Annotated in this window: 55 protein-coding genes and 1 tRNA gene (1 of these 56 running past the window's edge); 23 read left to right on the forward strand and 33 right to left on the reverse strand. The window is 66.2% G+C overall.

The window, feature by feature from the left end:
• Positions 1–1,548 (forward strand): lytic transglycosylase domain-containing protein (locus CJZ80_RS12000; RefSeq protein WP_094513547.1); only part of this gene is annotated, 1,548 nt, incomplete at its 5' end.
• Positions 1,549–1,584: 36 nt separating this feature from the next.
• Here CJZ80_RS12000 and CJZ80_RS12005 read toward each other — a convergent pair.
• Both CJZ80_RS12005 and CJZ80_RS12010 read right to left on the reverse strand, forming a co-directional pair.
• Positions 1,585–2,121, reverse strand: coding sequence for a hypothetical protein (locus CJZ80_RS12005; protein WP_233133060.1), 537 nt, complete (start codon positions 2,119–2,121; stop codon positions 1,585–1,587).
• A gap of 28 nt (positions 2,122–2,149) precedes the next feature.
• Positions 2,150–2,563, reverse strand: coding sequence for an NIL domain-containing protein (locus tag CJZ80_RS12010; protein ID WP_094513552.1), 414 nt, complete (start codon positions 2,561–2,563; stop codon positions 2,150–2,152).
• A 104-nt stretch (positions 2,564–2,667) separates the two neighbouring features.
• Between CJZ80_RS12010 and CJZ80_RS12015 the strand changes: the two genes are divergently transcribed.
• Positions 2,668–3,234 carry a thioredoxin domain-containing protein gene (locus CJZ80_RS12015; RefSeq protein ID WP_094513555.1) on the forward strand — a complete coding sequence of 189 codons (567 nt, stop codon included), beginning with the start codon at positions 2,668–2,670 and terminating at the stop codon, positions 3,232–3,234.
• Between the two features lie 30 nt (positions 3,235–3,264).
• The gene (thyX, locus tag CJZ80_RS12020) at positions 3,265–3,990 is read left to right on the forward strand and encodes an FAD-dependent thymidylate synthase (protein ID WP_094513558.1); all 726 of its coding nucleotides are present in this window, start codon (positions 3,265–3,267) and stop codon (positions 3,988–3,990) included.
• An 87-nt stretch (positions 3,991–4,077) separates the two neighbouring features.
• Here thyX and CJZ80_RS12025 read toward each other — a convergent pair whose 3' ends face one another.
• From CJZ80_RS12025 to CJZ80_RS12065, 10 genes are all read right to left on the reverse strand, one after another.
• Complete coding sequence (locus CJZ80_RS12025; protein WP_094513562.1) at positions 4,078–5,343, reverse strand: glycosyltransferase; 1,266 nt, start codon at positions 5,341–5,343, stop codon at positions 4,078–4,080.
• 6 nt (positions 5,344–5,349) lie between these two features.
• Complete coding sequence (locus tag CJZ80_RS12030) at positions 5,350–5,895, reverse strand: GNAT family N-acetyltransferase (protein WP_233133085.1); 546 nt, start codon at positions 5,893–5,895, stop codon at positions 5,350–5,352.
• Positions 5,896–5,988: 93 nt separating this feature from the next.
• Positions 5,989–7,089 carry an SIR2 family protein gene (locus CJZ80_RS12035; RefSeq protein WP_158217481.1) on the reverse strand — a complete coding sequence of 367 codons (1,101 nt, stop codon included), beginning with the start codon at positions 7,087–7,089 and terminating at the stop codon, positions 5,989–5,991.
• Between the two features lie 139 nt (positions 7,090–7,228).
• Positions 7,229–8,263, reverse strand: coding sequence for an STAS-like domain-containing protein (locus CJZ80_RS12040; RefSeq protein WP_094513565.1), 1,035 nt, complete (start codon positions 8,261–8,263; stop codon positions 7,229–7,231).
• A 153-nt stretch (positions 8,264–8,416) separates the two neighbouring features.
• Positions 8,417–9,427, reverse strand: a complete 1,011-nt coding sequence (locus CJZ80_RS15175; protein ID WP_144037024.1) for a PIN domain-containing protein — start codon at positions 9,425–9,427, stop codon at positions 8,417–8,419.
• A 44-nt stretch (positions 9,428–9,471) separates the two neighbouring features.
• On the reverse strand, positions 9,472–10,605 hold the full coding sequence (locus CJZ80_RS12050) for a PD-(D/E)XK nuclease family protein (protein WP_094513570.1): 1,134 nt from the start codon (positions 10,603–10,605) through the stop codon (positions 9,472–9,474).
• Positions 10,606–10,712: 107 nt separating this feature from the next.
• Positions 10,713–12,143, reverse strand: coding sequence for a nucleotidyltransferase domain-containing protein (locus CJZ80_RS12055; RefSeq protein WP_198948309.1), 1,431 nt, complete (start codon positions 12,141–12,143; stop codon positions 10,713–10,715).
• A 112-nt stretch (positions 12,144–12,255) separates the two neighbouring features.
• A complete protein-coding gene (locus CJZ80_RS15180) occupies positions 12,256–13,230 on the reverse strand; it encodes a hypothetical protein (protein ID WP_144037025.1) in 975 nt (324 codons plus the stop codon).
• Positions 13,231–13,568: 338 nt separating this feature from the next.
• A complete protein-coding gene (gene dcd / locus CJZ80_RS12060; RefSeq protein ID WP_094513575.1) occupies positions 13,569–14,162 on the reverse strand; it encodes a dCTP deaminase in 594 nt (197 codons plus the stop codon).
• A gap of 4 nt (positions 14,163–14,166) precedes the next feature.
• Positions 14,167–14,838, reverse strand: coding sequence for a cob(I)yrinic acid a,c-diamide adenosyltransferase (locus CJZ80_RS12065; protein ID WP_094513579.1), 672 nt, complete (start codon positions 14,836–14,838; stop codon positions 14,167–14,169).
• Between the two features lie 220 nt (positions 14,839–15,058).
• On the opposite strand from CJZ80_RS12065, the gene ntcA reads away from it, so the two are divergent.
• From ntcA to CJZ80_RS12080, 3 genes are read left to right on the forward strand one after another with little or no spacing between them, the layout of a single operon-like run.
• Complete coding sequence (gene ntcA / locus CJZ80_RS12070; protein WP_094513583.1) at positions 15,059–15,787, forward strand: global nitrogen regulator NtcA; 729 nt, start codon at positions 15,059–15,061, stop codon at positions 15,785–15,787.
• A 38-nt stretch (positions 15,788–15,825) separates the two neighbouring features.
• Positions 15,826–17,061, forward strand: coding sequence for a DUF3084 domain-containing protein (locus CJZ80_RS12075; RefSeq protein WP_094513586.1), 1,236 nt, complete (start codon positions 15,826–15,828; stop codon positions 17,059–17,061).
• Positions 17,058–17,570, forward strand: coding sequence for a resolvase (locus tag CJZ80_RS12080; protein ID WP_233133061.1), 513 nt, complete (start codon positions 17,058–17,060; stop codon positions 17,568–17,570). The genes CJZ80_RS12075 and CJZ80_RS12080 overlap by 4 nt, the downstream gene beginning before the upstream one ends.
• On the opposite strand, the gene CJZ80_RS12085 is transcribed toward CJZ80_RS12080, so the two are convergent.
• From CJZ80_RS12085 to psbH, 4 genes are all read right to left on the reverse strand, one after another.
• Entirely contained in the window at positions 17,567–17,824 is a 258-nt protein-coding gene (locus CJZ80_RS12085) for a DUF3146 family protein (RefSeq protein ID WP_094513590.1), read from the reverse strand. The two genes, CJZ80_RS12080 and CJZ80_RS12085, sit on opposite strands and share 4 nt — an antisense overlap.
• A gap of 99 nt (positions 17,825–17,923) precedes the next feature.
• Positions 17,924–18,565: an aminoacyl-tRNA hydrolase gene (gene pth / locus CJZ80_RS12090; RefSeq protein WP_094513593.1), complete on the reverse strand. Its 642-nt coding sequence runs from the start codon at positions 18,563–18,565 to the stop codon at positions 17,924–17,926.
• 54 nt (positions 18,566–18,619) lie between these two features.
• Complete coding sequence (locus tag CJZ80_RS12095; RefSeq protein ID WP_094513595.1) at positions 18,620–18,964, reverse strand: TatA/E family twin arginine-targeting protein translocase; 345 nt, start codon at positions 18,962–18,964, stop codon at positions 18,620–18,622.
• A 103-nt stretch (positions 18,965–19,067) separates the two neighbouring features.
• A complete protein-coding gene (psbH, locus tag CJZ80_RS12100; RefSeq protein ID WP_071800830.1) occupies positions 19,068–19,268 on the reverse strand; it encodes a photosystem II reaction center phosphoprotein PsbH in 201 nt (66 codons plus the stop codon).
• Positions 19,269–19,390: 122 nt separating this feature from the next.
• Here psbH and psbN point away from each other — a divergent pair, with 122 nt between their 5' ends.
• The gene (psbN, locus tag CJZ80_RS15730) at positions 19,391–19,534 is read left to right on the forward strand and encodes a photosystem II reaction center protein PsbN (protein ID WP_233133062.1); all 144 of its coding nucleotides are present in this window, start codon (positions 19,391–19,393) and stop codon (positions 19,532–19,534) included.
• On the opposite strand, the gene CJZ80_RS12110 is transcribed toward psbN, so the two are convergent.
• On the reverse strand, positions 19,522–22,635 hold the full coding sequence (locus tag CJZ80_RS12110; protein ID WP_233133064.1) for an alpha-mannosidase: 3,114 nt from the start codon (positions 22,633–22,635) through the stop codon (positions 19,522–19,524). The genes psbN and CJZ80_RS12110 overlap by 13 nt on opposite strands.
• Before the next feature lie 77 nt (positions 22,636–22,712).
• Between CJZ80_RS12110 and CJZ80_RS12115 the strand changes: the two genes are divergently transcribed.
• Positions 22,713–22,832 (forward strand): photosystem II reaction center protein I, encoded by a 120-nt coding sequence (locus CJZ80_RS12115; protein ID WP_006172424.1) that lies wholly within the window; start codon positions 22,713–22,715, stop codon positions 22,830–22,832.
• 122 nt (positions 22,833–22,954) lie between these two features.
• Positions 22,955–26,230, forward strand: coding sequence for a DUF3769 domain-containing protein (locus CJZ80_RS12120; protein WP_233133065.1), 3,276 nt, complete (start codon positions 22,955–22,957; stop codon positions 26,228–26,230).
• A 21-nt stretch (positions 26,231–26,251) separates the two neighbouring features.
• Here CJZ80_RS12120 and CJZ80_RS12125 read toward each other — a convergent pair whose 3' ends face one another.
• The 6 genes from CJZ80_RS12125 to CJZ80_RS12150 all read right to left on the reverse strand — a co-directional run bounded on the left by CJZ80_RS12125 (position 26,252) and on the right by CJZ80_RS12150 (position 32,554).
• Positions 26,252–26,902, reverse strand: a complete 651-nt coding sequence (locus tag CJZ80_RS12125; protein WP_255374170.1) for a 3-isopropylmalate dehydratase small subunit 2 — start codon at positions 26,900–26,902, stop codon at positions 26,252–26,254.
• A 4-nt stretch (positions 26,903–26,906) separates the two neighbouring features.
• Entirely contained in the window at positions 26,907–28,361 is a 1,455-nt protein-coding gene (gene leuC, locus CJZ80_RS12130; RefSeq protein WP_094513601.1) for a 3-isopropylmalate dehydratase large subunit, read from the reverse strand.
• Between the two features lie 57 nt (positions 28,362–28,418).
• Positions 28,419–29,747: a competence/damage-inducible protein A gene (locus CJZ80_RS12135; RefSeq protein ID WP_233133067.1), complete on the reverse strand. Its 1,329-nt coding sequence runs from the start codon at positions 29,745–29,747 to the stop codon at positions 28,419–28,421.
• A gap of 45 nt (positions 29,748–29,792) precedes the next feature.
• A complete protein-coding gene (locus CJZ80_RS12140) occupies positions 29,793–30,914 on the reverse strand; it encodes an MraY family glycosyltransferase (RefSeq protein ID WP_094513604.1) in 1,122 nt (373 codons plus the stop codon).
• Between the two features lie 147 nt (positions 30,915–31,061).
• Positions 31,062–32,351, reverse strand: a complete 1,290-nt coding sequence (glyA, locus tag CJZ80_RS12145) for a serine hydroxymethyltransferase (protein WP_094513607.1) — start codon at positions 32,349–32,351, stop codon at positions 31,062–31,064.
• Positions 32,352–32,480: 129 nt separating this feature from the next.
• Positions 32,481–32,554: transfer RNA gene (locus CJZ80_RS12150), tRNA-Arg, on the reverse strand.
• A 104-nt stretch (positions 32,555–32,658) separates the two neighbouring features.
• Here CJZ80_RS12150 and CJZ80_RS12155 point away from each other — a divergent pair.
• The 3 genes from CJZ80_RS12155 to CJZ80_RS12165 all read left to right on the forward strand — a co-directional run bounded on the left by CJZ80_RS12155 (position 32,659) and on the right by CJZ80_RS12165 (position 33,559).
• The gene (locus tag CJZ80_RS12155) at positions 32,659–32,910 is read left to right on the forward strand and encodes a hypothetical protein (protein WP_094513610.1); all 252 of its coding nucleotides are present in this window, start codon (positions 32,659–32,661) and stop codon (positions 32,908–32,910) included.
• Between the two features lie 25 nt (positions 32,911–32,935).
• Positions 32,936–33,226 (forward strand): DUF3181 family protein, encoded by a 291-nt coding sequence (locus CJZ80_RS12160; RefSeq protein ID WP_094513613.1) that lies wholly within the window; start codon positions 32,936–32,938, stop codon positions 33,224–33,226.
• A 66-nt stretch (positions 33,227–33,292) separates the two neighbouring features.
• A complete protein-coding gene (locus CJZ80_RS12165; RefSeq protein ID WP_094513616.1) occupies positions 33,293–33,559 on the forward strand; it encodes a cytochrome-c oxidase in 267 nt (88 codons plus the stop codon).
• Here CJZ80_RS12165 and murJ read toward each other — a convergent pair.
• Positions 33,543–35,156, reverse strand: coding sequence for a murein biosynthesis integral membrane protein MurJ (gene murJ / locus CJZ80_RS12170; RefSeq protein ID WP_094513619.1), 1,614 nt, complete (start codon positions 35,154–35,156; stop codon positions 33,543–33,545). The two genes, CJZ80_RS12165 and murJ, sit on opposite strands and share 17 nt — an antisense overlap.
• 58 nt (positions 35,157–35,214) lie before the next feature.
• Here murJ and sfsA point away from each other — a divergent pair, with 58 nt between their 5' ends.
• The 4 genes from sfsA (at position 35,215) to CJZ80_RS12195 (ending at position 39,794) form a co-directional block, all read left to right on the forward strand.
• Entirely contained in the window at positions 35,215–36,033 is an 819-nt protein-coding gene (gene sfsA / locus CJZ80_RS12175) for a DNA/RNA nuclease SfsA (RefSeq protein WP_094513622.1), read from the forward strand.
• Positions 36,034–36,146: 113 nt separating this feature from the next.
• Entirely contained in the window at positions 36,147–37,607 is a 1,461-nt protein-coding gene (locus CJZ80_RS12180) for an ammonium transporter (RefSeq protein ID WP_094513624.1), read from the forward strand.
• Positions 37,608–37,729: 122 nt separating this feature from the next.
• Positions 37,730–38,926 carry a 4-hydroxy-3-methylbut-2-enyl diphosphate reductase gene (locus tag CJZ80_RS12185; protein ID WP_094513955.1) on the forward strand — a complete coding sequence of 399 codons (1,197 nt, stop codon included), beginning with the start codon at positions 37,730–37,732 and terminating at the stop codon, positions 38,924–38,926.
• 226 nt (positions 38,927–39,152) lie between these two features.
• Positions 39,153–39,794: a DUF1997 domain-containing protein gene (locus CJZ80_RS12195; protein ID WP_233133068.1), complete on the forward strand. Its 642-nt coding sequence runs from the start codon at positions 39,153–39,155 to the stop codon at positions 39,792–39,794.
• A gap of 60 nt (positions 39,795–39,854) precedes the next feature.
• Here the strand turns inward: CJZ80_RS12195 and CJZ80_RS12200 are convergent, their stop codons facing one another.
• Both CJZ80_RS12200 and purH read right to left on the reverse strand, forming a co-directional pair.
• The gene (locus tag CJZ80_RS12200) at positions 39,855–40,313 is read right to left on the reverse strand and encodes a DUF4079 domain-containing protein (protein ID WP_094513628.1); all 459 of its coding nucleotides are present in this window, start codon (positions 40,311–40,313) and stop codon (positions 39,855–39,857) included.
• Between the two features lie 55 nt (positions 40,314–40,368).
• The gene (gene purH / locus CJZ80_RS12205) at positions 40,369–41,934 is read right to left on the reverse strand and encodes a bifunctional phosphoribosylaminoimidazolecarboxamide formyltransferase/IMP cyclohydrolase (RefSeq protein ID WP_094513630.1); all 1,566 of its coding nucleotides are present in this window, start codon (positions 41,932–41,934) and stop codon (positions 40,369–40,371) included.
• A gap of 68 nt (positions 41,935–42,002) precedes the next feature.
• Between purH and CJZ80_RS12210 the strand changes: the two genes are divergently transcribed.
• Positions 42,003–42,611 (forward strand): alpha/beta hydrolase, encoded by a 609-nt coding sequence (locus CJZ80_RS12210; protein ID WP_094513633.1) that lies wholly within the window; start codon positions 42,003–42,005, stop codon positions 42,609–42,611.
• Between the two features lie 81 nt (positions 42,612–42,692).
• Here CJZ80_RS12210 and CJZ80_RS12215 read toward each other — a convergent pair whose 3' ends face one another.
• Positions 42,693–43,064 carry a DUF3155 domain-containing protein gene (locus CJZ80_RS12215; RefSeq protein ID WP_094513636.1) on the reverse strand — a complete coding sequence of 124 codons (372 nt, stop codon included), beginning with the start codon at positions 43,062–43,064 and terminating at the stop codon, positions 42,693–42,695.
• A gap of 395 nt (positions 43,065–43,459) precedes the next feature.
• Between CJZ80_RS12215 and CJZ80_RS12220 the strand changes: the two genes are divergently transcribed.
• Positions 43,460–44,626 carry a sensor histidine kinase KdpD gene (locus CJZ80_RS12220; RefSeq protein WP_094513963.1) on the forward strand — a complete coding sequence of 389 codons (1,167 nt, stop codon included), beginning with the start codon at positions 43,460–43,462 and terminating at the stop codon, positions 44,624–44,626.
• Here the strand turns inward: CJZ80_RS12220 and CJZ80_RS12225 are convergent.
• Positions 44,598–45,389 carry an adenosylcobinamide-GDP ribazoletransferase gene (locus CJZ80_RS12225; protein ID WP_094513968.1) on the reverse strand — a complete coding sequence of 264 codons (792 nt, stop codon included), beginning with the start codon at positions 45,387–45,389 and terminating at the stop codon, positions 44,598–44,600. The genes CJZ80_RS12220 and CJZ80_RS12225 overlap by 29 nt on opposite strands.
• 119 nt (positions 45,390–45,508) lie before the next feature.
• On the opposite strand from CJZ80_RS12225, the gene tgt reads away from it, so the two are divergent.
• A complete protein-coding gene (gene tgt / locus CJZ80_RS12230; protein WP_369803071.1) occupies positions 45,509–46,612 on the forward strand; it encodes a tRNA guanosine(34) transglycosylase Tgt in 1,104 nt (367 codons plus the stop codon).
• 44 nt (positions 46,613–46,656) lie between these two features.
• Entirely contained in the window at positions 46,657–46,821 is a 165-nt protein-coding gene (locus tag CJZ80_RS12235) for a photosystem II reaction center protein K (protein ID WP_094513972.1), read from the forward strand.
• A 111-nt stretch (positions 46,822–46,932) separates the two neighbouring features.
• On the opposite strand, the gene CJZ80_RS12240 is transcribed toward CJZ80_RS12235, so the two are convergent.
• Positions 46,933–47,667, reverse strand: a complete 735-nt coding sequence (locus CJZ80_RS12240) for a WecB/TagA/CpsF family glycosyltransferase (protein ID WP_094513641.1) — start codon at positions 47,665–47,667, stop codon at positions 46,933–46,935.
• Positions 47,668–47,840: 173 nt separating this feature from the next.
• Here CJZ80_RS12240 and CJZ80_RS12245 point away from each other — a divergent pair, with 173 nt between their 5' ends.
• Complete coding sequence (locus CJZ80_RS12245) at positions 47,841–51,080, forward strand: glycoside hydrolase family 15 protein (protein WP_094513975.1); 3,240 nt, start codon at positions 47,841–47,843, stop codon at positions 51,078–51,080.
• Here CJZ80_RS12245 and CJZ80_RS12250 read toward each other — a convergent pair.
• The 4 genes from CJZ80_RS12250 to psaC form a co-directional block, all read right to left on the reverse strand.
• Positions 51,041–52,048 (reverse strand): Gfo/Idh/MocA family protein, encoded by a 1,008-nt coding sequence (locus CJZ80_RS12250; protein ID WP_094513644.1) that lies wholly within the window; start codon positions 52,046–52,048, stop codon positions 51,041–51,043. The genes CJZ80_RS12245 and CJZ80_RS12250 overlap by 40 nt on opposite strands.
• Before the next feature lie 54 nt (positions 52,049–52,102).
• On the reverse strand, positions 52,103–53,395 hold the full coding sequence (locus CJZ80_RS12255) for a hemolysin family protein (RefSeq protein WP_094513978.1): 1,293 nt from the start codon (positions 53,393–53,395) through the stop codon (positions 52,103–52,105).
• A gap of 38 nt (positions 53,396–53,433) precedes the next feature.
• Positions 53,434–55,371, reverse strand: a complete 1,938-nt coding sequence (glmS, locus tag CJZ80_RS12260) for a glutamine--fructose-6-phosphate transaminase (isomerizing) (RefSeq protein ID WP_094513647.1) — start codon at positions 55,369–55,371, stop codon at positions 53,434–53,436.
• Positions 55,372–55,586: 215 nt separating this feature from the next.
• A complete protein-coding gene (gene psaC / locus CJZ80_RS12265) occupies positions 55,587–55,832 on the reverse strand; it encodes a photosystem I iron-sulfur center protein PsaC (RefSeq protein WP_094513650.1) in 246 nt (81 codons plus the stop codon).
• A 147-nt stretch (positions 55,833–55,979) separates the two neighbouring features.
• Between psaC and acpP the strand changes: the two genes are divergently transcribed.
• The gene (gene acpP, locus CJZ80_RS12270; protein WP_094513653.1) at positions 55,980–56,222 is read left to right on the forward strand and encodes an acyl carrier protein; all 243 of its coding nucleotides are present in this window, start codon (positions 55,980–55,982) and stop codon (positions 56,220–56,222) included.
• Positions 56,223–56,230: 8 nt separating this feature from the next.
• Positions 56,231–56,360, forward strand: partial view of a beta-ketoacyl-ACP synthase II gene (gene fabF / locus CJZ80_RS12275; RefSeq protein WP_094513981.1) — the start only. It continues 1,118 nt past the right edge of the window; the window shows 130 of its 1,248 coding nt (coding positions 1–130); it begins with the start codon at positions 56,231–56,233; its stop codon lies off the right edge, out of view.

The following is a 56,360-nucleotide window of genomic DNA, read 5'->3' on the forward strand; positions in this document are numbered from 1 at the left end:
GAGGCGGGCCCGGGGCCGGCCCAGCGCCGGGCAGGCGCCCTGCTCCTGGCCCGCTGGGGCGCGCGCTGGCCAGGGGCTGAAGGGCTGCTGCGCCAGACCTGCCAGCTGAAGGCGCCACCACTGAGCGCCGCCGAGCGGCGGGGGCTGGCACGGGGGCTGGGGGAACTGGGTGATGGCGCCGCAGCAACGGCCTGCCTGGCGGGGGCGCCGTCTGATGCGGCCACGGAGCTGGTGATCGGCCGGGCGCTGCTGAAGGGCACGGCGGCCCAGAACCAGGCGGGCGAGGCGCGGCTGCTGGCCCTGGCCAGCCGCTGGCCGAAGGCACCGCAAGCGCTGGAGGCCGCCCGCCTGCTGAGCGGCAACGACAGCCCGACGACCCTGGCGCGGCTGGCACGGTTGCCACAGGCGTTGCAGCAGAGCGCGCCGGTGGCAGCCCGCCGCGCCGCCACCAGCGGCAGGGGCTGGCAACAGGTGCTGGGCCGCTGGCCCACCGATCCCGCCAGCTGGGAGCTGCAGTGGGAGCTGGCGCGCGAGGCCCTGCTGAAGCGCCGCTGGGCGGCGGCGGCGGTGCTGCTCTCGGCGCTGGAGCCGCAGCAGTTGCCCAGCCCACTGGCGGCACGGCAACTGTTCTGGCTGGGCTACGCGCAGCAGGAACTGGGCGAGCAGGAGGCCGCACGCCGCTCCTGGAGCCAGCTGCTGGAGCGCAACCCCTGGGGCTACTACGGCTGGCGGGCACGGGTGCGGCTGGGGCTGGATGCCCCGCTCGCCCTGCGCAGCAACGGCAGCAGCGAGGACACCATGCCGCCCGCCCGCCCGTGGCAGCCGCTGCGCAGCGGCAACGGCAACCTCAACCGCCTGTGGCGGCTAGACCAGCCGCTGGAGAGCTGGGAGCGTTGGCGCACGGCGCGCCGCAACCAGCCGCCCCAGCAGCCGGCGGACCTCACGGTGGAGGGCCGGCTGCGCCAGGGCGTGGGCGACGACTGGACGAGCCTGGGGCAGCTGGAACTGGCCAGCCTGCGCTGGGTGGGCGCCAGCTGCCGCGCCAGCCTGCCGCTGGAGCAGGCGCTGCATCCGTTGCGTTTCGGCGCGATCTTCGGGGCGGCGGCCACGGCGGAGCGGCTCGACCCTGCCCTGCTGCTGGGGGTGGCGAAGCAGGAATCGCGCTTCACGCCGGGGGTGCGCTCGCCGGTCGGCGCCGTGGGGCTGCTGCAGCTGATGCCGGCCACGGCGGCGGAGCTGGCCGGGGCGCCGGTATCGGATGAACAGCTGCGCCAGCCGGAGGTGAACGTGCCGCTGGGGGCCCGCTACCTGAACCAGCGGCTGCGCCAGTGGAGCGGCAACCCCTTCCTCACAGCCGCCAGCTACAACGCCGGCCAGGGCTCCGTGGGCTCCTGGCTGGAGGAGCCGCCCGACCCCAGCCTCTCGCTCAGCCGCGAGCCGGAACTGTGGGTGGAGGCGATCCCGTTCCCCGAAACCCGCCTCTACGTGAAGAAGGTGCTGGGCAACGTGTGGAGCTACCAGTCGCTGGCGCAACAGCAAGGCTGCTGAGCATCAACCGCAAGGCCGCGGCCTCGATCGGCTCACTCACACCTGCAGCGGCCGCCAGATCCCCTCGAGGAACATCCAGCGCCCCAGGCCGATGCCCATCAGCACGTAGAGGCTGAGCACCAGAGCCAGCTGCGGCGGCGGGGGCACCACCCGGATGCGGGCGAGGTCGAGGCGGGCCAGGAACACCGAGGAGCCCAGGATCATCACCTCGGCCACCAGGCGGCCCAGATCGATCATGTAGATGGCGAGCACGCTCACCACCAGCAGCGAGAACACCAGCGTGAACACCTTGCTGGCGTTCATCAGCCGCGACACCTGGGCCAGCAGATAGCCGGGCATGGTGCAGAGCACCACCACCATCAGCGAGTGGAGGCACTCCACCGACAAGAACAACTGCTGGTGGCGCGGTAGGGCCAGCAGCGACACCGCTTCGTGGGGGTAGACCAGCACCCACTGCATGCCGAGGTAGGCGCTCACCGCCAGCAGCACCACCAGGAACGGAGCGCGCACGGGGAGCAGCGTGAGCCGCAGCAGGGCCATCACCGGGCCGTTACGGGGTTGGGCCTTCACCATGGCCGGCGCAGGCGGGGGGCAGGCGCCGTCATCGGGGCTCCAGCACCAGCGCGATCGCTTCGAGCGGACAGCTGGGGATGCACTGTTCGCAGACCAGGCAGCGTTGGGCATCGAAGCTAAGCCGCCAATCGGGTGGCGCACTGCTAAGGGCGCCACTGGGGCAGACGCTGGAGCAGATGCCGCAGTCGACGCAGCGGGCTGGGTCGATGCGGATCTCCCCGGGGGCGCGATCGAGCGAGAGGCCAAGGCTTTCCAGCCACAGCTCGGCGGCGTCAAGCTCGTCGATGTCGCCGGAGAGCTCCACCACCATGGTGCCGCTCTGGTTGGGGGCCACCTGGGCGCGCAGGATCTTGGCGGCGATGTCGAAATCCACCGCCAGGCGGTAGGTGATCGGCTGATGCACCGCCTGGCGCGGGAAGTGAAGGGTGAGGCGGCGCTTCAACGGAGGGGTGGGCGCTGCGGGATCCCATGCTGACGCAGGCAGCCCCGGCCTGCAGCGCGTAGCTGCCAGAGTGCCCCAGCCCGAGGCGAGCCATCCACGCCCCGATGACTGAACCGCCCATCGACCCCATTTCCTCACCACCACTGGGGCGCCGCGAACGCATGGTGCTGGCCGGCCTGGCTGCCCTGCTGGCACTGGTGCTGTTCTTCGCGCGCGGGTGGCTGCAACCGCAGGCGCCGCTGGAGCAGCTGGCGCGGCGGTCGCTGGAGCTGCCGGTGGCGCTGGCGAATGGACGGCCCACGATCCTGGAGTTCTACGCCGATTGGTGTGAGTCGTGCCGCACGATGGCTCCAGCGATGGAGGCGGTGGAAAGCCAGAACCGCGGGAAGCTGAACGTGGTGCTGCTGAATGTGGACAACCCGCGCTGGGGCCCGGAGCTGGATTGTTTTGAGGTGAACGGCATCCCACAGCTGGAGCTGTTCAACCGCAAGGGCCAACCGATCGGCCGCTCGCTGGGCCTGCGCAGCCCGGCGGAACTGGCCGCGATCACGATCGCCCTGCTCGACGACAAACCGTTGCCGCGCCTGGCCGGCGTCGGCAAGAGCAGTGGACTGGAGCAGGGCCCGCAAAGCAGCGACCCCGCCGCCGTCGGCCCACGCAGCCACGGCTGACGACACACCCACCCCTCACCGAGCCTGCCGATGGATCCCCGCTTCCGGGTTGAGCTGATCGCCGCCACCCCGAACCCGCAGCAGTGCGTGTACGCCGGCATGCATCAGGACTACAGCGAGGGCTTCGTGGCCGCCGACCGCGCCAACTGGCCCGATGAAACCAAGGCTGGTGAGATCTGCGTGAAGCGCCTGCTGGCCGGCGAACGCGGCCACTACGGCCCGCTCGAGCACGCCCAGATTGTGCTGAACGTGGGCTGGTTCCCCCATTCCGTGATGCAACAGGCGCGCACCCATCGCGTGGGCGTGAGCTTTGATGTGCAGTCGATGAGATACACGGGCGACAGGATTCGCAAGGCCGCTAATGGTGAAATTGACCTGGAAGAAGTGTTCTACTTAAGGCCCGTGGGCGCCTATAGCGACCGCCAAGGCAAGAAATACATCTACGACGAAACGCAGCGGGGCATCGATCTGGAGCTCTGCCGTGCTGCAGCGGGGCGTTACCGCGATCTGCTGGATGCCGGCTATGCGGAAGAGCACGCCCGCGGCATCCTGCCGTTCGACTACCGCCAACACTTTGTGGTGAGCTTCACCCTGCGCGCGTTCCTGCACTTCCTCGATCTACGCGCCAAGCTCGATGCCCAGCAGGAGATCCGCGAACTCTGCGATCTGATGTGGCCCCACCTGCAGGATTGGGTGCCGCAGTTTGCGGAGTGGTACGAGAAGAGCCGGCTGCATAAGGCGCGGTTGGCGCCTTGAGGACGAGAGTCTGACGTGGACGAAAAGCCTGAGGCACAGAATGGGCCCAAGGCCTTAGCGAGACAGGCCTTCCAAATGCTCGACGTCTTACCCAGCCCTCTCAACCCACCGCTCGATCAGCTCGACAGCCGTTGAAACTCCATCCTCCGCCCGAATCCGCTCACCGAGCGTGGTTGCCTTGGCGCGGATCGTGTCATCACTGACAGCAACCTCGATGGCCTCACTCAGACGTTCAACAGTGAGCTTGCGCCGAGGTACGCACGTCGGCCCGACTCCCAGGTCGCTGACACGCCTGGCCCAGAAGCCCTGATCGCCCAGCACAGGCGTGACGATGGACGGCACGCCAGCCGACAAGGCTGCGGCTGTGGTGCCGGCGCCGCCGTGGTGCACGATGGCCGCCATGCGCGGGAACAACCAAGCGTGTGGGATTGACCCCACCATGCACACGGAATCGGGCAGATCGTTCGTTGTGAGCCCGCCCCAGCCGGAGGAGAGCACACCACGCTGGCCGGTCCGCTGCAGCGACTCCAGCACCAGCTCTGCCGTCGCCTCCGGGTTCGTGCTTCCCATGCTTCCGAACCCGACGTACACCGGAGCTGGCCTCCCATCCAGGAAGGCCACCAGCTCTGCCGGCGGATGCCAATCCTCTGAAGGCTCAAGGAACCAGTAGCCCGTGACATGGTTCCGGGACGGCCAATCCTGCGGCACCGGGATCACGTGCGCGCTGTATCCATACAGGCACCAGTGGCCCGCGCCAGCCAGCGCAGCGAACGGCCCCCAGAAGCCCGACGGCTTGAGACCCAGAACCTTCACCCGAACGGTGGCGTCCGCCGATCGCGACGATTGCCACAGCATCTGCTGGGTGACGCGATGGGAGGGAGCGTTCGCCCAGGACGTGAGCGGCGTCTGAGGGACTGGCGTGAGCACGCCCGGAAACGCGCTGGTTGGCGAAAACGGGTACAGGTAGGCCTGCACGAACGGAACAGCAAGCTTCTCTGCGAGCGCCTGTGCAACAAACAGCCCACCCAGACCACTCAGGATCACGTCGACGCCGTCGCAGGCGGCGAGACCATTCGTGGCCGCCTGGACCGCCACCCGTTCTGCCGACACCCCCATCGCGGCCATGATCTTCAGAAAGTTGCCCGCTTCCAGGAGGTCATGCATCTCGCTGGCGATCGCCTCGGTGCTCACCCCCGTGTCGCAGAACTCCAGCCCATGAGCCCGCACGAGCTCGCCAAAGTCGCTGGATGTGACAACGCGAACGGAATGCCCCGACCGCTTGAGCCCCACCCCGAGCGCAACGTGCGGCTGCACATCGCCTCGACTACCCAGCCCAATGATTGCGATTCGCACGTGGCCTCAATCCCTTGGTTGATCTTTCCAACGCTGGCTGTCAAGACTATCCAGATCCTTCGTGAAAATGACACGGTCTTCACCTTCACCGTCGTAGCCCACAGCCACGGGCACGCCGCCGACCTTGTGGTCGGAGTCGAGGAGAGAGAAGCCAAGGCGACGATGGAAGGCAATCGAGTTGCGATTGACAGGAGCGGTGACGCATCGAGCAGTGCGACAGCCAAGCGAGGCGGCCGTGGCAAAGAAATGCTCGTAGAGGCGGCGTCCTAACCCTTCTCCACGTCGCGCGGGGTGCACGCCAATGAAGTGGATGTAGGCCTGGTCGGGAAAGGTCTGCGAAACGAACCCGATGAGGAACCCAACGATCTGTCCATCCGCTACGGCGGTGAAGCTGGTGGAGCGGAAGTGAACGAAGAAGAGCTTGGGGAGCATGGCGGCCATCGGCCGACCACCCCACCATTCATCAACGATCAAGATGATCGGTTGGTAGTCGTCCTGCTCTACATGTCTGATGGCTATGTCCGCCACAGCCTCCTCCCTAGCAAACAGCACGCCCAACGCCAAGATCAGAAGCGGGCTGATTCTTAAGCAGAGCGATAATCTGCCGCTTCCGTCTTCTGTATCTTGATGTTAGGAGGAAATAGTTCATTTGCCTAGCATTCTACTCAAAGCCATCTCGACGTCATCCCAGTCATCCAGCCAGACAATGCGGATTCCGAGATGAGAGACAGAGGATTCAATCCAGCTCTCAGCATGCTTTCGATCTCCTGGTGTCGTGCGAGGGCGAGTTCGTAGCCACCAATGTCGCGTAGAATCTCCTCTGTGATTTGAATCAATCGCAAGCAATTCACTTTGTCGAACTGAGTGTGCCCACGAAAGCCATCGTCTCATATTTGGATCCGAAAGAGAGACTCCAATGAAGACCAAGTGAGATGTAGTTGCTGCTGACAAAAAAGTGGATGACTGCCATGAATACGCTTGATTCGACAGTGCTAGGTACTGCGACTCAGAAAAAACAAGCTTGTCCTCGCTAGTAAACGGCTGGCGGGGACCTTGCAAGATACCTGGAACCGGGAGTAAACCATGGCAATAGACGTAGGGAATTCTCGTTGGGCGGATGTTGGATGTAGATCGTGTCACAACATCCATGGTTTTACGGAGAGCCCCTGGCTCAGGGCTTGCACCGAGAAGCAATCGAGTCGAATGATTGATCAGCCCAAACAGCAGCGGCTCTGCGTTGAACGACAATACGCTGGAGGGTGCCAATTCTGTCCCAAAGAGGGGAGATACCACATTTGCAATTGCCGACGCTGAACATGCACTAAAATGAGCAGCTCGGATGGGTGTAAATTCATTCCAGCAATCAAAGTCGATTTCCCCAGGGTTTTTTGCACTTAGGATTCTCGAGGTGGTTGACCATTCCCGATCACTGAGTTTCGATCTCAAGTTTCGGTAGAGTTCCTCAGCAAGCCACAGAGCAAAGCTATTATCATCCAATAGCAATCGATCCTGAGCGGCCTGAATTAATGCATCTGCTGCAGACTCCTTGCGCAGAATCGATATCAGCTTCGCTGGCTCTTCCACTGGATTAGTTCCAGGAGAGTGAACCCATGCTTCAAATAATGTCTCGACCAGACCATCCCAAGTTGGGAAGGCACCACGGGAAGTACCTGCGCCTACACAAAGGCTCCATCCAGCTGTACTTGCAGCCGAGCGAAGCACAGAGGCAATGTCCGTTGCGGTCAAGCCAGGTTTCGCCATAGTCGCTCGCTTTGATTGATTTTATATCCTCCAGACGCTGCCCCTGAGTGGCAGGCTAGAAGTGTAGAGCGCAGGAAGGAAATCGTTGGCGGCCTGTCCACTCGAGGGGCTTGTTAGCCATGTTCTATGCATCATGATGCATTGCACGTAGAATCATCTTCATCACTTCTTTATTGGCATTAAGATGTTGCAAGGCAATATTGGGATGGGCAAGGGGAAAAACTCGGAAGATCTCGTCAGCGAATGCTTGACCGATAGACCTAACCCCTTCAAAATCAAATACCACGACTTTAAACTTATCAACTCGAGCAAGCAATCTTTTGGCTTGAGATCTTGAGACGAGATTGTTATCACCGTACTGAGCCAACTCCACTGGAACAACTGTCTTTGTAAATCCGTAGTCTTCGCCAGTGGAAAAACGGTCAAACACTTTCTTGGTAGTTCGCGACGTGTGGTTATTCAGTTTCATGGTTACGAATGTTCCTGCGCCGTCTTGCTTTGCCTGAAAGATCCAGTCTTCCTTCTTTCCAAAGTGATGCGAGAAGATGACTTCTCCTGATAGAATTGCAAAATCATCAAACATTCTAGAGCTAAAAAAGATTCCTTCTCCCGAGTGGCGCGATGGATCTGTTGTCAGCTTTCCCTTGGCAAGCTCAAGAACTGCATGTCGTTCGTCGAGAAGCCCTAGAGCGTGCTGAATCTTTTTAAAGATTCCAACTCCATTATCGAGAATCGCGATCTCTGTTTCGGCAGCGGTCTTTGAGATATGCACACTAATATGTGTGCCGCTGGAATGGTCGATGGCGTTGTTAAAAATCTCGGTGAAGCCGTAATACCAGATTGATTTCACATTTTCAGCCATAGGCCCAAGCTTGGGAGCGACTTCCCTATCCCAGACGATATCCTCAGCTAGCTGTGTGTCTATTTCGAAGCTCAAGTCACATTCTACAAGTGGCGCAAGTGCATAGCGCTTGTTACGAGTGGTTCCAGTTTCCGTAACTGCACCCTCCTCAATTAAATGCTGAATGTGCTTATGGATAGCTTGGCGAGAGCATTCAAACTTTGCCATCGCAATCTTTACGATGTCACTTGGATGCTCCTTTACGTTGGCAAGGATGAAGTTTCTTACCGCTTCCCCGCGGCCGCGGATTTTCGACACGAACCTTTGTCAACCAGCTCAACTCCTATTGTCAACCTAGGCATGCCCTTTGTCAACCCTGCGATCTGGCTAACGCTGCCCCTGAGTGGCAGGCATGGAGCATGTGGTGGCGCAGCTGAGGGTAAAAGGTGGCCTGCCCACTCGAGGGGCTTGTTAGACGGGCCTGCGCGGCACAGGCGCTCTTATGCTAAATGGTATCGTCGGAGTGCCAGTAGTAAATGTGCAGCCTTTAAGGAAAACTGCTCCACCCTTCATGCGGTCACCTTCCGCAGTGTAGAGTCGAATTGTATTCAGAGCCAACTCACTAATATTCAGATCCCCTGACAACATACACTCGCCCGATACTCTGGCCACACCTTCATCAACACTCCTCCCTTGCAGGTCCTCTCCACCAAGAACCTTAAACTCCAGAGTGAAGACGGCTGCAGTGGCATTTGGACGCTCCGTTGCATAAAGCTCCACGGATGAGCCAATTCGATGACATGCTTGCCATCCTTGATCAGAAGTAATCGATTCCATTTCAGGCACAACAGCTTCGGTAAGGGCTTGAGCAATCTCCTCATCATCGACGTGAGGAAGCTGCGATTGAATCGACCTAAGAACGTCTGAGATAGTTGAAAACAGCCGAACTCTTCCACCACCTTCCTCTGCCAGTTCGGGTGCAAGAATTGGGCGCTTAGCCTGCCTGTCTTGAAAGTCTCCATCATCTGTGATAAGCAGACAATTCTGATTTACATCCAAGATGCACTCCCATAGAATGCAGTCTCTAAACTGCTCAGACGTCCTTGCTGGAGGGCGATGATCAAGAACTCGATCTAGTGCATTCCTCAGATGCTTCTCAAGGACCTCGACTCGAAGGACTAAATCGCTGATTTCACTCAGCCTGGCCTCGGCAGATTGTCGAAAGGAATCCTCAGAAGGGAAAGAAATGCCTGGCCGACTCCCAGTAAGTTGCTGGACTATTCCCATGCTTCGCTCAATATTTCTCACTGCATCAGTACCTGCCCGTTCCACACCAGCCAGAATCTCTCTATATGTAGTTTCAGGAAGCAGGAGTTTTCCGCCAACTTGTCGAACTGCATATAGAAAGGCAACTCCTGAAGCAGTTCTTAAGAGCCGCTCCTTGATCCAAACGTTCGTGTCTAGTGCAAAGATCATGGTCATCTCCGTCTAACGCCAAGTTGACCTGCATGTTGCGAAGCAGCTTGTCAGGTTGAAGTTGATGTTAGGTGCTCTTCAACCTGCCTAAATAGCTTGATACATTCTTCAGTAGACTCTCTGACGGCGATTAATGCATCTTTAAACGTACAGTCGGCGAAACCCTGACTGCCAGGAGGAAATTCGATCTTTTTTGAAAATGAATAGTAGGCAGAGGTTGTAGTTCGTGGCGGATTCAGTCGCCAGCCAAAGTGCTTTAACTGAAGCAGCTCAAAGAGACGTGGAATGCTGCCATCAAGCGCCATTCGTGCTGTAGCGGACTGCTGCTTGCGACGTCCTGATTCATCATATCCACTTTCGAATTGTGCCTTTATTGTGGCGCCTTGAACTTGAATTCCCAAGTCAATGATTTCGCTCTCGATGGTTAGCTTCGGGATTTTACAAGGATTCTTGATATCAATAAGTGCAATACCTCTCGTTTCAGTTATAAGGCAGTGAGCGCATTCGAAATTCAGGCTTTCGGCAATACGCTGGAAGAAGGCCTTTTGCAGGATCGTTTCCAGCCCATTTTGCGCAATATATAATGCTGATTTAGACTGTCCGACAGATTTTTGCTTTGCTAACTTTGATGAACTCCCATCAGAGAAGACTTTCGGAAACATTGTGTGATCAGAGAGAAACTCGTTTTTTATAGTTACTAGCTTGTCTAGATTTTCAATGTAGTCCAGAATAATCTCACTCTTGGTTTGAACTCGCTTCAAGGAACTGAGGACACTGTCGTATTCAAGCATCATCCAATCCTGTCTTGAAGGCGCTTCGCCTAATAGACTCAGGAATAGTTTCATGATCTTACGATCAGGAAACATTTCTGTCAACATAGTTGAATACTTGCTCAGCTGATCGCTATGCTCCGAAATTTTTATCTTGTTTTCGATTGCAATAACCGCATCATCATATTCAAGTAAGATGTCAATGCCATTGCATTCGGCAACACTTGCGCGCAGTTGCCCTCTAACATTAACTTGGGTCCAGCTAGAAATGATCTGCAGTTTGTCACTCTCTGAGATGTACTGATTTGAATCGGAAAAGAGCCAAGCCAATGCAGCTGAGTGACACTTCTCAATTGCGGCTTGCTGGAGAAACGAAAAAAAACTCATTGCTTCAGACATGTAAAGACTGTCCACCTAACGCTGCCCCTGAGTGGCAGGCAGGGAGCCTGTGGTTGCCGTTCGAAACTATTATGGCGGCCTGTCCACTCCAGGGGCTTGTTAGGCCTCGCTGCGCGATGCTGCTATGGATAGGCCTGCGTAAGGTTGTCATGTTTCAGCCTCAACGCTGCGAACTCGCGTTCGGAGGCAACGCCTATGTGCGGCTCGCCGTACCTTTTGCGAGTCTTCTGCTCGACTGATGACTCAAATAGCCTAAGCTTTGCGGCATCGATGGGCTCTTCGTATACGACTAGAATGTCGATATCTCGATACGATTTTCTCCTAATGAATGAGCCAAAGACGAACACTCGGACTCGGTGTGGAGGAACTGACTCTTGCACTATCCGCTTGATTCCCAATAGCCGAGACTCGCGGTCGGCTCTGAGCAGAAAGTTCAAATACTGATCGCCCTTGTGATTAATGGCACCCATAAACTCGCCGAGCATGAAGAGGCCAATGCCGCGATCGACGCACTGATGCTTTGCTGAGTCGGAGTATTTCCCAGCAGGACTGGAGCAAATGATCACATCAACAGCAGGATCAACTTCCAGGACTCGATCTAGGGTGTAGTCTGTAAAGTAGTATGTATTCGTTACAAATACCTTGAGTGTTCTGCCGTCGCGGAGTTCAACAAGCATTGTGCCGCGATTCAACTCTTGCAGAGTTGCGATTGCACTGTGGTCGGAAAGAAATCTCTCGATGTATGTCTTGACTGTGTTGTAGCGGAACTCAAGTTCCTCTTGTGCAACTACCTCGGGCGCCTTCGACTCAATGCCAAGTCGAGTCTTGACAAAGTGATCAAAGCTTCTAGGAAATAGCTTGTAGTCATTGACTTTCTGATCGGTCAGGCAGTTGTCTTGAAATGCATCGGCATGGATCTTGTACTCAAGCATCTTCCGGTAAACATCCCATGGGTACGTGAAGTTCTGCTTGTTACTCTCGATGAGGGCAATGATTCTTTGGTTGTTTGGCAGAATAGTATCCAGGCAACGCTTCTTCCAAATCTTGACTCCATCGCCGCCGAGGCCGCCCAAGACATTGGCAGAGTAAGGGCCGCATTCGCGAAAGAGTGCTGCGTTCTCTTCAAGCAGGTCATTTACCTCCGCAAGAAGAGCCTTTTCATCTCGGATAGTTGGAATAGAGAAGAGAGATCTGATCTTTCCAGCATGAGTAGATTTCCAGCTTTGCATTTCCTCCACGGAGAAGACCTTCTCAAGTTCGTCGACTACCTTGTGACATTCAAGGCAAAGCATTATGAGGTTGGTTATCCCTTCTTTGTCGATGTAACCCGCGAGTTCGTGGTCGCTTCGAGGGCCGGAAGTGCCGTGTCCAATTATGTGGGCGACGTTTGCGATGCTGACGGATTCATCTGCAACGGCGATAAAGAGGGGCTTATTGCAGTTTGGGTTCTGGCAGAACCCGCCACACTGCGCCCAAAGTTGGCGCGCGGTGTTGAGTGGGACTGATTTTCTGGTATTGGACATTAAGCAGGCAGTAGAAAGCTGTGTTCGCAAGGCCTAACGCTCCAAATCAGAAGCGGGCAGGGATCTCGGCGTAGAAACTAACCATTGCTCCCGTCTTCTGAATTTGGGATGTTAGGCGTCGTCAAGCAATATAACCAATAAATCAGAAAGAATCCTCTAAGAGCTGGCGCTTGGGCAGCGAGGTAATTCGATATATGAGAAGATTCTTTAGGACCGTATCAAGATCGTTCACTTCTTCTTGAGTTACGGCTTGGCCGCCGTGAACTATTCGGTGCCTCTGCTTTAATGACCGTTGGACTATCTCAATAGACCGACAACCCTCTTCACTATCTTGGTAGACTTGCGTGATTTCTTGTCTAATATTTTGCCATATCGATTTGGTCTTTAGCCTGTCTAACCCTCCAATTAAAGCATACTTTTTTTCATTTACTTTATCAGGCAAATCTGTTGACCCTGACGGAGGATTGTAGGTTTTTACCTCGCCAATAAACTTATTAATTAGATGAATTTCCCATTCATCTCTCATTTCAGTGGGGCTCAAGCATTCGATCGAAGTAATTAGCATTGTGAATCGTGACTTAAGGTTAGCCTGGAGTGTTGAGCTACGGTAGAGATCTAATGAAAGACTAAGCCTCTTATCTGATTCTGGAATGATTCTAGTGGCAATATCGAGACCTGCCCGAAGCCCATCTAGAACGATCGGAGCGCCCACAATTGATTCACCGCCCAGCATTCTTGTATGAATAAACCCATATGGAATTTTGTAAATGTGACTAGATGGCTTTCCCGCAATGCTTTTAAAACTGCAACCATCCATAACATTGGAGTGGCGTTGGATCTCATCAATCCTTAGCTCCGCTTCAGTTGTTATACCTCTATCAAGCATTAGCCAGTGAAATGCAGTCTTTAGCTTGTCTAGATAGGCAATAGCCTCCTCTTCTGTTGAAAAACCAGATACTGTCAAGATATTGAGATTATCCTTCTCACATTTAAGCTCAACCTCAAATTCCCAGAATTCTATACTGGCTACACCTTCAAACTCTGTATAGGTTAGAGAATGAAATAGAAGGACCAGCCTACAGGCGTACATCGGATTTTGGCCGAAGCGGGTCTTCACCGTAGCTTGTCTCCCGTACGCCTAACTTGTTCTTGGACAGTTCCGCAAACCACGCCGCATTGCCGTTCCTCTTCTGCAAACCACCGAAAGGAGGCCTCCAGGGGCATCCGGCAAGCCTGATCCCGCATAGGTTTTGAACAGTCTGCTGAGAGGAGACAGCGTGGTTCGCAGGTCAGATAACCACTGTTCGTTGGGATACAGAGCGTGCTGGCTTCTTCCAGAGGTGCCGGCTTCTTGAACCACACCCTTGCCAAGCCAAGAAATCGCACCATCTCTTTCAGCCTCTAAACCCATCACAAAAAAACAGCTCCCAGCACCCGCACTCCCCGAATCCCTCATCAAACCTTCGCCAACGTCACCCGCTCCGGCTGGTGCTGGTACTTCCCGGCGCGGTCGCTGTAGGTGGTCTGGCAGGGTTCGCCTTCGAAGAACAGCAGCTGGCAGATGCCTTCGCTGGCGTAGATGCGGCAATCGGCGCCGGAGGAGTTGCTGAATTCCAGGGTGAGGTGGCCCTCCCAGCTGGCTTCAGCGGGGGTGGTGTTCACGATGATGCCGAGGCGGGCATAGGTGCTCTTGCCCAGGCAGATCACGGTGATGTTGGCTGGCACCCGCAGCAGCTCCAGGGCCACCCCCAGCCCGTAGGAATGGGCGGGCAGGATGAAGTAGTCACCGTCGTCGTCGTGGTGCAGCGGCGCCGGCTCCAGGTTGGCCGGGTTGAACCGCTTCGGGTTCATCACCGTGCCCGGCACGTGCCGGAAGATCAGGAACTCCTTCGGTGACAGCCGCAGGTCGTAGCCGTAGGAGGAGCAGCCGTAGCTCAGCACCGGCGCCGTGCGGTTCTCGGCATCGAGATGGCGCACCAGCGTGGCCTGGAACGGCTCGAGCATGCCCGCCGCGGCCTGTTCGTTGATCCAGCGGTCGCACTTGAGCATGGGGTCAGCAGTTGCGGCGGAGCTGGGTCACCTGGTCGGCCATCGCCAGCAGCGCGGGCGGCATCGATGGCCCCGTGAGGATCACATCGAGATGAGCGGGCCGTTGCTCCAACGTGGCCTCCACCTCCGCCGCCGGCAGGTAGCCCAGCGCGATCGCCAGCCCCAGCTCGTCGAGCACCATCAGATCCACCGCCCCGTCGAGCAGCTGGCACCGCGTGTAGCCCCAGACCTCCAGCACCGCCTCTTGCTCCTGGGCACCGGACCCCTCGGGCTCCGCGGCGGCCGGTTCGGTCAGGCAGGCGGGCATGGCGGGCCGCAGCCACTGCAGCCGGCCGCACAGCCACAGGCTGCGCTCCAGCCCCTGGTCCACGCCGCCCTTGAGGAACTGGCTGATCAGCACCCGGCTGCCCAGCCCCGCGCTGCGCAACGCCTGGCTGAACACGCCGGAGAAACTGCCGCGAAACGGCGCCGTGTGCACCTGCAGCTGGCCTTCGGTCTGGGCCGGGGGCACCAGGGCCAGCGGACGCGGTGCCGTGGGTGCCACAGGGGCCACGGGCGCAGCCGCTGCCGCGCCATGGGGGCGGCCCGGGCCGTGGGAGCGGGGGCCACCGGCAGGGCCAGCACCAGAAGGCACACCACCGCTGGGCGTGGAGGGGTTGAGCAGGCTGGCCGTCATCAACACCCCGGTGGCTTCGCGAAACCGAATGTAGCGGCGCCAGACCCGGAATCAAGGATCGGACACCACCCCTAGCGCATACGTTTGTACTACTTTGCGGAAATCCCGTCGACACTGGGATTCTGCAGACGGATGTCCACAGGGAACCGTCCAGTTAGTGTGATCGGCTACATGGAGCACGGAAGTCGATCCGTAGCTTCCAACCACTTGTCCAACCGTCATGGTCGGCGCGATGCGCGGATTCAGCCGCACCAGCACCACCCCCGCGCCCGTCACCAGCGGCTTGGCCTCCTCCGCCAGTGGCTCCAGCACCCTGCTGGACGTCATGCGTGGGCTGAGCGGCTGCACCAGCGAAACGGTGGAGCGCGGCAAAACGATCTTTTTCCCCGGCGACCCGGCCGAGCGCGTCTACCTGCTGCGCCGTGGCGCCGTGCGGCTTTCGCGCGTTTATGAGAGCGGCGAGGAGATCACCGTGGCCCTGCTGCGCGAGAACAGCCTCTTCGGCGTGCTCTCCCTCCTCACCGGCCAGCGCTCCGATCGCTTCTATCACGCTGTCGCCTTCACCCGCGTCGAGCTGGTTGCCGCCCCGGCCAGCTCCGTGCGGCGTGCCATCGAGCAGGACGCCAGCGTGGGTCTGCTGCTGCTCCAGGGCCTCTCTTCCCGCATCCTGCAGACGGAGACCATGATCGAGACCCTCACCCACCGGGACATGTCCTCGCGGCTGGTGAGCTTCCTGCTGGTGCTCTGCCGCGATTTCGGTGTCCCCGGCACCGAGGGCATCACCATCGATCTGCGCCTGTCGCACCAGGCGATCGCCGAAGCGATCGGCTCCACCCGCGTCACCATCACCCGCCTGCTCGGCGACCTGCGTCAGGCCGGCCTCGTGCAGGTGGACCGCAAGAAGATCACCGTGTTCGATCCGGTGGCGCTGGCCAAACGCTTCAGCTGAAGGCCCGCGGCCGATACTGGACCCCCTCGCCCTGAATCGTGTCCGGCTGGCTGCTGATCCTGGCCCTGCTGACCCTCGGGGGGGTGCTCGCCACCCTCGGCGATCGCCTCGGCAGCCGCGTCGGCAAGGCCCGGCTCAGCCTCTTCAACCTCCGCCCGCGCAACACCGCGGTGCTGATCACGGTGCTCACCGGCAGCCTGATCAGTGCCGTCTCGCTCGGCCTGATGCTGGCCGTCAGCCAGCGGCTGCGCACCGGCCTGTTCGAGCTCGACAGCCTCGAGCAGAAGCTGCGGGACAGCCGCGACGCCGTGCAACGCAGCGATGCCGCCCTGAAGCGCAGCCTCTCGGCCCAGCGCGACGCCCAGCAGGCGGTGGGCCGGGCCGAACGGGGCCGCCAGCAGGCGCGCCGCCAGTTGGTGGCGGTGGAGCAGCAGGCGGGCCGCCTGCGCCGTGAGCTGCAGCCGCTGCAGAACCAGCAGCAGCAGCTGCTGCGCCAGCGCGATCGGCTCAACAGCGACATCCGCGCCCGCGACCAGGACATCCGCCGCACTGAAGCGGAGCTGGCCCGCGTGAAGGGGCAGATCGCCTCCGGCCAGGCCGAACTCAAAGATCTGGAAACCAAGCTGATCGCCCTGCGCCGCGGCGATGTGGTGATCAGCAGCGGCCAGCCGCTGGCCACGGCCAAGGTGAGCGTCAAGCAGCCGGGCCAGGCCCGTGCCGCCATCGATGCCCTGCTGCGCCAGGCCAACCAGTCGGCCTTTCAGCGGGTGCTGCCGGGGGAACCGGTCAACCGGCCGATCCTGCTGGTGCCCCGCGAAGACATCGCCAAGCTGGAGGCCCTGATCCAGAAAGGTGGCAACTGGGTGGTGAGCATCCTCTCGGCCGCCAACGTGCTGCGCGGCGAGCAACAGGTGCTCGGCTTCCCCGACCTGCGGCCCAACAAGCAGGTGATCCGCCAGGGCGAGGTGATGGCCACCACGCGGCTGGAAGGCAACGAGATCTCGCCCGAGCAGGTGCGCAACCGGCTCAACCTGCTGCTGGCCGCCTCCTTCGCCAAGGCGCAGCGTCAGGGGTCGCTGGTGGATGGGGTGCAGTTCGATGTGGCCAGCTTCAACCAGCTGGGGCGGGAGCTGAGTGAGCGGCCGGCCGGGCAGGCGGTCAGCCTGGAGGCCGTGGCCGTGCGCGAGGCCGAAACACCCGATCCGGTGGTGCTGGAGATTCGCCGCCTCGATGGCGGCCCCACGCCCCCCTCCTCGCCGAAGCGCCCCTCATGAGCCCTACGCCGGCGGCCGCCGCCTCACCACCACCAGAGCCACCACCAGAGCCACAGCCAAAGGCCCTGCCGCTCCCCGCCCATGGCCCCCTCGCCGCGCTCGATCCAGGCCGCTGCAAGTGCGGCCTGGTGCGCTGCGACCCGGCGCGGCAGCAGGTGCTGGCTGCCTTGATCCTGGAGCCGGAGCAGGCGCTGGCGCAGCTGCGCGCCTGGCAGGCCGAGGGCGCGGTGGCCGGCGTGGTGCTCGGCGATGGCACCGGCAGCCGCCACTGGCGTCAGCGCCTGGCGCCGCTGCTGCCCCTGCAGCTGGTGGATGAGCGCAGCACCACCCTGGAGGCACGGCGGCGCTTCTGGCAGCTGTTCCCGCCACGCGGCTGGCGGCGCCTGTTGCCCGCAGGCCTGCGCCAGCCGCCCGGCCCCTGGGACGATGTCGTCGCCCAGCTGCTGCTCGAACGCCACCTCGGCCATCCGCTGACGCGGCCCCCATCCCTGCCGCCGGCCGCCTTCTAGAAGCGCGCCCGCACCGTGAAGGCGTAGTCGCCGCCAGGCTCCAGCTGGTAGTCGGCCTTGAGCAGAAAGCGCAGCAGTGCGTCCTGGATCAGGGCACGACCCAGCGAGGGCTCCACGGTCAGCTCACCGCGATCGAACGCCCAGCGGAAGGTCCAGGCGAAGCCGCCGGCCACCACCTCGCCCTCCAGCAACTTCTGGGTGAAGCTCTGGTGCAGCACCCGCAGCTGGGCGGTGGTGGCGGGAAGACGGCTCACGGAGGAAGGAAACGCACGGAGTCAGACGGGAGGCGGAGCATCGACAGGCAGATGGAGCCAGACGAAAGCGGGACCACGATGAAGCTGCTGGAAGCAGCCTCAGGCCGTTGTGGGCTGAAAACTGTTCAGGCGATTACCGGCCCGTTCATAGCCCAGCCGCTGGATCACCCCCAGCCCCGCCAGCACCTCGTCGAGCACCGCCTCCACGCAGGCCTGCTCGCTGGGCTCGAAGCGGCCCAGCACGTGGGAAATCGTGCGGGCCTTGCGCGTGACCGGGTCATCGGCCGGGGCGCTGATGCCGATGCGCAGGCGGGGAAACTCCTGGCTGCCGAGATGGCTGATCGTGCTGCGCAGGCCGTTGTGGCCGCCGGCACTGCCGGCCAGGCGCAGCCGCAGGCGGCCCAGCGGCAGGTCCATGTCATCGACGAGCACAAGCATCTGGTCAGGACGCAGGCCGAACCAGTCGAGCGTGGCACGGATCGACCGGCCGCTCTCGTTCATGTAGGTGGTGGGCATCAGCAGCCGCAGGCGCTGGGCCCCCTGGCCCACATCCGCCAGCAGGCCCTGCAGGCGCGCATTGGCGCGAAAGCTCACCCGCTCGCGCGCCGCCAGCCGCTCCAGGGCCATGAAGCCCACGTTGTGGCGCGTGCGGGCGTACTTGTCGCCGGGATTGCCCAGGCCCACAACCAGCTGGAGGTCGCCCGTGCGGGCCTCACCGCCCGGCGTGGAAGAGGCGGTCATGGCCGTGGCGGAACGAAGCGGCGGAAGCAGAGTGGCAGAAGTGAAGCGTTGAACTCAGGCAGCCGCCGCAGGCGGTTCGCTGGCAGCAGGGGGTTCAGCCGCTGCGGCGGAGCTGGCTGCTGGAACGGGAGAAGCAGTGGTGGTGGCCTGTGCAGGCGCAACAGTCTCAGGGGCGGGAGCCTCTTTGATCGCCACGCTGTTGGCGGTCACCACCGTGTCGGCTTCGGAGTCGATCGCCTTGCGGAACTCCTGCTCGAAGTTGCTGGAAGCCGACTGGAAGCCCTTGAGCGTGCGCCCCAGGGTGCGCCCCAGCTCGGGCAAACGCTTCGGGCCGAACACCAGCAGGCCGATGGCCGCGATGACCGCCATTTCCGGCAGCCCGATCCCGAAGATGTTCATGCAGCGGAGCCTGGGTCAGGAACTGAGGCGAAAACAGGCGGCAAAGCGGCAGGCCCGGCAGCCTGTGCCGCCGGACTCTTAGGCCGGAGGATTCAGAGGCAGATCAGCCGAGGCCGTTCCAGTTCACGGTGATGCCGTCAAGCAGCAGCGACTTGTTGTACAGCTGCAGGATCACGAGCAGGAACACCAGGAACAGCACCATGAAGATGCCCATCACCGGCGTGGTGCCCCAACCGGGCACCACCTTGCCGTACTCGGAGTTGAGCGGGCGGAGCAGGTTTCCCAGTGGGGTGCGTTGCGCCATGGCGGGTGAGCCTCTCGGACACATGGATGGGGATCGTTACTGTAAGGGTCGAGGCGGAGACCGGCGCGGTCACTGTCGAGAGTTGTGATCCACCTCCGCCACCCCCAGCAGCCGCCCCTTCCTTGACCGAAACCTCCTCCCCCGCCCTGTCGATCGCGATCACCGTGCTGGTGGCGCTGCTCGCCCTCACCGGCTTCGGGGTCTACCTCGCCTTCGGCCCGCCGTCCAAGGGCCTCACCGATCCGTTCGACGATCACGACGACTGATCCTGAGCGCGCGCCAACCGCCGCACCCGCAGCTGGCGCAGCTCCCAGGGCCTCAGCAGCGGTCCTGCAGACCCGTCGTCCACGACTCCATCCATCCGCGCCTGAGCGCCACCCTCCACCGGCCCGATCACCTGCCACCCCGCTGACAAACCGAGCGGCTGCCGGCAGGGCGAGAGGTTCTGCACCATGAGCCGCACCACGCCCGGCTCCGCATCCGGCGCGATCACCACCGGATCGAGCTGGGCCGAGCCCAGGGCGAGCGCCGCTGCTGGTGGCGTGGCTGGCTCGGCCGCCGGATGGCACCAGGTGGGGGCGCGAAACGCGCGGGCCGCCGCCGGAACCGCCGCCTGACGCCACCCATCCGCGCAGGGCATCAGCGCGAGCCGCAGGCGCTGCAGGCCGTTGTCGGCGCCGGGATCGGGCCAGGTGGGGCCGCGCAGCAGCGATACGCCAAGGCGGTCCGCCGTGCCCGACACGCCCTGTGGCCCATCCAGCAGCAGCGCCAGGCCGCCGCGCTCCGCCTGGCTGCAGGTCCAGGCGATCGCCGGCACCTCCCAACGGGCCTGTTCGCGGGCGGTGCAGGGCACGGCAGGACGCTCCAGCACGCCCGCCGCGGTGTCCGCCGCCCAGCGGCAGGCCCGCTGTTGCAGCGGCACCTCCAGTTGCAGCAGCTCATGGCGCTGGCGCCAGTGCACCCGCAGCACCAGCTCGAGCCAGGGGCTGCCCGCCAGCAGGCGCAGATCCAGCCGCAACGGGCTGGCCCTGCACTGCCCCCGTGCCACCAGGCGCACGCACAGGGGCCCCTGCTCCACCAGCTCCAGCGCCGGCTCCCACTCCAGCGGCAGCGGGTGCTCGCGGTGGTCCGCCGCCAGATCCCAGGCATCCCAGAACTCACCGCTGTCGCGCCAGCGGCGCCACTGCAGCGGTGCCGCCAGCTGGGGCTGCCCGTCGGCGCCGCAGAGCTGCTCCAGCCCGCCCGCCCCCAGTTCCGCCGTCAGCAGGCCGTTGCCGATCCGCCAGCGCCCCTCCCCGAGCGACGCGCTCCACACCGGCGCCTGCACCTCCTGCGGCGGCGCGGCTGGCGCCACTGCCGGCAGCGGCCGGCGCTCCAGGGCCAGGGGTGTCAGCCCGGCCGCAGGCGGTAGCTGCACCCAGCAGCCGCCTCCCGGTGCCTCCTGCTGGGGCAGGGGCCGCTGCGCGAGTGTCCAGCAGCCCGCCGGCAGCCGCAGCGTCAGCGCCGCCGCCGGCAGGGGCTGCAGCCGCATCACCCACCAGGGCTGGCCGGCCGGCAGGGCCTCAGCCGCCGGCGCCCCTCCCTGCAGCCAGGCCAGCAGCAGGCGATCGCGGCGCTGCCGCGCCTCACGGCGGGCCCGGCGCCACTGCGGCTCCGCCTGCTCGAACACCTCCGCCACCGACGTGCCCGGCAGGATGTCGTGGAACTGCTGAAACAGCAGCGTGCGCCACCCGGCGCGGGCCGAACCAGCTGCCTGCGTGTCGCCCTCCGGCGCCGTGACTCCCGCCGCATCAGCCCACAGCAGCGCCGCCGCCAGGTCGGCTTCGCGCAGCAGCCGCTCCAGGGTGCGGTTGTGGCGTTTCTGGTCGGGACGGCTGGTGGGGCAGGCGCGGTGCAGCTCCAGGTAGAGCTCGTCGCGCCACACCGGCAGCTGGGCGCGGCAGGGCTCCAGCCGTGCCAGGTAGGGGCGCACACCGCCATGCACCTGCGGGGCGGCGGCGGGCTGCTGCTGCCACAGCGCCAGTTGCTCGTACATCTCCGCTGTCGGGCCGCCGCCGTGGTCGCCCACACCCGGCAGCCAGAGAGCTTCCTCGTGGCCGGTGGCCCGCTGCCACTCCAGCCGGTAACGCTCCATCGCCAGCGGATCGCCGCCGGTGCCGATCGGGGCGGTCATCAGCGCCAGCACTTCGGCGCCGCAGCGGCCCCGCCAGCGGAACAGCCGGTGCGGGAACGGATTCGTGGCATTCCAGGCCAGCTTGTGGGTGCAGAACCAGCGCACCCCGGTGGCCGCCGCCACCACCGGCAGACCGGCGCCGAAGCCGAAGCTGTCGGGCAGCCAGGCGAGCGGGTGCTCCCACTCCGGGAAGGTGGCGCGGCTGTACTCCTGGCCTTCCTCGAACTGGCGCAGCAGCGACGCGGTGCCGATCAGCACGGCATCGGTTTCCACCCAGGGACCATTGAGCGGTTCCCAGCGCCCTTCCCGCATGCGGGCGCGGATCGCGGCAAAAAGCTGGGGGCGGTGCTGCTCCAGCCAGGCGTAGAGCGCCGGGGTGGAATGACCGAAATGGAGGGACGGGTCGCGCTCCATCAGCGCCAGCGTCGAGCGGAAGGTGCGCTCGGCCGCCTGCCAGGTGTCGGCCACCGGCCACAACCAGGCCAGATCCAGATGGGCATGGCCCGCCACCTGAAAACCACCCGGCGGCGCCAGCACCGCCCGGGCCCGCGCCGCCGCCACCTCCAGGCTCAGCGCCGCCGGGTCATCGCCTGGCGCAGGGCTGACGGGAGCCGGGCTGCCGGCCGTTTCGCGCAGGGCGGCGAGCTCCAGGGCCGTGGCCAGCAGCAGGCCGCCGGGATCGCGGCGATCGAGGGGTTCGGCCTCGATCCGGCTGTGGATCAGCGCGCCATCGTCGTGCAGCGGGCTGCGCAGCTCCAGCTCCAGCTGCAGCGGCTCCCCGCGCCACCAGCGCTCCGGCAGCCGCCAGCGGCAGGCCGCGTCAAACAGGTCACCGCGATGCACCGGCTGCCCATCGACGCGCAGCTCGGCCTCAGCGGCCCACCAGCTGAGCACCAACCGGGCCAGGCCCGACGGGTCAGGCTCGCCGCGCCACAGCTCGGGACACACCAGCGTGGTCCGCAGCAGCAACTCCTGGCCACCGCGGGGCCAGAGGATCAGGCCTCGGGCGTGCCAATCGGGCCGGTACCGCCGTCCCCAGGCCTCACCGAGGGCCACACGCCACTCCCCATCAGGGAAGCGGCGGCACCAGCGGGGCTGCAGGTCGAGGCAGGAACGTGATCGAAACGTTTCAATCCAGGGGCGAAGCTCGGGATCGAGGCCCTGCGTCATCGTTTCCGGTCGGGTGCGACCCATAGGATGATGCCGCTGCCGAAGGGTCGTTCAGGGCCCGCCTGGCGCCTGTCACTCCCTGTCACCCGCCGGACCGGACCATGCTCGCTCTCAAGATTTCGGTTTACTCGGTCGTTTTCTTCTTCATCGGCATCTTCGTCTTCGGCTTCCTGGCCAGCGATCCCAGCCGCACCCCCAGCCGCAAGGACCTCGAAGACTGAATCCCCCGGCCCAGCGCACCGCGTCCCGCTTCGGGCCGGCGCTGGGCCAGTGCTCGCCCTGCCCGACAGCGGCCTCTGACCACGGCCGTCGTGGCAGGATCAGCCGCTGATTGGGAAATCGCGTGCCCTCAGCCAACCCACTCAGCTGGGCCATTGGGGTTGCAGGCGTGCTCGTGGCCTGGTCGGGTGCTCCCAGTGTGGAGGCCCGCAACCTTCCCCCATCCCCCCAGCCCCTGGAAGCCGCCGGCGTCACGCCGGGCACCGAGTCTGCTGGGGATGAGGGCGCACTCAGCCCCTTGGCACTCGGCGACGCCAGCGCTGCGGCCGCGGCCACCCCATCGAGCAATCCCGGCAATCCCGCCTCCCTGCCCGCCCCGCCGGTGCCACCCCCGGCCGCTGGCACCGGCAACGCCAACGCCACAACCCCAGAGAACGGCCGCCCGGATTCCTTTCCCAGCCAGGGCCAGGACCCCAGCCCGGTGCCGCTGCCCGGTGGTGGCCCAGCGGCTGATCTGGCTCCCGCGCCGGCGGCCGCGGCGGCCTCCCCGCCGCCCCTGCTGCTCGACATCACCGCCGATCAGCAGGGCTTCGATCTGGTGATCAACCGCTATGTGGCCACCGGCAATGTGTCGGCCCAGATGGCGGGTGGCCGCCTGATGGCCGACCGGCTCGAATACGACACCGTGAGCCGGACCGTCTACGCCACTGGCAGCGTGCGGTTCCAGCGCGGCAACCAGTTCCTGCAGGCCAGCAAGCTGCGTTTCAACCTGATCGAAGGTCGTGGCGAGATGGAGGACGTCTACGGCGTGCTCGACCTCACCACTGCCGCTGTGGATCTCAATCCGGAGGTGCCCCCGGCCGAGCCCCTTGGCCCACCACCATCGCTGGCTTGCCCCACCGAGCTGCCGCCGGTCCCGGACTGGCACCCCTATCCCTGGGCTGCTACGGCATGGGCCGGTCAGACCACCAACGCCGGCTTCGGCGAAACCTTTGTGTTCCAGGGGTCCCTGCGCAACGACTACCTGCTGGGCGCAGGCCTGCAGCGGCGCCTGCTCCAGGCCGGACCCTTCGCCCTCGAACTCGACCTCAACCTGCTGGGGCACAAGGCCGCCGCTGAGAACAGCGCCGGCATCGCCGCCCAGAGCTTCGGGGAAATCACCGCCGGCATCGGGCTGCGGGCCTGGCTGCAGCCCTGGCTCAGCCTGGGCATCGTGCAGGGGGTGAGCCTCAACACCAGCTTGAGCAACTTCGAATGCAGCACCCGCGAGGATTGCGCGCAGTTTCTCAACTATCTCGCCTTCGAGGTGGAGGGGGCGTTCTCGCCGCAGTGGTCGGTGGTGGGCCGGATTCATCACCGCTCGGGCGCCTTCGGGGTCTACAGCGGTGTACGGGAAGGAAGCAACGCCTACCTGGTCGGGCTCCGGCACCGCTTCGGCAACCCGCCGGCCCGCACGGCGAACCCGCAGGCTGAGCTGCTGCCGCCCAAGGGCTGCCCCAACCGCGGCGCCGAGCCGCCCGAGCGGCCCCGCTCGCTGGCCGAAGCGCTGGAGCAGGTCGCGATGGGCGGCACCACCCCCGCCGAGCCCCAGCCCCCCGCCCGGCCCCCGGTCGGCACCGGTGCCGGTGCAGCGAACGGCACTGGCACTGGCACCAACGCGGGTACCACCAGCGCCGACCCGACGACTGAGCGGCCCAGCTTCCGCGCCCTGCGCGCCCAGGAGGCGGAACGCCGCAAGGCGATCGCCGCCCTCACCGATCAACGCATCAGCGATGTGCAGGTGCGCGCCGGCCTGGCCTCCGAGCGCCGCTTCGGCATTCCAGGTGGCGGCAACGCCAATACCGATGACGGGGATAACACCAACAACGACTTCGGGCCCGCCAGGCCGCCCCAGGTGCGGCAGCTGGAGAGCAACCGCAACCCGAAACTGGTGGACGGCACCCTCACCCGGCTGCGCTTTCAAGCCGCCCGCGCCGTGCTCACCGCCGAAGGCTGGCGGGCCGATCGGGCCAGCTTCACCAACGATCCATTCACGCCCGCCCAGTCGTGGATGGATGCCGACGACGTGCTGGCCGTGCAGGACAAGAACGGCGACACGGTGATCACCTCCCGTCGCAACCGGCTGATCCTGGAAGATCGCCTGCCGATCAATGTCACCAGCCGCACCCGCATCCGCAAGGAGCAGGAGGTGCAGAACCGCTGGGTGCTGGGCGTCGACAACGAAGACCGCGACGGCTTCTACGTGGGCCGCCGCCTCAAGCCGATCGGCATCGGCCAGCGCGGCACCCTGCAACTCGAGCCCCAGTTCCTGCTGCAGCGGGCCTACGAGGGCACCACCAGCAGCTATCCACTGCCCGGACAATCCGCCGGAGCGGATCCTCAGTCGCAACCGAGCACCCTCGGCGATCTGTTCGGCCTTGAAGCGCGCCTGCAGGCACCGCTGTTCGGCTTCGACGCCGACCTCAACCTCGACATCTCCACCTTCGAACCCGCCAACTTCGCCAACGGCACCCGGAGCTGGGGCGAACTGGTGCGCCCGCTCAAGTTGCCGCTGCTGGGCACGGTGAAGTCGCGCATCTTCGGCGCCTATCGCTTCCGCATCTGGAACGGAACGCTCGGCGAGCAGGACGTCTATTCCGCCTACGGCACCTCGATCGAACAGCGTGGCGAGCTGCCGCCTGTTGGCAACTTCAGCAACAGCTACTTCTGGCGGCTGGGTATTGGCAACTATCAGAGCAACGAGTTCTTCGAGAACGGCGGCGAATCGCAGAACTTTGCCCAGCTGTGGCGCGGGAATGCCTTCGGCGCCATCAACAGCTCCCTCACCCTCTGGCGAGGCAAGCCGCTGCCCTCCACCCCGGAAGGGGCACTGCGCTATTCGCCGGTGCCGATTGTGCCGGGGCTCACCTTCAACACCAACATCTCTGCCAGCCTGGCCTACTTCGGAGATGGCACCCGCCAGAACGTGTTCTCGCTCTCCGGCGGGCCCACGCTCACCCTGGGCCACTTCAGCAGGTCCTTCCTCGATTACACCCAGCTCACCATCACCGGTGGCATCAGCTTGCGTGATGGCCTCAGCCCGTTTGCCTTCGATGCCGCCGTGGATCTGGGCACCGTGGGCATCGGCCTCACCCAGCAGCTGGTGGGCCCCCTGGTGCTCAATGGCGGCATCGGCCTGAACGTGGATGCCAGCTCACCCAACTACGGCGAGATCACCGGTTCGTACGTGGAGCTGCGCTGGCAGCGCCGCTCCTACGCCTTCAGCGTCTACTACAGCCCCTATGAAGGGATCGGTGGCGTGCGCGTGCGGCTGAACGATTTCGGCTTCAAGGGCACCGGCGTGCCCTTCGTGCCGTATGAGCAGCGCATGCGCGGACAGACCGGCGATGGCCTGTTCTGAGCGAGCAGGCGCCCCTGCTGCTCAGAACCCGTTCAGGTAAGGCAGACGGGCAACAGTGGCCACCAGCGCGTCGTCGTTGGCAAGCAGCTGGCCGGTGGCGTCCCATTGACCGGTGGTGAGCATCTGCCGCGGCCCGGGCGCCAGCTCAAGGGCCCACACCTGATCGCCGCAACGCAGCTCGGCGGCCTGCACATCCAGCAGGAAGGAGGCGGAAGGGTGGGCGCTGGCATGGGCCTGGATGGCCAGCATCTGCTCGTGGCCGCTGGTGAGACAAGGCAAACCGAGCGCCAGGCCATTGCCGTGGAAGATCTCAGCGAAGCTCTCGCCGATCACCGCCCGGATGCCCCAGCGCATCAGCGCCTGTGGCGCATGCTCCCGGCTCGATCCACAGCCGAAGTTGCGGTTCACCAGCAGCAGCCGGGCACCGCTGTGCTCGGGGCGGTCGAAGGGATGGCTGCCGCCCAGCTCACTGCGGTCGTCAGCGAACACCTGTTCCCCCAGGCCTTCGAAGGTGACGCACTTGAGGAAGCGGGCCGGGATGATCCGGTCGGTGTCGATGTCGTCGCCGGCGAGCACCATCGCACGGCCTTCGACTCTGGGGATCGGGCCGATCGGGAAGCTGCTGGCGCTCACCGCATCGGTGAGGGGGGGCAGGGAAGGGGAAGCGATCACGGCGTCAGGCGGTGAGAGAAGGCTGGCGGGAGGCGGTGGTGCTGGGGCCGGCTTCGGCGAGCAGTTCGCGCACGTCGGTGACGTGGCCGCGGACGGCGGCGGCGGCCACCATCGCCGGGCTCATCAGCAGGGTGCGGCCGCTGGCGGAACCCTGCCGGCCCTTGAAGTTGCGGTTGCTGGAACTGGCGCTGATCTGGCGCCCCTCCAGGCGGTCGGGGTTCATCGCCAGGCACATTGAGCAGCCGGGTTCGCGCCACTCGAACCCAGCCGCGCGGAACAGCTGGTCGAGGCCTTCAGCTTCGGCGGCGCGGGCCACCTGCTCGGAACCCGGCACCACGAACGCCCGGATGCCATCGGCCACGTGGCGGCCACGGGCCACCAGGGCGGCGGCACGCAGGTCGCTGAGCCGGCCGTTGGTGCAGCTGCCGATGAAGCAGACATCCACCGGCAGACCGGCGATCGCTGCGCCGGGGCTGAGGTTCATGTAGCGGTAGGCCTCCTCGGCGATGGGCCGCTCCTGTGGATCGAGCTGCTCAGGGGTGGGCACCGCTTCATCCACACCGATGCCCTGGGCCGGGGTGATGCCCCAGGTGACCGTGGGCGACAGCGTGGAGGCATCGAAGCGCACCTCGTCGTCATAGCTGGCGTCGGCATCGCTGGCCAGGCTCGACCACCAGGCCACCGCCCGCTCCCAGGCAGCGCCGGAGGGGGCCATCGGCCGCCCCTCCAGGTAGGCGAAGGTGGTGGCATCGGGATTGACGTAGCCGCAGCGGGCGCCGCCCTCGATCGCCATGTTGCAGAGGGTCATGCGCTCCTCCATCGACAGGGCCGCCACGGCGGGGCCGGCGAACTCATAGGCATGACCGACGCCTCCTTTGACCCCCAGCACCCGGATCACGTGCAGGATCAGATCCTTGGCATAAACGCCGGAGGGCAGGGCGCCATCCACCCAGATGCGGCGCACCCGCAGCTTGTTCAACGCCAGGCTCTGGGTGGCGAGCACGTCGCGCACCTGGCTGGTGCCGATGCCGAAGGCGATCGCCCCGAAGGCGCCGTGGGTGGAGGTGTGGGAATCGCCGCAGGCCACGGTCATGCCGGGCTGGGTGAGGCCAAGCTCAGGGGCGATCACGTGCACGATTCCCTGCCGGCCGCTGCCGATCCCGTGCAGGGGAATGCCGTGGGCGGCGCAGTTGCGCTCCAGATTCACCAGCATCTCCTCGGCCAGGGGATCGGCGAAGGGGCGGGCCTGGGAGGTGGTGGGCACGATGTGGTCCACCGTGGCGACGGTGCGCTCCGGGTGGCGCACCCCCAGGCCGAGATCCCTCAGGGCGGCGAACGCCTGCGGGCTGGTGACCTCGTGGATCAGATGAAGGCCGATGAACAACTGGGTGGAGCCACCCGGCAGTTCCGCCACGCGGTGGAGATCCCACACTTTGTCGTAGAGGGTGCCGGCGCTCACCGTTTGTCCCCAGGGGTCTGACGACACCCTAAAACCGAGCCGTGCGGGCGGTCGGAATCAGGCGGGCGCGATGAGCTGCAGCCGCAGGCGGTTGAGCGCCTCCCCGGCGGTGACGGCCTGGATCCAGGCGCGGCCCCGGGAGCTGCCGAAACGCACCGCCTCACTGCGGCTGCCCTGCGGGCCCGCCAGGCCGATGTGCACCAGGCCCACCGGCTTCTCGTCGCTGCCACCGCCCGGGCCGGCGATGCCAGTCACCGACACCGCCCAGGTGGCGCCGGTGCTGCGGCGCACCCCTTCCGCCATGGCCAGGGCCACCGGATCGCTCACCGCGCCATGGCGCTCAAGGGCGGCGGCGGTCACCCCGAGCAGGTGCTCCTTGATCGTGTTGGCATAAGCGATCACCCCACCGAGGAACACATCGGAGGCGCCGGGCACGGCCGCCAGAGCAGCGCCGATGCCGCCGCCGGTGCAGCTCTCCGCCACCGCCAGGGTTTCCCCACGGGCCCGCAGCAGCGCCAGCACCACCGAGGCCAGCGATTCCTCGTCGGCGCCGAAGCAGAGGGTGCCGGTGCGGGCGCGCAGCTCCGCCTCCAGCGGCGCGAGCAACGCCGCCGCCTCGGCGGTGCTCGCGGCCCGGGCCGTGAGGCGCAGCTTCACCTCACCGGTGCCGGCATAGGGGGCCACAGTCGGGTTCTCGAGGGCCAGCAGATCGGCCACCTGCTCGGCCAGTGTGGATTCGCCGATGCCCCAGAAACGCAGCAGCCGGCTCTGGAAACAGGCCCCCGCCAACCCCTGCTCCCGCAGCCAGGGCACGGCGCTCTGCTGCCACATCGGCCTCAGTTCGCTCGGCACCCCCGGGAAGGTGAGCACGGTGAAACCCGGCTGGATGTGGCCGTCTGGCAGGGAGGTGGCCGGCGGACTCCAGAGCATCCCCGGCGCGGTACCGGTGGGGTTCGGCACCACGCGGGCGCCCTCGGGCAGCAGCGCCTGGCGGCGGTTGCTGGCGGCCAGCGGCCGACCCCGGCCGGCCAGCTTGGCCTGGATGTCTTCCCACACCTGCGGCACCTCCACCAGCGGCGTGCCGAAAGCGGCGGCGATCGCCTCCGTGGTGAGGTCGTCGGGGGTGGGGCCGAGGCCACCGGTGCAGATCAGCAGACGGCTGCGGGCCGCGGCCTCCCTCACCACCTCGATCAGCCGCTCGCGGTTGTCCCCCACCACGGTCTGGCGGAAATGCGGAAGGCCGAGGGCAGCGAACTCTTCGGCCAGCCAGCGGGCATTGCTGTTGAGGATGTTGCCGAGCAGCAGCTCGGTGCCGATGCAGAGCACCTCGGCCGCGGCCCTGTCACCGTCGCCCATCTGCGCACCGCCCACTGGCTGAGAGCTCATCGGTTCAGCATCATCCCGGCCAACCCAGGCTGGCGGCGCCGGCGCTCAGCTGGGTCGGTTGCCGCCGCCGTCGCAGGGGGGAGCGGGCAGCTGGGCCGCGAGGTGGCTGCGCGACCCCATCACGGCGCCGATCAGGATGGCGGTGGCGATCGCCAGCCAGAGGAAGCGCATCTCCACGTTGGCGGCTACCAGCGCCAGGGTGGCCAGCCATTGGGTGAAGGCATAGATCAGCAGCACCGTGCGGCGATGGCTGAAGCCGGCCCGCAGCAAGCGGTGGTGCAGGTGGCGCCGGTCGGGATAGAAGGGGGAATGGCCCTCGCTGAGCCGGCCCATGATCACCGCCGACATGTCCGCCAGGGGCAGCGACAGGATCAGCAGCGGAAACAGCAGGCTCACGGTGGTGAGCCCCTTGGCCGGCCCCACGATGCTGATCGCCGCCAGAGCGAAGCCGAGGAAGTAGGAGCCGCCATCGCCCATGAAGATGCGGGCGGGGTTGAAGTTGTGGCGCAGAAAACCGAAGCAGGCCCCCGCCAGCGCGGCGGCCAGCAGCCCGGCGGCGCTCTGCTGCAGGCTGAAACTCACCGACAACAGACCGATCGCGGCAATGCCGCCCACGCCCGCGGCCAGCCCGTCGAGGCCGTCGATCCAGTTGATCGCATTGGTGATGCCCACCAGCCAGATCAGCGTGGCCAGCAGGCTCAGCGCATCGGGAAGCACGAGGCTCGCCGGCGGCTGGCCGAACAGGCCGAACGGCAGATCGATCGCGCCGATGCGCACGCCCTGGCTCCAGACCACCATGGCCACGGCCACCTGACCCGCAAGCCGGGGCAGGGGCGGCAGGGCGAACAGGTCGTCCGCCAGGCCGATCACGAAGAAACAGAGCGAGCCCGCCAGCGTCGTCCAGATCAGCTGGTCTTTCGCGGGCGAGAGGGTGCCGAAGCCCCCCAGCGCCCAGATGCAGGTGAGCGCCAGCGAGAACCCGAGCACCATGCCCACCCCGCCCAGCCGCACCATCGGGATGCTGTGCTGCTTGCGTGAATCGGGCGGGTCGAACAGACCTAACCGCAACCCGAGCCGCCGCACCAGCGGCACCACCAACGCCGTAAGCAGGGACGCGACACCGAAGGTGACGAAGGCCGCGATGACCGGGTTGCGGAGAAGACTCACGACTGCGAAAGGCTTCTCAGCTGAAGGCTCAGGGCGTGGCTGGGGGGATGGAACGCCGACAGCGCACAGGCCAAGGCGGGATGGTTCATCACAGGGTGAGCCATGGGCCTGGTTGTCCTGGCGAGCAGCTTAGGGAGGAGGGGCAGCTCAGACCGGCTGGGCCACGCGGACCGGGCCGTACAGGGGGAAACGCGAGCACAGCGCCCGGACCCGCTCGCGGCAGCGCAGTTCCACCACGGCGTCCTCGGGATGGAGCAGGCGATCCGCGATCACATCGGCCACTTCCACGAACGCCTCGGCATCGAAGCCACGGGTGGTGAGCGCTGCGCTGCCAACGCGCAGGCCGCTGGTGACGAAAGGCGATTCGGGGTCGAACGGCACCGTGTTCTTGTTGGCGGTGATGTTCACATCGCTCACAAGCAGGTCGGCGACCTTGCCGGTGAGGCCCACCGAGCGCAGATCGAGCAGCACCAGGTGGTTGTCGGTGCCTCCCGACACCACCCGGATGCCGCGTTCCATCAACCGGGCCGCCATCGCCTTGGCATTGACCACCACCTGCTGGCTGTAGGCGCGGAAGGCCGGCTGGAGGGCTTCGCCGAAGGCCACGGCCTTGGCGGCCACCACATGCTCCAGGGGGCCGCCCTGGCTACCGGGGAACACGGCCTTGTCGAACTGCCGACCGAAGGCGGCATCACCGGTGAGGATCAGGCCACCGCGAGGGCCGCGCAGGGTCTTGTGGGTGGTGGTGGTGACCACATGGCAGTGGGGGACAGGGCTGGGGTGCACACCTGCGGCCACCAAACCGGCGATGTGGGCCATGTCGGCCAGCAGATAGGCGCCCACCTCATCGGCGATGGCGCGGAAAGCGGCGAAATCGATCGTGCGGGGGTAAGCGGAATAACCGCAGATGATGAGCTTGGGCCGGTGCTCGAGCGCCAGCTCGCGGATGTGGGCGAAATCGAGCTGTTCGGTGTCGGGGGAAACGCCGTAGTGCACGGCCTTGAACCACTTGCCCGACACGTTCACAGGAGAGCCGTGGGTGAGGTGGCCGCCGTGGGAGAGGTCCATGCCCAGGATCGTGTCGCCCGGCTGCAGCAGAGCCAGGAACACGGCGAAGTTGGCCTGGGCGCCGCTGTGGGGCTGCACGTTCGCCCAGTCGGCGCCGAACAGCTGGCGGGCGCGGGCGATGGCCAGCTCCTCGATCGCATCAACGTGCTCGCAGCCGCCGTAGTAGCGCTTGTGGGGCAGGCCCTCGGCGTACTTGTTGGTCAGCACCGAGCCCTGGGCTTCCATCACGGCCCGGGACGTGAAGTTCTCGCTGGCGATCAGCTCGAGATGGTGCTGCTGACGCTCCTGCTCCTTGCCGATCAGGGCGGCGATGGCGGGATCGCCGCTCGCCAGGGAATGGTTGAGGGCCTCGCCGCTGGAGTCCGTCATCGATCGGTACGTCGCCTGATGGAACGGATCGTAGGAAATCGACCCACCCGCAGGGCTGCTGGCACGGAAGCGCAAAAAAAACCGCCCGGGTGGGCGGTGAGAGGAAACGAAAACGGGAAACGTTGAAAGCGCGCCTGGAGAGATTCGAACTCCCGACCCTCTGATCCGTAGTCAGATGCTCTAATCCGCTGAGCTACAAGCGCTTGCCCACACATTCTCACCGCACGGAGGGCCCTTCCGTCAACAGGCCCAGGCCCTGGGGCCACAATCGAGGCAGCTTCCTGCGGCGGCTCACCGCGCAACAACCATGCCGATCCGCTGGTACGGCCCCGCCGATCCCACCGACCCCACCTACCGCCACTTCGAGCGGATCGTGAACCTCACCCTGCACGGCATGGCCTTCGCCGCCATCAACAGCGGGCTCTGGGTGGTGCAGGGTCTGCGCCACCCCTGGAACCATCTGGGCTGGCTGAGCCTGGGCTGGGGGGGGCTGTGGCTGGTGCATCTGTGCGTGGTGCTGAGCCGGCGACCGCCCGCTTCCGATGGGGCTACACCATGAGCAGTTCCCCTTGCCCCCTGCGGCCATGACGCTCTCGGCCACCGAGATCGAAGACCTCCGCCAGGCCCTCGCCGAGCGGCTCTACCTGCAGATCGCCGGCTGGCATCTCTATCTGGGCGATGCGGGCCTCGATGGCCCGTTGGCGATCGAATGTGCCGCCCGGCTGGACCAGGGGGCCGGGGTGTGCGCCCGCCAGGCGCTGGAGGCGGTGCAGGTGCCGATCGGTGGCGGCTCCAGCCGCCTGCCGCTGGCGCGGCTGATCCCCCCTGGGCAACTGCGCGACCTCGAAGATGTGCTCGACGGCTTCAGCCACTGAAGTTCGGCGACAAGCCGGGCGCAAAGGCAAGGCTGCGCATAAGGTTGCTGCCACCGCAGGCGCCGGATGCTGGTCATCGAGGTCACCAACGCCCGCGAGGTGGTCCGTCAGCGCATCGGCCGTCTGGGTGGGCGGCTGATCGGCAAGGTGGTCGACGCTGAAGCCCAGGTGGAGAAGGCCTTGATCCAGGAGCTGGAAACCGCCTTCCGCGAGTTCGGCATCGAAGCCCGCATCTTCTCGATCGACGGGCCCACGATGGTGGGCCGCAGCCACATCGAGGTGCCCGTTCAGGTGCGGGAGGAACGGCAGGTGCGGCTCAAGAGCGGCGCCTGAGCCGCTGCAGCACCTGCTGGCTGAGCTGGCGCGCTTCCGGCACCCCGGCCGAGGTGGCCAGCACCCCGTAGACCACGAAGGCCAGGGAAGCACTGAGCCCGCACTCCAGCAACTGGCCGATCAGGCCGGCCGGCCAGGGCACGCCGATTGAGAGCAGCCAGGCAACAAGACCGGCCCCCACTGCCGCCAGCAGCAACAGCAGGCTGTCGCGGCCCCACTGACGCAGGGGCAGCTGGCCGAGGCGATTCTGGAGGGCGAGCAGCAACCCCAGGCAGGTGAGCACGTTGACAGCGACGGTGGCCATCACCAGCCCAGCAGCGCCGGAGTTGATCGCCGGCAACTGCAGGCCCCAGGGAGTGGGCCCTCCGACGAACAACCAGCAGAAGACCACGTTGAAGCCGATCCCGGCCAGGGAGAAACGGAACGGTGTGGTGCCATCACCAAGGGCATAGAAGACGCGCACGATCACGTCGCGGCCGAGGTAAGCGGGCATGCCCACCCCATAGGCGATCAGCAGGCTGGTCACCAGCTGGGCCGCCTCCACGTCGAAGGCTCCCCGCTTGTAGATCAAGGCCACGATCGGGCCGGCCAAGCCCACCATCAAGGCCCCCAACGGCAACATGCTGGCGTTGGAGAGCATCAACCCCTGACGGATGCGGCCCACCAGGGCTGGCCGGTCGGCCGGGTCTGTGAGCCTGGAGAGCACCGGCAGCAACGGCACCAGCAAGGCGTTCGAGATCAAGCCCAGCGGTGTCTGCACCAGGAGGTTGGCGTAGCCCAGACCGGCCGCCGCACCCACCATCCCCGAAGCGAAGAACAGGCTGGTGAACACATTGATCTGCAACATCCCGGAGGAGAGCGTGGCCGGCGCCATCACCTGCAACACCTCCTGCACACCGGGGTGGTGCCAGTCCCACACAAGCTGGAAGCGATGCAGCCCCTGCTTCGCCAGGGCCGGCAGCTGGATCAGCCACTGCAGTACGGCACCGAGTGTGGTGGTGCCCGCCAGCACCACCCCGCCGAGCACGGCCGTGGCCGGCAGGCCGATCTCCGGGCCTACCAGCCACCAGAGCGCGCCGATGCCGCCGATCATCGCCACGCTGGAAACAAGTGGGCTCACCGAGGGCAGCCAGAAGACATCGGCGGCGTTGAGAGCCCCGAAACCCAGGCCAATCAAGCCAGCGAACAGAGCCATCGGCGCCATCCAACGCAACTGGAGCACGGCGATCGCGTGGCGCTCCCCCTCCAGGCCCGGGCCCACCAGGCTGATCAGCGGATCGGCAGCCAGCACCAGCAGCACGGTCACGCCCAGCAGACCCACTCCCACGAGCGTGTTGATCGCCGCCAGCACGTGGGCCCCCTCCTGGCGCGGCCGCCGGGCCAGCACGCTCACCATGGCGCTGTGAAACGGCCCGTTGATCCCTCCCAGCAGGATCAGCAGAAATCCCGGCAGCACGTAGGCGTAGTTGTAGGCGTCGTAGGCGGCCCCCACGCCGAAGGCGGCGGCGATCACCAGCTGGCGCAGCAGACCTGCCACCTTGCTCAACGCAGTGGCAAGGCCCACGATCAAGGCGATGCGCCGCAGGGATTTCACCATCCGGTATCGACCGCAGGCCCATTCGTTCGGCTGATTCTCCACCGCGTCCCCCCACCCCATGCCACCAGCCCCCAGAGACGCGGCATCGGCCCCCCAAGCGGCCGCCCCCGTACTGCGCTTCGAGCCCTTGGTGGAGGGGCTGCTGCTGCGGCGCTACAAGCGCTTCCTGGCCGATGTGGAGCTCAGCGATGGCGCGGTGGTGACGGCCCACTGCGCCAACACCGGCCCGATGACCGGGGTGCTGATTCCCGGCGGCCGCGTGCGGCTGCGCCACGATCCCCGGCCCGAGCGCAAGCTGGCCTGGACGTGGGAGCAGGCGGAAGTGCCCAGCGCCGACGGCTCCCTCTGCTGGGTGGGCATCAACACCGCCTTGCCGAACCGGCTGGTGCGCGCCACGATTGAAGCCGGTCTGCTGGAGCCCTGGCTGGGGCCGATCGGAGCGATCCGCGCGGAGGTTCCCTACGGCCGCGGGCGCCGCAGCCGCATCGATCTGCTGCTCACGCCCGCCGAGGGAGCGGCCGATTCCCGCCTGATTTATGTGGAAATCAAGAACACCACCTGGAGCCGCGGCACCCTGGCGCTCTTCCCCGACACGGTCACCGAACGGGGCCAGAAGCACCTGGAGGAACTGACCGACCTGCTGCCCGAGGCCCGTGCGGTGCTGGTTCCCTGCCTGAGCCGCGGGGACGTGGACCGCTTCGCACCGGGCGACTCCGCCGATCCCCGCTATGGAGGGCTCTTCCGTACGGCGCTGGGGGCGGGCGTGGAGGTGCTGCCCTGCCGCTACGCCTTTGGGGAGGACGCAGTGACATGGCTGGGCACCACACCGGTGCAGACACATGAAATCTCAGACGCTGTATGCCACTACCGTCTTTGAGCGATCTGTAGCCTTCGACACCACAGGAACACGCATCAGAAAGGAAGTTTGGCGGCCAGGGACGCGCTTCCGAGCGTCATCCACTTCCGACAACCCTCCTGGTCTTTTCTTACATGACCATTGCAACCCAACCCCCTCGACAACGGCGCCCCAAGCGCCTGTCGGAGGCGAGCCTGCTCGAAGCTCCCCCACTGCTGCTGCGTCGCATCAGTGGCATGAGCAGTTCCCGCACCCTCACCTGGATGGCCTGCGTTCCGCTGGCGCTCTTCGGTCTTGGTGTATTCAATCTTTCGGCTCATGCCGCAGAGCTGCCTGATCTCACCCCTGCCTTCCTGATCAACAACCTCTGGCTGCTGATCGCCTCGATCCTGGTGATCTTCATGAACGCCGGTTTCGCCATGGTGGAAGCCGGGCTTTGCCGCCAGAAGAACGCCACCAACATCCTGGCCAAGAACCTGATCGTGTTCGCCCTGGCGGCGAGTGCCTACTGGCTGATCGGGTATTCGCTGATGTACGGCTCGGCCGTGGTGCCCGGTTGGCTCTTCTACGGCAAGGGTGGCCACCTCGGCCTGTTCTTTGATCCCACCGTCACTCCGGCGATGGTCACCGATGGCGCTCTGGTTCCCAGTGTCGACTTCCTCTTTCAGGTGGCCTTCGCCGGCACCTCGGCCACGATTGTTTCCGGCCTGGTGGCCGAGCGCATCAAGTTCTTCGAGTTCGTGATCTTCTCCCTGGTGCTGGTGGGTTTCATCTACCCGATCGCCGGAAGCTGGAAGTGGAACGCCGAAGGCTGGCTCAACAAACTCGGTTTCATCGACTTCGCCGGCTCCACCCTCGTCCACACGGTTGGTGCTTGTGCTGGCCTCACCGGGGCGATCATCCTCGGCCCCAGGATCGGCAAGTTCGTTGATGGCAAAGTCAAGGCCATCCCTGGCCACAACCTGGCCATCGCCACCCTCGGTTGCCTGATTCTCTGGATCGGCTGGTACGGCTTCAACCCCGGCTCCGTCCTTTCCATGACAGAAGCCGTTCCCTACATCGCTGTCACCACCACCCTTGGTGCCGCCGGCGGCGGCATCGCCGGCACGGTGGTTTCCCAGCTGCAGTCGGGCAAGCCTGACCTCACCATGACAATCAACGGCATCCTCGCCGGCCTGGTGGGCATCACCGCGGGTTGCGATGCTTACGGAATGGCCGGTGCCTGGATCGTCGGCTTCATCGCTGGCGCGATTGTGGTTTACTCCGTGAGCATCCTCGACGGCCTCGGCATCGATGATCCCGTGGGTGCCTGGTCGGTTCACGGCACCTGCGGCATCTGGGGCACCCTCGCCGTGGGCCTGTTCAACAAAGACGCAGGTCTCTTCTTCGGCGGTGGCTTCGGGCTCCTCGGCCTGCAGATCCTGGGCTCGGTCTGCTATATCATCTTCGCCCTCGTCACCTCCTGGATCGTCTGGTCCGTGCTCGGCGGTGTCAGTGGCGGCATTCGAGTGACGGAAGCGGAAGAGGAGGAAGGACTCGACATCGGGGAACACGGCATGGAGGCCTACCCCGACTTCGTTTCAACGACCAGCTGAACTGCTCTCACCAAGGTGAGGCAGCTTGCCTGCCCGCTCTCACCCACGGCTCACCCCGTGGGTTTTTTGTCGTCAATGGCTCGGGTCCGCCCATAGAGTCGTCAGCGATGTGGGGCGATGCCGTGGACACCCGTGCCTTCAAGCGCTCGCTGCACCATTCGGAGCGCTACAACCGCCGCGGCTTCGGCCGGGCCGAAGAGGTGGCCGGCAGCCTCGAGCAGGCCTATCAGAGCGCGTTGATCGCCACGATCCGCGAGCAGGGCTATGAGCTGCGCCATGGGCGCCTCACGATCAAGCTGGCCGAAGCCTTCGGCTTCTGCTGGGGCGTGGAGCGGGCGGTGGCGATGGCCTACGAAACGCGGCGTCACTACCCGAGCGAGCGGATCTGGATCACCAACGAGATCATCCACAACCCGTCGGTGAACGACCACCTGCGCCAGATGAACGTGCAGTTCATTCAGGTGGAGGAAGGCGTCAAGGATTTCTCTGAGGTAGGCACCGGCGATGTGGTGATCCTGCCGGCCTTCGGCGCCACGGTGCAGGAGATGCAGCTGCTCAATGAGCGGGGCTGCCACATCGTCGACACCACCTGCCCCTGGGTGTCGAAGGTGTGGAACACGGTGGAGAAGCACAAGAAGCAGGCCTTCACCTCGATCATTCACGGCAAGGTGAAGCACGAGGAAACCCTTGCCACCAGCTCCTTCGCCGGCACCTACCTGGTGGTGCTCGACACCGCCGAAGCCCAGATGGTCTGCGACTACATCCTCGGCCGCGGCGATCGCGAGGCCTTCATGGAACGGTTCGCCAAGGCCTGCTCGCCTGGCTTCGACCCCGACCGCGACCTCGATCGGGTGGGGGTGGCCAACCAGACCACCATGCTCAAGAGCGAAACCGAGGACATCGGACGCATGTTTGAGCGCACGATGCTGGCCCGCTACGGCCCCACCGCCCTCAACGATCACTTCCTGGCCTTCAACACGATCTGCGACGCCACCCAGGAGCGGCAGGACGCCATGTTCTCGCTGGTGGACGAACCACTGGATCTGCTGGTGGTGATCGGCGGCTACAACTCCTCGAACACCACCCACCTGCAGGAGATCGCCATCAGCCGCGGCATCCGCTCCTTCCACATCGACACGCCCGAGCGGATCGGCCCCGGCAATCAGATTGAGCACAAGCCCCTGGGCGGCGAACTGGAGAGCGTGTCCCCCTTCCTGCCGGAGGGGCCGCTGAAAGTGGGAATCACCTCCGGAGCCTCCACCCCCGACCGGGTGGTGGAGGATGTGATCCGTCACCTGATGGAGCTGTGCGAGCCCTGAGCACCCTTGACGGCCTCCCTGCCGCCTTGCACCGTGCCACCCGCACCCGTGCCAGCGGCGTCAGCGCCAGGAACGGCAGCACCCAGGAACGTGCCCTTCTCCATGACACGGAGGCATCCCAGCTTGCTGTCACATCGGCTGCGTATCAGCCGGACGCTGCGATTTACGGTTGCCTGTGACAACCAGAAACAGTTCATCCACTCCGGCCTCCGGTAGGTCCAATCCTTTGACCTTCACCCAGCCCCGCCATCTGTCCGACGCTGTCGCGCCCGTTTCCCAGTTACGCAACGGGGACGATGCACGCATCCGGTGCTACACGAGCGTCTTCGCCGACCTGATGGAAATGCGTGCGGAGCCACGCACCGTTGCCACCTACCTCGACCATCACGACGGCTGGTTCCGCCGCTGCGCGGCTCCGATGCAGGTGTTGCCGCTCGGGCACAACGGCTATGCGCTCACCCTGGGCCGCTTCGGCAACTTCGGCTTCGAAGTGGAGCCCACGATCGGGCTGGAGCTGCTGCCACAGAGCGAAGGGGTCTACCGGATCGTGACGATCCCTCTGCCGGAAGGCGACCCCGCCCTGCAGCAGATCTACGACGTGGCCTTCAACGCCTCGCTGCAGCTTGAGCGCGGCGAAGGCGATCAGGCGCTCGCCACCATGGTGCGCTGGACCCTGGATCTGAGCGTGTGGATCCGGCTGCCCGCCGTGATCGGCCTGCTGCCTGAAGGGCTGGTGCAATCCAGCGGCGATCACCTGTTGCGCCAGATCGTGCGGCAGATCTCGCGCAAGCTCACCTGGAAGGTGCAGGAGGATTTCCACGCCACCCATGAGCTCACCTGCCCGCCACGGCGTCAGGCGCGTTTCTGAGCGCCTGGCATTGCGGCCGGAGAGGCCCACAGCGGCTCAGGGCTCAGAATCCGTGTGCCCTCAGCGGCTTGTCCAGATCTTGTTGACGATCTGCATGCCGCTGACCGCTTGCCACAGGAACAGCGACATGACGGTCATGTTCAGGCCCACATGCGCCTTGCGGGCGAGCATGTTGCCCTTCTGCATGGCGGGAGCGAAGGCGGCGGCCACGGCGATCAGGCTCACCATGGAGATGCCCGCCAGCAGGTGCGGCCCCACGAACAGCTTGCCGTTGTTGATGTAGGTGACGGCCATGCCGCCGAAGCTGCCGAGCACCATCAAGGCCAGCACCAGGCTGCCGATCTGGAAGTGGCGCTGGGCGAACTTGCCCTTGATCAACTCCTTGCGCTGTTCCGGTTCAGCGGTGCGGGTCTTCTTAGCCTTCACCCCCAGATAGAGGGCGTAGCCGAAGAGTGCCAGCAGCGCCCACATCAGCAGGGGATGCAGGAAGTTGAGATTGAAAGCCAGGGCGTCCGGCATCGCAGTGAGAACGGTGACGTTGCGAAGCTACAACTCACGGTGTCGTCCCGTCCGTTCAGTGGAGGAAGTGGCGACGTCCGGTGGTGACCATCGCCAGACCGAGCTCCTCGCAGGCCCGGATCGAATCGCCATCGCGCAGGCTGCCGCCCGGCTGGATCACCGCCGTGATGCCATGGCGGGCAGCCAGGCGCACGGTGTCGTCGAAGGGGAAGAAGCCATCGCTGGCCAGCACCGCCCCCCGGGCCGCCTCTGCCGCCGCCTCCAGCGCGAGCCGCGCCGATCCCACCCGATTCATCTGGCCCGCACCGATGCCGAGGCTGGCCCCATCGCTGGCCACCACAATCGCGTTGGAGCGCACATGACGCACCAACCGCCAGGCGAAGCGCAGGTCGTCCAGCTCGGCGGCCGTCGGCGCCCTGCCCGTCACCACCTGCCACTCGGCTTCGTCCACCGGTTGATCGTCAAGGTCCTGCTGGAGCAGCCCACCCAGCACGCTGCGCCACTGGTGGCGGGGGGCCCGGGCGATCGCGGCTGCATCGAGCTCCAGCAGGCGCAGATTGGCCTTGGTGCCCAGCTGCTCGCGGGCCTCCGGGCTGTAGCCCGGTGCCACCACACACTCCAGGAACAGGCCGGTGAGCAGCTCGGCGGCCGCCTGATCCACCGGTGTGTTGAGCGCCACGATGCCGCCGAAGGCCGAGGTGCGATCGGCGTCGAGGGCCCGCCGCAGGGCCATCGCCCCATCGGCGGCGACCGCCACGCCGCAGGGATTGGTGTGCTTCACCACCACGGCGGCCGGCGTCTCAGCGGCCGTGCCCTGGGCCAGGTCGGTGTAGCCGAACTCCCGCACGGTGGCGAGGGCGGCTTCGAGATCCAGCAGGTTGTTCATGCTCAGCTCCTTGCCCTGCAGCTGGCGCGCCGCGCCCCAGCCGGCGGCGGGAGCGGAGAACCAGGACGCCTGCTGGTGGGGGTTCTCCCCGTAACGAAGGGTCTGCTGGAGGGGCAGCTCGATGGCCAGCGACTGGGGCGGCGCAGCGGCCTCCAGGCGGCTTTCCAGCCAGGCGCTGATGGCCGCGTCATAGGCGGCGGTGTGGCGGAAGGCCTCCAGAGCGAGGCGCTGGCGCAGCGCGTCGTCGAGCGCGCCGGCCGCCAGGGCGGCGAGGAACGGTTCGTACTGGGCTGGACTGGTGAGCACGGCCACGGCCGCGTGGTTCTTGGCAGCGGCTCGCACCATCGCCGGACCGCCGATGTCGATCGTTTCCACGGCCGTTTCCCAGCTCACGGCTGGGTCGGCCACCGTTTCACGGAACGGGTAGAGGTTCACCACCACCACATCGATCGGGGGGATGCCCTGCGCCTCGAGATCGGCCTGATGGGCGGGGTCATCGCGGCGGGCCAGGATGCCGCCATGGATGCGGGGGTGAAGGGTCTTGACCCGGCCGCCAAGGATCTCCGGAGAGCCGGTGTGCTCCGCCACCCGGGTGACCGGCAGGCCGGCCGCCGCCAGCACCGCGGCGGTGCCGCCGCTGGAGAGCAGTCGGAAGCCGTGGGTGTGGTGGAGGGTGTGGGCCAGCGCCACCACGCCCTGTTTGTCCGACACACTCAGAAGCGCCGTGGGTGCCATGTCGATCGAGACGCGATTGCCACAACCTACGCAGCAACTCCCCGTTTGTTTCCGCCGCCACCCCTCCGATGCCTACCGATCAGCGTGTCCATGGACCGGCCGAGGCGAAGCGGCGGCTGGTACTGCTGCACGGCTGGGGCGCCGATGCGGATGATCTGATCGATCTCGGCCAGGAGCTGGCCGGCCCTGCCATTGGCCTGGTGGGGCTGCGGGCCCCCGAGCCCCACCCACAGGGCATGGGCCGCCAGTGGTACGACCTGCAGAATCCCCTCTGGCCCGAGCTGGTGGCGGCGGCGAGGCAAGCGCTGCAGCTGCGCCTTCTGCAACTGGGCGAGCAGGTGCCGCTGGAGAACACGGTGCTGCTGGGCTTCTCCCAGGGCGCCGCGATGGCGGTGGATGTGGCCAGCACCCTGCCACTGGCGGGCGTGATCGGCTGCAGTGGCTATCCCCACCCCGACTGGCTGCCCCGAGGCCCCCTGCCCCGGGTGCTGCTCACCCATGGGCGCGAGGATCCGGTGGTGCCCTTTGCCGCCAGCGAGCGGCTGCAGTTGCTGCTGCAGGGCGCAGGCGGGAAGGCTGAGCTGTTGGGTTTCAGCGGCGGGCACAGCATCGATCCGGCGCTGTTTCCGCAGCTCAGAACGTTTCTCCAGGATCAACTCGGCGCTGCACCGGCCTGAGCAGATCCTGGGATCGGGGCCTTGCGGCGGTTATCGCGGGAAGGCCCGCCCCCTGGAGGGCGGCCTTCCCGCAGGGGAAAGTCAGACGAAGGCGTATTCGTACTCTTCCATTTCCTCCCAGTCGTCGGCGGCGCTGGATTCGATGCCGGCAAACAGGTTTTCTTCGCCGATCTCATCGACGATCAGGCGAAGGGAGGGGAACAGGAAGTGGTTCTCCTCGGCGTACTGCGCGCTGAACAGGCCTTTTTCACCCCAGAAGAAGCGGTCGGTGGTGTGCTCGTTGCGGCGCACGTTGAGCAGGGCCGGCGGCACCAGCGCGGATTCGGCGATGAAGCGCCGGGCGGCCGTGACCGGTTTGTGCTCACCGGTTTCGAGGTTGTGGGTGGGCACATGGGCCAACACACGCTGACCGGCAAGACGACGGCGGCTGATCCGCTTGCGCTTCTTCGACATGGAACGACTCCCGAGGGGGAGGAAAGGAGGATGGGTTTTGTGGCGTGCCGAGGCGAGCCACGGCGAATGCGCACCCGGGATGGATGCAGCAAACGGCCAATCAGGGCTGGGCGGGAGCGGTGGTGCACGGGGTGGCCTGCTGGCAGATCACGCCCGAACACGACACGGATAACGGCGCGGCGGACCCGAGCGGGTCGCCGAACGGCAGAGGAACGATTCAGCCTCTGCTGTAGCCTCGGTCGCAAGGGAAATGCAACCGCTGCCGCCGATACCTCCGCAGTGCCATCCGCTCCCGGACAGCGAAGTATTGGTCGATACGTAAATCTTAAGCCTTTTTCCGAAATCCGGATCATCGGATCGCAATTTCTTTCGGCAACCCGTCCGTTTCAGTGCTGATGGAGGTTTCTGCGCGCTTCACCGCCTTCCTGACCCATCAGCTGGATCAGTTTTCCGATCGCCCCGACCTCCACTCCCTGGTCGTCTACCTCGCCATGACGCGCCAGGGCGGCAAGCCGGGCCTGGTGCCGGTGGGCCAGTGGCCACGCCGTTCCACCGCCCTGCCTGCCGTCGATGAAGACCGCAGCCTGCAGCTGCCCTGCCCGGAGCGACGCTGGCTGCCGCTGCGCCGCGAGCAGCTCCTGCTCGGTGCCATCCGGGTGGAAACGGCCTCCCTGCCGTGGTCGCCCACGCTCACGCCCCGGCTGCAGGCCACGGCCCAGGCGGTCACCGAAGTGCTCTGCCTCGATCTGGAGGAGCAACGGCTCACGCGCCAGCTGAAGCGGAACCAGGAGGATCTGCGGCTGCTGGTGCACCAGCTGCGCAACCCGCTCGCCGCCCTGCGCACCTTCGGCAAGCTGCTGCTGCGGCGCCTGGAGAGCGACCCCGACAACCGCTCCCTGGTGGAGAACCTGCTGGCGGAAGAGCAGCAGCTCAACCGTTACGTGGAGGCGATCGATGGGCTGATCGAGCGGCCCCTGATCGGCCCCGGCAGCCAGGATCCCCAGCCCCTGCTGCTGCCGCCCTCCCTGAGTTCGGGCCAGCCACAGGCGCTGGCGGAGCGCCTCGATCCCCTGCTGAAACGGGCCGCCGCCACAGCTTTGCTGCAGGGCCGTCGCTGGCTGGGCGGCGAGGTCCTGCCCCAGTGGTTCGGTGACAGCGGTGCGGTGGCCGAGATCGTTGCCAACCTGCTGGAGAACGCCTTTCGCTACTGCCCGCCCGGCGCACCGATCGGCCTGGAGGTGGCCCACGCCCCCGGCGACGCCGAGCGGCCCCGGTTGATCGTCTGGGACGGTGGAGCACCGATCGCCGCGGCCGAGCGGGAGGCGATCTTCGAGCGCGGCATGCGGGGAGCGCAGGCCGCCGGCACAGCCGGTACGGGCCTCGGGCTCACCCTGGCCCGGGCGCTGGCCCGCAGCCTGGGTGGTGATCTCACCCTGCACATCCCGCCGCAGGAGCTGGATCCGGCGCTGCCCGGCACCGGCAATGCCTTCTGCCTGCAGCTGCCCGCCAGCAGCGCACCTGCCGTGGGCCGGCTCAGGCCAGCGCCACCATCCACGCCATGAGGGCCAGCGCCAGGGCTTCACACCACTCCACACAGGCGCCGTAGGTGTCGCCGCTGTGCCCACCCAGGCGGCGCCCCAGCAGCCAGGGGATCACCAGCGCGGGCACCAGGCCAAGCGCGCCCAGACCGCCCAGGCCCACCGAGCCGGACGCCAGGGCCAGCAGCACGAGCAGAGGCAGGGAGGGCAGCAATTCGCGGCCAAGGCCGCGCCAGTGCTGGCGATGAAAGCCGGCGCTGCCGCCGCTGGTCTGCCGCAGATACGGAAACCATTGGATGGCGACCAAAGGGGCGAGGCGCCCCCACACCGCCGCCCAGATCAGGGCCAGCGCCACCAACGGCGCCGGGGCCACCTCCGCAAGGGTGAGCAGGGCGGCGGCGCGCACCAGCAGCACCTGCGCGAACGCGACCACGCCACTGGCTCCCACCCGGCTGTCGTCCATCGCCTCCAGCGCCCGCTCGCCTGCCGCGAGGCCGTCGGCGGTGTCCATCACCCCATCAATGTGAATCCCGCCGCTGAGGCTGAGGCCACAGGCCAGCACCAGCGCCACCTGGGCCGCGGGCGGCAGCCCGCCATCGCTGAGGATCCAGAGCAGGCCCTGCAGGCTGCCAAGCACGGCGCCGATCCAGGGGCCGAAGCGGGCGATGCGCTCAAAGCGAGGCTGCACCCGCGGCCAGGCCGGCAGCACGCTGTAGAAGATCCAGGCACCGGCGAGCTCCTGCCACCAGGCCGGCGGGGCGGACGGGGATGGCGGACGGGAAGACACGAACCGCAGCGCATCGGAAGGGAGCACCTAGGTTCGTCGACCGTGCGCGCGCTGATGCCGTGAATCGCTCCGCCCCCGAGGCTGCCGGGCCTGAGGCCGCGGCGCCATTCCGTTTTCAGGTGTCCCACCGCTGCAGCCACAGCCATGCCCGCTGCGGCAGCTTCCACACCCCTCACGGGGTGGTGGACACGCCGCGCTTCATGCCGGTGGGCACCCTGGCCACGGTGAAAGGGGTCACCCCCGAGCAACTGCGCGCCACCAAGGCCCAGATGGTGCTGGCCAACACCTATCACCTGCATCTCCAACCAGGCGAACAGGTGGTGGCGGAAGCGGGCGGCCTGCATCGCTTCATGGGCTGGAGCGGCCCGCTGCTCACCGATTCCGGTGGCTTCCAGGTGTTCAGCCTCGGGGCGATCAACACGATCAACGACGACGGCGTGGTCTTCCGCTCCCCCCGTGACGGCGCCCGCATCACGCTCACGCCGGAGCGGTCGATGGAGATCCAGATGGCGCTCGGTGCGGATGTGGCCATGGCCTTCGACCAGTGCCCCCCTTATCCGGCCAGCGAAACCGATGTGGCGGAAGCCAACCGGCGCACGCACCGCTGGCTGGAACGCTGCATCGCCCACCACAGCCGGCCCGATCAGGCCCTGTTCGGCATCGTGCAGGGGGGCACCCATGCCCACCTGCGCGAAGAATCGGCGCGGGCGGTGGCGGCGATGGGCCTGCCCGGCATCGCCATCGGTGGGGTGAGCGTGGGCGAACCGGTGGAGGCGATGCATCGCATCGTGCGCCAGGTGACGCCGCTGCTGCCGGACGACCGGCCGCGTTATCTGATGGGGGTGGGCAGCTACCGCGAAATGGCGATCGCGGTAGCGCAGGGGATTGATCTGTTCGACTGCGTGCTGCCGACCCGGCTGGGCCGGCACGGCACCGCACTGGTGGGAGGCGAGCGCTGGAACCTGCGCAATGCCCGCTTCCGCCACGACCACACCCCGCTCGATCCCAGCTGCCCCTGCCCGGCCTGCGCCCACCACAGCCGCGCCTACCTCCACCACCTGATCCGCAGCGAGGAACTGCTGGGGCGCATCCTGCTCAGCCTCCACAACCTCACCCAGCTGCTGCGCTTCACCAGCGCCATGGCACAAGCGATCCGCGAGGGGTGTTTTTCAGAGGATTTCGCTCCGTGGGAGCAGGGATCTCCGGCGGCGCACACGTGGTAGCGTCCGAGCCACACAGGTTTCCAAGGCCCGCGATGCCTTTCTCCATGCTGTTCGCCCTCGCGACTGCCAACGCCGCGCCGGGCTCCACCCTGGCCCAGCTTCCCGAGGCCTATCAGGCGTTCGGTCCTCTGGTGGACATCCTGCCGATCATCCCCCTCTTCTTCCTGCTGCTGGCCTTCGTGTGGCAGGCCTCGGTGGGCTTCCGCTGATCTCCTTGTCTGGATCGCGCTCCGCTGATCGCATCCTCTCCGACTTGGTCTTCCGCCGCTAGCGGCAGCTGATCGCCGTGGCAAATGGCTGTGTGGCGATGGCGGGGTGCTTCAGCGCGGTTCCCGGATCACCGCCCAGGCAAAGGCCGGCAAGGCCAGCATCCGCTGCCAGCGGGCCGGTTCCTGAATCAGCCGGAACAACCATTCCAATTGCAGGGCGCCCATCCACCGGGGCGCCCTTTTTTTGACGCCGGCCCAGACATCAAAGCTGCCGCCCACCCCCATCCACAGCCCGCGGCGGCCGTGGTGGACGCGTTGAATCCAGGTTTCCTGGCGGGGCACCCCCAGCGCCACCAGCACCAGATCCAGCTGGGCGCTCTGCAGGGCGTGCTCCAGGCCTGGCCAGGCTTCCGGCGCCTGGTAGCCGTGGATCGTCATCACCAGCTGGAGGGCGGGCAGGCGCCGGCGCAGTTGCTCGCTCAGTGAGGCCATCACCTGCGGGCTGGCCCCCACCAAGGCCACGCGCCAGCCGGCCTCGGCGGCCTGCTGCAGCAGCCGATCCGCCAGCTCGATGCCGGGCGTGCGCCGCACCCGATGCCCCTGCCGGCGCAGGGCCCACACCACGCCGGCGCCATCGGGAATCACCAGCTCGGCGGCATGGATCACCGCGCCCAGCTCCGGCTGCTCCAGGGCGGCCATGGTCATCTCGGCATTGAGGGTGACGATCTGGCCGCCGCCGGCACCATGGAGATCCAGCGCTGCCGCGAACACATCCGGGCAGACATCCACCGGCAGGCCGAGCACCAGGGAACGCCGGCCAGCCAACGGGGTGGATTGTGTGGCCATCGCTGCCTGAGGGCCGTGGGGCCGCGGGAGAGAATGAGTGGAGAGTACCGGTGCCGGTGGCGCCGCGATTCCCGTCGCACGGAGCCGGAGCAGGAATGACAGAGAGCTGGGCGGCGGACACCTGGAGCAGCGGCGATGCCTCCCATGGCCTGCCCGCACCTGAAGCGCCGGTGATGCAGGGTCCCCTGCGGCTGGAGCGGTCCGAGGCCGAAGCGCTGCTTGAGCGGCTCCACGCCCAGATCGACCATGTGGTGCTGGTGCGCCAGCACCCGATCAGCGGCCTGCTGCCCGCCAGCACCGCCCACACCGTGCACGGCAACTACGGCGACGCCTGGGTGCGGGACGGGGTGTATTCGATTCAGTGCGTCTGGGGGCTGGCCATCGCCCAGCGGCGCCTGCACGGAGCCGGCACACGCGTGTATGAGCTGGAACAGCGGGTGCTGCAGCTGATGCGCGGCCTGCTCACGGCGATGATGCGCCAGGCCCACAAGGTGGAGCGCTTCAAGCGCAGCCTCGACCGCCTCGATGCCATTCACGCCAAGTTCGAGACCTCCAGCGGCGATCCAGTGGTGCCGGATGACGGCTGGGGCCACCTGCAGCTCGATGCCACGGCGCTCTACCTGCTGCAGCTGGCGCAGCTCACCCGGGCGGGGCTGGTGGTGGTGCGCAGCCATCACGAGCGGGATTTCCTGCAGAACCTCGTGTACTACGTGGCCCGCGCCTACCGGGTGGCCGATTACGGCATCTGGGAGCGGGGTGACAAAGGCAACCACGGCGAACCGGAGCGGAATGCCAGTTCGATCGGCCTGGTGAAGGCGGCGCTCGAGGCGCTCGAAGGGCTGGATCTCTACGGCCCCCATGGCGACGGCCACTGCCTTCTGCACATTCCCCACGACGCGATCGTGCGGCTGCGGCGGGCCCTGCAGGCTCTGCTGCCCCGGGAATCGGCCAGCAAGGAGGTGGACAGCGCCTGCCTGGCGGTGATCGGCTACCCGGCCTGGGCGGTGGACACGCAAGAGCTGGTGGAGCGCACCCGCACCAAGATCCGCCGCGAGCTCGGCGGCGCCTACGGCTACAAGCGCTTTCGCCGCGATGGCCACCAGACCCTGATCGAAGACCACAACCGCCTCCACTACGAACGGGAGGAGCTGGCGCAGTTCGAGAGCATCGAGTGCGAATGGCCGCTGTTCCTGGGCTACGAGCTGGTCACCGCCTGCTGCGAGCAGCGCTGGGAGGAAGCCTGGCGCTGGCGCCGGCGGCTCGAATCCGTGAGCGTGCTGGTGGAGGGCGTGCCGCTGCTGCCTGAGCTCTACCTGGTGCCGGAGGAGGCGATTGCCGCAGAGCGGCGCCAGCCCGGCAGCCAGGCCCGGGTGCCAAACGCGAACGTGCCGCTGCTGTGGACCCAGAGCCTCACCTGGCTGGGGGATCTGCTGCTGCACGGCCTGATCGAGCCCGAGGACATCGACCCCTGCGGGCGGCGGCTGCCACGGCCGCTGGGGGCGGAGCAGGTGCTGGTGGCCCTGGCGCCGGCCACAGCCGAGATCGCCGACGCCCTGGAGCAGAAAGGCCTGCCGGTGAGCCGGCCGGATGGCGCCGTGCGCATCGCCAGCTCCCAGCAGCTGGCACGGCGCAAGGCGCAGGTGGGCGCCAACGCCCGGCTCGGTCTCAGCGGCCACCCGCCCGTGCGGATGGAAACCATGGCCACGGCGCGTCTCTACCGCTGCCCGGGCGCCGACGGCGAGGACCCCATCGCCTTCCTGCCCGCCGTGCTGGAGGAGGGCACCTTCTACCTGGCCGACGACCCTGAACAGCTCGCCGACACGGTGGTGAGCGAGCTGCGGGTGCTGATGCGCCAGTGGCGCGGGCCGGGGCTGCCGCTGCTGGTGATTCCCCTCGCCGTGGTGCCCTTCGGCAGGGATCCCGGCGCCTTGCTGCGGCTGGGTGAAAGGCTGCAGGAAGGGCTGGTGGAGGGGGTACCGGTGCGGCTCGACCGCCTCGAAGCCTTCACCGAGCTGGCCGGCTGGGAAACCCTGCCGCCGCTGCCGGCCGCCACCGCGCCGGCGGCCAACAGCCGCCCCCCACTCCTTCAGCAGAGCACGAGCCAGCAACCGCTCACGATCCAGCAGGAGCAGGAACTGGATGACGCGCCCCTGCCGGTCCTCGCGGACCGGCTCTGGAGCAGCACCTCCCTGCCCGAACAGGCCGAGGTGCTGGAGCAGCTGGTGCGGCGGCTCGGCCCCAACGCCATCCTGCAGGGGCCGTTCAGCAGCGGACCGGTGACCCTGCGGGGTCTGGTGGAGGAGGTCTACCGCCGCGGACTGATGACGGGCGACTGGAACGTGGTGCGACGCTGCGGCGGGCTGATGCAACTGGTGCACCCCCAGCTGGAGGATGCGCTCACCGATCTGCTGGTGCACCAGAAGCAGCTGGTGGTGGGCCGCAACTACACCCGCGACTCGCTGATCACCGAACCGCAGGGCAGCGTGGCGATCGCGGCAATGATCCAGCGCTTCAGCGGCGAGGACGGCCGTGAATGGATGCTGCAGCAGGAGCTGCTGCTTGCCCTCGATGGCCTGGCGCGGCTGGAGCCGAAACTGCTGCAGGGCAGCCTCACCCTGCAGTTGGGCCAGCTGCTGCTGCTGCTCACCGGCGAGCTGGCCGCCGAGCAGGATCTCACCCCCGACGAAGCCTTCGAAACGCTCTGCAGCCTCCCGCCCCATGCCATCCGGCGGCGGTTGCGGGCCGTGCTCGCCGACGTGGATCACGCCCGCGAGGCGCTGCTGGCCAAGGAGCAGCTCCACCTGCAGGGGCGGGTGCAGTGGGAAGTGCCGGATCCGATGGAAGATCTCCCCCCCGGCGGTACCAGCTGGCTGCAGCATCGCCAGCGGCTGGGGGCCCTGCAGCGGGTCCCGCGCGATTTTTACGCCGGCATCTGGGACCTGCTGCACCATTGCCGCGGCCTGGTGATCGGCGACAAGCTGGAACGCCGCAACCGCCTCGAGAGCGAACCGCTGCTGTCGGAGAAGACCCGGGGCGAACGCAACTTCGCCGCGCTGGTGGAGCACCTGCTGATCAAGATCGAAGCGCCGGAATACCGGCAGCTCTGCACGGAAACACTGCTGTCGCTAGTGGCCTTCGTGGGGGCCAACCCCCAGGTGCGCTTCGACGACTACCTGGCCCTCGATGTGGTGATCGGCTACGCGGTGCGGGCCGGCTGGGCCCAGACCCATCCGCACCAGCCGATCGAGAGCTACCCACAGCAGAAGGCGTCGGCCTGGGATCTCTTCTACCGCTCCTCACCGGCCACCTGCCGCCGCTGGCAGATGCTGGCCCTGCGCGACCTGGCGGTGATCCCCCGGGCACCGGCCCCGGCTCAGATGGGCGCGTCGAGGGCCATGCAGAGCGCCGGCTGATCCACCGCCCGCTCGATCAGGTTGGCCAGCAGCAGGGCGCGGGAGGCCTGCTGGCCATCCACCGCCGGGGTTTCCCGGCCACGCACGCACTGCAGGAAGTGCTCCAGCTCGGCGTAGAGCGGCTCGATCGAGGTGGTGCTCACCTCCTCGATGAAGCCATCGTTGCGGTAGAGCAATTCGCCGTGATCGGCCGACACCCACTCGTGGGCGCGGCGGTGGATGTGCAGGCTGCGGTTGAGGAAATCGGTTTCCACCAGGCTGGCGCGGCAGTGAGCGCTGAGGCTGCGGATCTTGCGGTGGGCCATCTTGCTGGCCGTGAGGCTCGCCACCACGCCGTTCTCGAAGCCGAGCGTGGCGTTGACGTAGTCGATCGGGCCTTCGCCGCTGCGCCCGCCGGCCGCCGCCAGCCGCACCACCGGCGCCTGGGCGAGCTCCAGCACCAGGTCGATGTCGTGGATCATCAGATCGAGCACCACCGACACATCGTTGGCCCGATCGGCATGGGGGCTATGGCGGCGGGCTTCCAGCACCACCACTTCCTCATTGGCCACCACCTTGCGCAGTTCGCGGAAGGCGGGGTTGAAGCGCTCGATGTGGCCCACCTGCAGCTGGCGGGCGCTGGCTTCGGCGGCTTGAATCAGGGCGCTGGCCTCCTCCTGGGTGGCGGCGATCGGCTTCTCGATCAGCACGTGCAGGCCGGCCTGCAGGCAGGCCATGCCGACCCGGTGGTGCAGGAGGGTGGGAACGGCGATGCAGACCGCCTCCACCTCACTCAGCAGCGGGCCGTAGTCGGGGAACCAGCGGCAGCCGAACTGCTCGACCGCCAGGCGGCCGCGCTGGGCGTCGGGGTCGGCCACCCCCACCAGCTCCGCATCGCGCAGGAGGCTCAGCACCCGGGCGTGGTGCCAACCCATGTTGCCGATGCCAATGACCCCTACCTTCACCGGCGTGATGGGATCCGTCGTCATCGCGTCACATGCTCACGCGTCAACGGCCCAGACCTCGTTCCTGAGACGGCATTATCAACGATCACCCTGCGCTGCGGGGCCCCGTTCATCGGCAGACCGGCAGGTGATGTGAACCCGCTCAATGCGGGGGCCGTCCATGGCGGTGATCTCGAAGTGGTGGCCCTTCCAGCGCAGGCTCTCTCCGGGCGCCGGGATGTGCTGCAGCCGCTCCAGCAGGAAGCCGGCCAGGGTGTGGTGGCCATCGGCTTCGGGCAGACGCAGGCCCAGCTGCCGGTTCAGCTCGAAGATTTCCAGCTCGCCGGCCACCAGCCAGCTGTCGTCCGGCAGCTGCTGAAGATCGTCGCCACCCTCGTGCTGATCGTCTTCCTCGCCGACGATCTCGCCGGTGAGATCGGCCACCGTGACCAGCCCCTCGGTGCCCCCGTGCTCATCAACCACCACCAGCAGCGGCTGGCCGCTGCGGATCAGCGGCAGCAGCTCCGCCAGCGAGGCGGTTTCCTGCACGCGAGCCACCGGTGAGATGAAGGGGGCCAATGGGGTGTCCCCCTGCAACTGGCCGCGGGCGATCGGTTCGGCGAGGCGGCGCAGGTCGAGCATGCCGCGCACGTCGTCCAACGACTGGCCGATCACCGGGAAGCGGGCGTGATGGGTCTGGTGGACCGCATCCATCAGTTCGGCGAAGCAGGCATCAAGCGGCAGGGTGACCATGCCGGAGCGGGGCACCATCACCTCACGCACCTGCGTGTCCCGCAGGGAGAACACCCCTTCGAGGATGTTGCGCTCATCCGGCATCAGGCCCGTGACGCTGTTCGATTCGATCAGGGTTTCCAGCTCCCCGGCTGACAGTGCCGGCACCAGCGCATCCCAGTTGCGGGGCAGCCCCAGCAGGCGCAACAGCGTGACGGTGACGCGCTCGAACGCCGTGAGCAGTGGCGCCAGGGTGCGGCTCACCGACTCCAGCACCGGTGCCAGCCGCAGGGCGGAGGCCTCCGGGCGATGCAGCACCCAGGCCTTCGGGATCAGGCCGCCCAGCAGGGTGGCCAGGCTCACGATCACGGCGAACACCAGCAGGTCGATCCAGGGGCTCTCACCCTCGGGATCGAGGTTGGTCGCCAGGCCTTGCCCCGACCAGCCCAGCGCCACCACCGCCAGCGTGGCGCCCAGCTGGGTGGCCAGCAACGTGCGGCGCAGCCGCTTCTGCAACCGCTCCACCGCCTTGGCGCCCGGCGTGCCCCCGCTGGCGAGCACCTGCACCCGGCTGGGGCGCAGGCGGATCAGGGCAAATTCGGCGGCGGCGAAGAAGCCCAGCAGGGCCACCAGGGCCACCAGCAGGAGACTCAGGCGCAGGACCAGCACGATCGGAGCGTCAGGGGCGAAGGGAAGGGTCACTCCACAGTGACGCTCTTGGCCAGGTTGCGGGGCTGATCGACGTCGAGGCCGCGATGGGCCGCGATGTGATAGCTGAGCAACTGCATCGGGATCACGGTGAGCAGGGGCGAGAGCAGCTCGTCGACGGCCGGCACCGGCAGCAGCACATCGAAGAGTCCGGTGTCGGGGCCTTCCGGCGCCACGCCGATCAGACGGGCGTCACGCGCCTTGGCCTCCTGGGCGTTGGAGAGCACCTTGTCGAACACCACACCAGGCATGGCGATCGACACCACCGGCACACGCGCATCGAGCAGGGCGATCGGCCCGTGCTTCATCTCGCCGGCCGGGTAGCCCTCGGCGTGGATGTAGCTGATCTCCTTGAGCTTGAGGGCCCCCTCCAGGGCGATCGGGTAGTTGATGCCCCGGCCCAGGAAAATCACGTCCTGGGTATCGGCGAACAGGTGGGCCAGCTCGGCGCACTGGCGGTCGTGCGTTTCCACCAGCTGCTGGAGCTGGGCCGGCAGGGCCCGCAGGCCGCTCACCAGGGCCTGCAGCTGGGCCGGGCTGCGGCTGGAGCGCCGCTCGGCGAACGACAGGGCCAGGCCATAGAAGGCCAGCAGCTGGCCCATGAAGGTCTTGGTGGCGGCCACCCCCACCTCGATGCCGGCGCCGATGTCGAGCAGGTGGGGAACCAGGCGTCCGAGCGAGCTCTCCGCCCGGTTGGTGATGCCCAGCAACTTCGGGGCGTAGGCGGGATCGGGGATCAGGTCGCGCCGCTCACGCTCCATCAGCAAGGCGGCGAGGGTGTCAGCGGTTTCGCCCGACTGCGTGACCCCGATCGTGAGGGTATGGGGCACCAGCGGCGGCGGTGCGTAGCGGAACTCGCTGGCGTAAAACACCGAGGTGGGCAGGCCGGCCAGCTGCTCCAGCAGGTAAGCGCCCACCATCGAGGCATGGCGGCTGGTGCCGCAGGCGAGGATCTGAATCCGCTCCACCTGCTCGAACACCCCGTCTTCCAGGGGCAGGGCCACCAGGGAGGGTCCGGCCGGGCCGCCGTTCGGCTCGGGCAGGTGACGCGCCACCCACAAGGCCGCCGTTTCCGACTGCTCATGGATCTCCTTGAGCATGAAGTGGCGGAAGCTGCGCTTGTCCGCCACGTGCTCGGTGCCGGTGAGCAGGCGCGGCAGGCGCTGCACCCGGGCACCGGCGGCGTCGTAGAGCTCGATGCCGAGGGGCGTGAGCAGGGCCAGCTCGCCGTCCTCCAGCGGCAGGATCGTGCGGGTGAAGCCGGCCAGGGCGGGCGTGTCGCTGGCACAGAGGAACTCCCCTTCGCCAAGACCGATCAGCAGGGGTGCCTGACGGCGGGCCACCACCAGGGCGCCGGGCGTCTGGGCCCACAGCACCGCGAGGGCGTAGGCGCCATGCAGCAGGGGCAACACCTGCTGCAGCGCTTCGAGCAGAAGGGCGCCGCTAGGGATCGCCCCCGCGTCCAGCCGCGCCGCCAGCTCCCGCGCGATCAGGTGCGGGATCACCTCCGTGTCGGTGTCGGAGCGGAAGTGGACGCCCTGGGCCTGCAGCTCCTCGCGCAGTTGCCGGTGATTTTCGATGATGCCGTTCTGCACCACCGCCAGCTGGCCGCTGCCATCGAGGTGGGGGTGGGCGTTGCGCTCCTCGGGCTTGCCGTGGGTGGCCCAGCGGGTGTGGCCGATGCCGCAGTTGCCGGGGGCGCCCTGCCGCTCCAGCCGCTGGGCCAGGTTCACCAGCTTGCCCTCGGCCCGCAGGCAGACGAGCTGGTGGGTGCCGGCCAGGTCAGCCGAGGGGGCGGCGGCCCCGGCAGCCATCGACACGGTGGCCAGACCGGCGGAGTCGTAGCCGCGGTACTCAAGCTGACGGAGGCCTTCCATCAAGAGAGGGGCGGCCTCCCTGGAGCCGATCACCGCAACGATGCCGCACATGGGCGATGGGCCGGAATTGGGGTGGTTCTACAGGATCGCCGCTGCCTGGCAACAGTGCCAGGTGCCAGCTGCTGCGAGCTGACAGGTGCCAGGTGCAGGGCCGCCGGCACCCAGGCCGAAGCTTCTTGCGGCAGGCACGCACAGCGGGCAGGGCCCGACATGCAAAAGCCCGGCGTGCGCCGGGCTGGAAGCGCTGCAGAAGGCTGCGCCTGACTTCAGTAGGCCAGACCCATGCTGCGGCTGGTCTCGTCCCCCAGATAGACGCGGACGCTGAGGAAGTCGGTGGGGCAGGCGGTTTCACAACGCTTGCAACCGATGCAGTCTTCGGTGCGAGGGGAGGAAGCGATCTGGCCGGCCTTGCAGCCATCCCAGGGCACCATCTCCAGCACATCGAGAGGGCAGGCACGGACGCACTGGGTGCAACCGATGCAGGTGTCGTAGATCTTGACGGAGTGGGACATGCCCGACCGGAGGCGAACGGCGTGCGGCCAAGGTACCCAAGGCGACCGAAGCCAAGGCTGGGCCGGCCCGAGGCCGTCATTCTTTTTCATATGGCTCGGGGGCCCGTCCGGGGCGACCCGTAGGATGCGGCCTCCCTCTAAGCGGCCATGTCACAGGAAGCGATCTTCGAGAAAGTGCGTTCGATCGTTGCCGAGCAACTCAGCGTGGATGCCGCTGAGGTCAAGCCCGAATCGAACTTCCAGAACGACCTCGGCGCCGACTCTCTCGACACGGTGGAGCTGGTGATGGCCCTGGAAGAAGCCTTCGATATCGAGATCCCCGACGAGGCCGCTGAAGGCATCACCACCGTGGGTGATGCCGTGACTTACATCCTGGATAAGCAGGCCTGAGGGTGTTGATGGTGGAGGGACTCCACCGCGTCGTGGTCACAGGCCTGGGCGCGGTCACACCGATCGGCAACACCGTTACCGATTACTGGGAAGGCCTGGCCTCGGGGCGCAATGGCGTGGCCGCGATCACCCTGTTCG

Source organism: Synechococcus sp. MW101C3, assembly GCF_002252635.1.
Classification (GTDB): domain Bacteria; phylum Cyanobacteriota; class Cyanobacteriia; order PCC-6307; family Cyanobiaceae; genus MW101C3.

Bases quoted from the DNA above. Each gene is read 5' to 3' on its own strand.
- CJZ80_RS12005 (WP_233133060.1), bottom strand. From the start codon at position 2,121: ATGGTGAAGGCCCAACCCCGTAACGGCCCGGTGATGGCCCTGCTGCGG.
- CJZ80_RS12015 (WP_094513555.1), top strand. From the start codon at position 2,668: ATGACTGAACCGCCCATCGACCCCATTTCCTCACCACCACTGGGGCGC.
- thyX (WP_094513558.1), top strand. From the start codon at position 3,265: ATGGATCCCCGCTTCCGGGTTGAGCTGATCGCCGCCACCCCGAACCCG.
- CJZ80_RS15175 (WP_144037024.1), bottom strand. From the start codon at position 9,427: ATGACCATGATCTTTGCACTAGACACGAACGTTTGGATCAAGGAGCGG.
- dcd (WP_094513575.1), bottom strand. From the start codon at position 14,162: ATGCTCAAGTGCGACCGCTGGATCAACGAACAGGCCGCGGCGGGCATG.
- CJZ80_RS12065 (WP_094513579.1), bottom strand. From the start codon at position 14,838: ATGACGGCCAGCCTGCTCAACCCCTCCACGCCCAGCGGTGGTGTGCCT.
- ntcA (WP_094513583.1), top strand. From the start codon at position 15,059: ATGGTCGGCGCGATGCGCGGATTCAGCCGCACCAGCACCACCCCCGCG.
- CJZ80_RS12080 (WP_233133061.1), top strand. From the start codon at position 17,058: ATGAGCCCTACGCCGGCGGCCGCCGCCTCACCACCACCAGAGCCACCA.
- pth (WP_094513593.1), bottom strand. From the start codon at position 18,565: ATGACCGCCTCTTCCACGCCGGGCGGTGAGGCCCGCACGGGCGACCTC.
- CJZ80_RS12095 (WP_094513595.1), bottom strand. From the start codon at position 18,964: ATGAACATCTTCGGGATCGGGCTGCCGGAAATGGCGGTCATCGCGGCC.
- psbH (WP_071800830.1), bottom strand. From the start codon at position 19,268: ATGGCGCAACGCACCCCACTGGGAAACCTGCTCCGCCCGCTCAACTCC.
- CJZ80_RS12110 (WP_233133064.1), bottom strand. From the start codon at position 22,635: ATGGGTCGCACCCGACCGGAAACGATGACGCAGGGCCTCGATCCCGAG.
- CJZ80_RS12115 (WP_006172424.1), top strand. From the start codon at position 22,713: ATGCTCGCTCTCAAGATTTCGGTTTACTCGGTCGTTTTCTTCTTCATC.
- CJZ80_RS12135 (WP_233133067.1), bottom strand. From the start codon at position 29,747: ATGAGCTCTCAGCCAGTGGGCGGTGCGCAGATGGGCGACGGTGACAGG.
- glyA (WP_094513607.1), bottom strand. From the start codon at position 32,351: ATGACGGACTCCAGCGGCGAGGCCCTCAACCATTCCCTGGCGAGCGGC.
- CJZ80_RS12155 (WP_094513610.1), top strand. From the start codon at position 32,659: ATGCCGATCCGCTGGTACGGCCCCGCCGATCCCACCGACCCCACCTAC.
- CJZ80_RS12160 (WP_094513613.1), top strand. From the start codon at position 32,936: ATGACGCTCTCGGCCACCGAGATCGAAGACCTCCGCCAGGCCCTCGCC.
- CJZ80_RS12165 (WP_094513616.1), top strand. From the start codon at position 33,293: ATGCTGGTCATCGAGGTCACCAACGCCCGCGAGGTGGTCCGTCAGCGC.
- murJ (WP_094513619.1), bottom strand. From the start codon at position 35,156: ATGGTGAAATCCCTGCGGCGCATCGCCTTGATCGTGGGCCTTGCCACT.
- sfsA (WP_094513622.1), top strand. From the start codon at position 35,215: ATGCCACCAGCCCCCAGAGACGCGGCATCGGCCCCCCAAGCGGCCGCC.
- CJZ80_RS12180 (WP_094513624.1), top strand. From the start codon at position 36,147: ATGACCATTGCAACCCAACCCCCTCGACAACGGCGCCCCAAGCGCCTG.
- CJZ80_RS12200 (WP_094513628.1), bottom strand. From the start codon at position 40,313: ATGCCGGACGCCCTGGCTTTCAATCTCAACTTCCTGCATCCCCTGCTG.
- purH (WP_094513630.1), bottom strand. From the start codon at position 41,934: ATGGCACCCACGGCGCTTCTGAGTGTGTCGGACAAACAGGGCGTGGTG.
- CJZ80_RS12210 (WP_094513633.1), top strand. From the start codon at position 42,003: ATGCCTACCGATCAGCGTGTCCATGGACCGGCCGAGGCGAAGCGGCGG.
- CJZ80_RS12215 (WP_094513636.1), bottom strand. From the start codon at position 43,064: ATGTCGAAGAAGCGCAAGCGGATCAGCCGCCGTCGTCTTGCCGGTCAG.
- CJZ80_RS12220 (WP_094513963.1), top strand. From the start codon at position 43,460: ATGGAGGTTTCTGCGCGCTTCACCGCCTTCCTGACCCATCAGCTGGAT.
- CJZ80_RS12235 (WP_094513972.1), top strand. From the start codon at position 46,657: ATGCTGTTCGCCCTCGCGACTGCCAACGCCGCGCCGGGCTCCACCCTG.
- CJZ80_RS12240 (WP_094513641.1), bottom strand. From the start codon at position 47,667: ATGGCCACACAATCCACCCCGTTGGCTGGCCGGCGTTCCCTGGTGCTC.
- CJZ80_RS12245 (WP_094513975.1), top strand. From the start codon at position 47,841: ATGCAGGGTCCCCTGCGGCTGGAGCGGTCCGAGGCCGAAGCGCTGCTT.
- CJZ80_RS12250 (WP_094513644.1), bottom strand. From the start codon at position 52,048: ATGACGACGGATCCCATCACGCCGGTGAAGGTAGGGGTCATTGGCATC.
- glmS (WP_094513647.1), bottom strand. From the start codon at position 55,371: ATGTGCGGCATCGTTGCGGTGATCGGCTCCAGGGAGGCCGCCCCTCTC.
- psaC (WP_094513650.1), bottom strand. From the start codon at position 55,832: ATGTCCCACTCCGTCAAGATCTACGACACCTGCATCGGTTGCACCCAG.
- acpP (WP_094513653.1), top strand. From the start codon at position 55,980: ATGTCACAGGAAGCGATCTTCGAGAAAGTGCGTTCGATCGTTGCCGAG.